The organism is Sphingopyxis sp. 113P3 (genome assembly GCF_001278035.1).
Classification (GTDB): Bacteria; Pseudomonadota; Alphaproteobacteria; order Sphingomonadales; family Sphingomonadaceae; genus Sphingopyxis.
In genome coordinates, this window is the sequence record NZ_CP009452.1 from 1,285,301 (window position 1) to 1,341,968 (window position 56,668).

Sequence of the window (56,668 nt, forward strand, 5' to 3'; positions counted from 1 at the left end):
TCCCGCGCGCGCGATCACCCACATCGTCGCCTTTTCCGGGCAGATGGCGCAATATCTGCCCGCGCGTTTCGATGGCAGATTGATCATGGATTTTGTCGACGTCGATTCGGCGAAATTCGCAACCTATGCCGAGAACGACCGGCCAGGGCCGATGCGCTGGGTCCATGCGCGCGAGGCGAAGCGGCTCGGCCGCTTCGAGGCCGAGATCGCGCGCGCTGTCGATGCAAGCCTATTCGTCAGCGAAGCAGAGGCTGCGCTGTTTCGCGAGCGCACCGGGCTTGGCGCCGACCGCGTCCGCGCGGTCGGAAACGGGATCGATACCAGGCGCTTTGACCCCGCACAGCCGCTGGCAAGAGTGGGGGAGGGCGAGGGGCCGCTTGCGGTTTTCACCGGCCAGATGGATTATCGCCCGAATATCGACGCGGTGCGCTGGTTTGCGAAGGATATCCTGCCGAGGGTCCGCGAGCGGCACCCCGAGGCGCGCTTTGCGATTGTCGGCCGTGCACCAACCGCCGAGGTGCGCGCGCTCGAGGAATGCCCCGGCGTTCGCGTCACCGGCCAGATCCCTGACGTTCGGCCGTGGCTCGCCGCCGCCGATGCGGTGGTCGCGCCGCTGCTACTCGCACGCGGCGTCCAGAACAAGCTGCTCGAGGCGATGGCGATGGCGCGCCCCGTGGTTGCAAGCAGCGCCGCCGCGACCGGGATCGATGCCGAAGCCGGCACGCATCTCATCGTGGCCGACGGCGCCGCAGCGATGGCCGCTGCGGTCTGCTCGCTTTTCGATGATCCGGAGCGGGGCGCGCGCATGGGCGCGGCCGCGCGCGAGCGGATGATCGCCCGCTATGGCTGGGAGGCGCGGCTCGAGCCGCTCGGGCGGCTGCTGGGACTCGCGGCATGATCGCGCGCGCTCTTTCGCGTCCCGGCAGCTGGTCGCTCTGGCAGCGGCATCTTGCAGCGCTTGCGGCGCTTTCGTCGGCGCTCCTCATCCTCTTTCGTGAGGATGCCGCCGACATGGCGGCCATTTGGTGGACAAGTTCGACCTTCAGCCACTGCCTGCTCCTGCTCCCGATCATTGGCTGGCTCGTCGCGCAGCGCGCGGCGCTCCTGAGGGCGCTGACCCCCGCCTATTGGTGGCCTGCGCTGGCATGGATCGGGGGTTCCAGCGCCTTGTGGCTGGTCGGCGAGGCGGCCGCGCTTGCTCTTTTCCGGCAGCTCGCCCTCGTCATGATGCTCCAGGGGGCGGTCGCGGTGACGCTCGGGCCGCGGCTGGTGCGCGCGCTCCTGTTTCCGCTCGCCTATGCGCTGCTCCTCGTGCCCTTCGGCGAGGAACTCGTGCCGCTGCTCCAGACGCTGACCGCGCATATCTCTCTTGCGCTTCTTCATCTTGTGGGACGCACGGCAGAGATGGAAGGGGTGTTCATCACGACGCGCGCGGGCTTCTTCGAGGTCGCTGAAGCCTGCTCGGGCGTCAATTTCCTGATCGCGATGCTCGCCTATTCGCTGCTTGCTGCGCATCTTTGCTTTCTGAGCTGGACGCGGCGGATCGTCTTTGTCGCGTCAGCGCTCGCCGCGACGATCCTCGCCAATGCGCTGCGCGCCTTTGGCACGATGATCGCCGCCGAGATCTGGGGCATCGAGGCCGCGGGCGGGATCGACCATGTCCTTTACGGCTGGATCTTCTTCGGCCTCGTCATCTTCGCGGTGATGTTCGCCGCGCGGCGCTGGTTCGACCGGCCCGCGAATGACGCAGCGGTCGATATCGCGGGGCTTAAGGGACGGCCGGGCCTTGTCGCTCCCGCGAAAGCCGTGCTGCCTGCTGCGCTTGCGATCCCCTTGCTTTTCGCCGCATGGGGTGCCCTTTCTGCCGCACGCGCGGCGCCGCTTCCCGCCGAGATGACGATCGAGGCGCCACCCGGCTGGAGCGTTTCCACATCACAGCGCATTGTCTGGGCTCCGCGCTTCGACGGGGCAGACCGCGAGCATTTGCGTCATTTCGCTGATGCTGATGGTCGCCGCGTCACCGCCGCGATCGGGGGCTATGAGCGGCAGGCCGAAGGGCGCGAGGTCGCGGCTTACGGCCAGGGGGCGATCGATCCTGCGGGCCCGTGGGCGTGGAGCGCATCGCTGCCACCGATTGAAGGGGCGAAGACCGAGCGGCTTTTGCACCGCGGACCGGTGCTGCGCGATGCAGCGACCTGGTATGTCGTCGGCGGCCGCGCGACGGGGAGCACGCGCCGCGCGAAACTCGCCGCGCTCAAAGCGCGCCTGTTCGGCGGCGATCCGCGCGCGCTCTCGATCATCGTCTCGAGCGAGGAAGGCGAGGGCGGCGCGCGCGCGATCGCCGATTTCGTCGCAGCGTCAGGCGGGGCGCAACTGATGGCTGACCGCGCGCTGAAAAGCCGTTAGAGCATCGCGCGCATGTGCGGGATTGCGGGCCTCTATCATCTGGAAACGGCAAAGCCGGTCGATCCTGCGCGGCTGCGCGCGATGCTCGAGCCGATGGGTCACCGCGGACCCGACGGATCGGGCGTGTGGACGGCGCCGGGCGTGGGGCTTGCGCATCTTCGCCTCTCGATCATTGACATCGCGGGCAGCCCGCAGCCGATGGCGAGCGACGATGAGAAAGTGACGCTCACCTACAACGGCGAAATCTATAATTTCCGCGAGTTGCGCGCTGAACTTGAGGATCATGGGCACCGCTTCCGCACCAGCGGCGACACCGAGGTGATCATCGCGGCGTGGCGGCAGTGGGGCGCGGACTGCCTGTCGCGCCTCAACGGCATGTTTGCCTTCGCGCTCCACGATCGCGCTCGCGGCGCCTTGTTTCTCGCGCGCGACCGGCTCGGGGTGAAACCGCTTCACTACGCCCGGCTTTCGGACGGCTCGATTGCCTTTGCATCCGAGCTCAAGGGATTGCTGCGCCACCCCCTCCTGCGGCAGGAGGCCAATCTGTCAGCGGTCGAGGATTTCCTGGCTCTCGGCTACGTCCCCGACGACAATTGCATTGTCACCGGGGTGCACAAGCTTCCCGCCGGTCATTTTCTCCTCCTTGAACGGGGCAAGTCGCTGCCCGCACCCTCCTCCTGGTGGGCGCCCGACTTTTCGCGGCGCATTCGCGCGAGCGAGGACGAAGCGGCGGAACATCTCCTCTATCTGATGCGCGCTGCGGTGCGCGATCGCATGGTCGCCGACGTGCCGCTCGGCGCCTTTCTCTCGGGCGGGGTCGATTCTAGCGCGGTTGTCGCGCTGATGGCGGAGGCGAGCGCCAAGGCGGTCAAGACCTGCACGATCGGCTTCGACGAGGCCGCGCTCGACGAAACGGACTATGCGCGCAAGATTGCCGAGCGCTTCGCGACCGACCACAGGACGCGCGAGGTTGCCGCCGCCGACTTCGCGCTCGTCGATCGCATCGCCGACATGTTTGACGAGCCCTTCGCCGATGCCAGCGCGCTGCCCACATATCGGGTCTGCGAGCTCGCGCGCGAGGAGGTGACGGTCGCACTCTCGGGGGACGGCGCCGACGAGGCTTTCGCCGGCTATCGGCGGCTCGTCTTCCAGCACCAGGAAGAACGGCTGCGCGGAATGATTCCGTCCTTCCTGCGCCAGGGCGTGCTCGGCCCGCTCGCGCGCGTCTGGCCGCAGATGGACTGGGCGCCGCGTCCGCTGCGCGCCCGCGCGACGCTCGCGAGCCTCTCAAAAAGCGGAGCCGAAGGCTATGCCGAGGCGGTCGGCGTGACGGGCCCTGCGCAGCGCGCGCGGCTCTTCAACGATGCGGCCCGCCGGGCGCTCGGCGATCATGTTGCCGAGGCGCGCTATTGGCAGGCGATGAGCAAGGCACCGGCGCGCGAGCCCCTCGACCGGGCGCAATATGCCGATCTCAAGATCTGGCTTCCCGGCGACATATTGACCAAGACCGACCGGATGAGCATGGCGGTGAGCCTCGAAGCGCGCGAGCCCTTGCTCGACTACCGCCTTGTCGAATTTGCCGCGAGCCTCCCCGCCGCAATGCGCGTCAAGGGGACAACCGGAAAGGCAGTGCTCAAGCGCGCGATGGAGCCCTATCTGCCCCGCGACATTCTCTATCGCCCCAAAATGGGGTTCGTGACGCCCGTTTCGCAATGGTTCCGCGGGGCGCTCGCGGGCGAGGCCCGCGCGCTCGCCACCTCCTCGACGCTTGCGCGCTCGGGCTGGTTCGACATGGCCGAAATCGAGCGCGTCGTCGCGGCGCACCAGTCGGGCAGGCGCGATCACGGGCGGCTGATCTGGCAATATTTCATGCTCGAAAAGTCGCTGGCCAGGCTGTTCGGGCTCTGACCGCTGCCGCCCCGCCTGCGCGCGGGGATCGCTCCCGATAGCCACCGCATCTTAACCCTTGGCCGCTAGGCTCGCCACCGATGACGGTCCATCCCGCCTTTCCTGTCGATGGCACGCTGGTGCCTGCCGGCGCTTCGCCGGTTACGGTGCGCGTTGCCGACCCGCTCGCGCTTTCGAGCGACTTGGCCGCCGCGTGGGACTCGCTCGCAGCAGAGGCGAGCGAGCCCAATCCCTTTGCCGAGCGCTGGTGCCTCCAATCGGCGCTTCATTTGCTCGACCCCGACCGGCAAGCGCGGCTGGTGATCGTCCGCGATGGACATGCAGGGCCGGTGATCGGCGTCATGCCTCTTGCCGCCGCGACCCGCTACGGGCGCCTTCCGCTGCGCCATGTCGCGGGGTGGGCGCATCCCAATCATTTTCACGGCGCCCCGCTAGTGCGAGCGGGATGCGAGACATTGTTTTGGTCGATCCTGCTCGGATGGTGCGACGCGGCCCCTTGGGCGCGCACGCTCCTCCATCTGCCGCGGCTCACCGAGGAGGGGCCGCTCCACCGCGCGCTCGTCGAGGCGGCGCGTGCGCGCGGCGGCGAGGCCGTGACGGTCCACCGCGAAGAGCGCGCGCTTCTCGAGAGCGATCTGTCGCCCGAGGCCTATTGGGATGCAGCGGTCCGCGCGAAAAAGCGCAAGGAGTTGCGGAGGCAGGCAAGCCGGCTCGCGGAATTGGGCGCGCCTGCCTTTCGCCGCTGGCAGGAGGGCGAGGCGCTCGACCCGTGGCTCGATGCCTTCCTTGAGCTCGAGGCGCGCGGCTGGAAAGGACGCGCGGGCTCCGCGCTCGCCAGCCACGCCGATACGCAAGCCTGGTTTCGCGCGATGCTGACGGGCGCGGCGGCTGCCGGCAGGCTTGATCTGCGCGCTCTTGATCTTGACGGCCGTCCGATCGCCATGCTGGTGAGCTTCCTCTCGCCGCCCGGCGGCTTTTCCTTCAAGACCGCGTTCGACGAGGATTATTCCCGCTTTTCGCCGGGCGTGCTGCTTCAGCAGGCCAATCTTGACCTCTTGAACGATCCCCGAATTGCCTGGGCCGACAGCTGCGCTGCGCCGGGTCATCCCATGATCGACAGCGTCTGGCGCGAGCGGCGCCGTCTCGTCTGGGTCAATGTGCCGCTTGGGGGGCGTGCCGACCGCATGCGCTTCGCCGCGCTGCGCCAAGTGGAAACCTTATGGCGGCGCTGGAAGCGTTCCGCCGAAATCCAGGACCAGCCATGACTGTGCATCAAGCCATCTCTCGCCCCGTTTTTCCTGCCGAAGCGCTGAACGCGATGGAGCGCCTCTATCCCCTGGAGGCGGGCCTCCTCCGTCACCGATTGCCTGACCACCCCTTGCTGTCGCTTGTGGCGCTCGCCGATCTCGGCGAGCGGCTGCCCGCGGCGCAGGTCGAATATAATCCCGGAGACCTGCCGGTCGGCATCCGACCCGAAGAGGTGCCCTCGAACGGCCTTTCGATCGGCGAGACGATCCGCACGATCGACACGAACCGGAGCTGGGCCGTGCTCAAGAACATCGAAAGCGAGCCCGCCTATCGCGATCTGCTGCTTGGTCTGCTTGCAGAGCTGAAACCTGTCGTCGAGCCGCGCACCGGGGCGATGCTGACCCCCCAGGGCTTTATCTTCATCTCGTCGCCAGGCTCGATCACCCCTTATCATTTCGACCCTGAGCATAATATCCTGCTCCAGCTCAAGGGGCGCAAGGTGATGAATGTCTGGCCTGCAGGCGACGAGCGCTTTGCGCACCGCATCGAGCATGAGCGCTATCACACGGGCGGTCACCGAAACCTGCCCTGGGAGGATAGCTTCGAAGGCGGACAGCAGCGCGTGCCGCTTGGCCCGGGTGATGCGGTGCTGATGCCGGTGATGGCGCCGCATTTCGTCGCCAATGGCGACGCGCCCTCGATCTCGCTCTCGATCACCTGGCGCAGCGAATGGAGCTACCGCGAATCCGAGGCGCATGCGGCCAACGCGGCGCTGCGGCGCATGGGATTTGACCCCGCCATGCCGCCGCGCTGGCCGGCCCATGCCCGCGCTAAAACGATCGGCTGGCGGATCGCGCGCAAGCTCCGCCTCGTTCATTGATCCTTGAGTTCTCGGGTGCGGCGGCTTCGGGTTGTACCCGGGCGCGGCTTGAGCCTTTTGGCGCAACGGATGATTGGGTCCGGTGCATAAAAGAGAGAATGAGGGCGCACTCGACAGATTGCTTTCCATTGCGCCGATTTGGCGTTATGGGCGCGCATCCTGAAATTTCGAGCCCATAGAGGATAGATGGCGAAAGAAGAACTTCTGGAAATGCGCGGCCAGGTGGTCGAATTGCTTCCCAACGCGATGTTCCGCGTCAGACTGGAAAACGACCACGAGATTCTCGGCCATACGGCCGGCAAGATGCGCAAGAACCGCATCCGCGTGCTGGTGGGCGACGAAGTGCTCGTCGAACTCACCCCCTATGACCTGACCAAGGGTCGGATCACCTATCGCTTCAAGTGAGCGGCGCGGCCTTACCTTCCGCCCCCATGCGAAATCTGGTTTTGGCCTCGACTTCCCCGCGCCGGCGCGAATTGCTGGCGCGGATCGGCGTGACGCCCACCCGCATCGTCGCCCCCGACATCGATGAAACCCCGCAGAAGGGTGAGCTTCCGCGCGCCTATGTCGCCCGCCTCGCCGAGTGCAAGGCGTTTGCAGTAAAGCGCGCTGCCGGCGAGGTCGTACTCGCGGGCGATACGACCGTCGCCGCCGGACGCCGCATTCTCGAAAAGCCCGCCGACGAGGCCGACTTACGGCGCATGCTCGGCTTGCTTTCGGGCCGCCGGCACCGTGTCTGGTCGGGTGTCTGCGTCGTCGATGCGGACGGGAAACCGCGTGTGCGCGTTGTCGATACGGTCGTTGCCTTCAAGGTGCTGAGCCCCGAGGAGATCGACTGGTATGTCGCAAGCGGCGAGGGAATGGGAAAGGCGGGTGGCTATGCCATCCAGGGACGCGCCGAGACGTTCGTACGTTTCCTCTCGGGGAGCCATTCGAACGTGGTGGGCCTGCCGCTTTTCGAGACGCGCGCGCTCTTGAGCGCCGCTGGCGTGCCGCTTGGCTGAGTGGGTCTACGAGGCCGGAATCGGCGAAGCGCGCGCCGCGCTCATCGAGGACGGCCGGATCATCGAGGCGCGGCTCGAGCGCGAGAGCGAAGGCCCCCGCGTCGGTGCCGTGCTCGGCGCGCGGCTCGTTGAAGCGGGCCGGCTCCTTCTCGATGCGCCTGGCGAACCGGCGGCGACTATCGGTGGCGTGCCTCCGGGCGCCTCGATCGGCGCGCGTCTTACCGTTGAGATTACGCGCATGGCCCTGCGCGAGCGCGGGCGCGACAAGCCCGCCCGGGCCCGCCTTGCCGAGGCGGGAACCCCTCTTTCAGATGGTCCCGACCTGCGGGCGCGCATCGAGGCGGCGGGCCTTCCTGTCACCGATGCGCAGGCAAGGGGGGGCGACCTTTTCGAGGAGGCCGGCTGGTCAGAGCTTATCGACCATGTGCGCACGGGGCATTGGCCGTTTGCAAGCGGCGCGCTGTGGGTCGACGCAACGCCCGCTATGCTGCTCATTGACATCGACGGCGAGGGCGATGGCTTCGCGCTTGCCAAGGCGGGAGCGGCGGCGGCGGCGCACCTTATCCGGTGCTGCGATATTGGCGGCTCGATCGGTATCGACTTTCCCTCGCTTCCCGGACGCGCCGAGCGGCAGGCGATCGATGCGCTGATCGACGCGCTGCTGCCTCAGCCCTTCGAGCGCACCGCGACCAATGGCTTCGGCTTCCTGCAGATCGTCCGCCGGCGCGAGCGGCCATCGCTCGTCGAGCAGGTGCGTTTCGGCGCGGCCGCGACCGACGCGGCGGCGCTGCTCCGCCAGGCCGAGCGCGCCGTTGGCCACGGACCTTTGCAACTCACCGCGCGTCCGGCCGTTGCCGATCATATCAGGACGCATCCTGGCTGGATCGCCGAACTTGAGCGGCGCACGGGGCGACCGGTCGCGATCGCGGTTGACGCCGCCATGAGAGGAGCAGGTCATGCCCAATGAGGCCTTCGCAAGGCCGCGCCGGTGCCCGCTCTGCGGCAAACCGCGCGTCGAGGAATATAAGCCATTTTGCAGTCGCGGTTGCCGCGACCGCGACCTCAACCGCTGGTTCGATGAGGGCTACCGCGTGCCGGTTGACCAGCCGCCCGATGGGACCGCTGACGATGATCGTTTCGACGAAGGCTGATACGCAAAAATAGGGCGATAAAGCCACTGGACAGGACGAAATGGCCTGCCTATAGCCGCCGCTCGCCAGCAGGCCGACCGGCCTTGCGGAGCCCGTGCCCGGGTAGCTCAGTTGGTAGAGCATGCGACTGAAAATCGCAGTGTCGGTGGTTCGATCCCGCCCCCGGGCACCACGGCCTTATTCAGGCCATCCCAGATCATCCCAAAAAATTCGGGCTCTTCCCCGTGAACGGGGGATGAGGGTGGATCAGACCCGATTGATGACGCCATTCCAACCGCAAAGAGCGAGCACGCGCAAGCGGTAGTTGTGAAAGTTGCGGAAGCCGAACGCGCGGCGCGAGATCATCTCCATCTTTGTGTGAAAGCCCTCGGTGATTCCATTGTTCCTGGAAAAGCGCCACATGCGGGCGACGGGCTCGAGCCAGCTGGTCAGGGTATCGGCGAGGGACTTGAGGGGGCTGGCGGCGAACTGATCGATCAGCCTGAGCAGGTCGGGGATAAGCTGGCTGGCCTTTTTGGCATTGAGGGATTTTTGCGTCAGCAGGAGGGCCATGTCCTGCTTGGCAGTGTAGAGGGCTTCGAGCACCGGATTGGCTTTCAGGTAGACGGCCAGCCTTTTGCGCTGTTCTTCGCTTAGCTTCCATCGATGGCGCCGCATCAAACTGAGCAGCCCGCGATTCTTTCGGCCCTCGGGATCGAAGCGCTTCCATCCTTCGAGGAAATGCTGGTTGAGCAGCCGACCTCGTAGCAGTCCCTTTCGACCTGTACCTTGAGCACTTCCCAACCTTCCAGCCAGGCTTGTTTCTTCAGCTTGGTGACAGGCTGCCACTTGTCTTGCGGCCCCGCATTGCAGCGAACATCGCCATCAGCGAGTGCCGGGCTGGAGACGCCAAATGCAATCGATATGGCAAGGCCGACGGCGAGTGGGTCAACTCACCCATGGCCCGGAAATGGCCAGCGTGGCGGTCGGGCTATAGGCATTGACGAATAGAGTTCGCCCGTCGGGCGACCAGCAGGCCCCGGCAAGCTCGGTCTGGGTGCGTAGCCGCGCGAACGGATAGGCAAGCCCATCCGGCGTAATGCCGCGCAGGTGGTTATCGACCACGTCGGTATACTGGTCCTCGCACACAATCAGGTGGCCGTTAGGCGACACGGTGAGGTTGTCGCCGTAGTTGAACTGGTCGGGAGACGTGCTTTCGAAAAAGAGCTCGAGCCGGTCGGCGCCAGGGACGAACCGGAACACCTGTCCTAGCTTAGCCGCGCCACCGGAGGTACAGCAGAAATAGAGTTCGCCAGCGCCCATATGAATGCCCTCGCCACGCGCGAACAGCATTGCCCCTTTCGCGGCGCCGCGCAGACGCAGGTCGTCGTCTGGGCTTTCGACATTATCGAGATCGACCCAGCGGACGCTTCGCATGGTGCCGGTAGCCAGCGCCGCATCGTTCCAGTTGCGGCTGTCGGCAATGCCGTCCATCGCGAGCGCCTGGAGCTTGCCGCCATTGACGAGATTGGTGGGCGTGTTTGGAATGAATCGGTAAACGAGGCCGTCGTCGCGATCCTCGGTCATGTAGACGATGCCGGTTTCGGGATCGACCGCCGCAGCTTCATGATTGAAACGCCCCATCGCCTTGACCGGAACCGGATCAATCAGACCAGGCGCCGTCGCTGGAACCTCGAACACCCATCCGTGATCGTGCCCAACGCCTTCGCCCGCGCGCGTGACATCTTCCTCGCAGGACAGCCAACTGCCCCAGGGCGTGATGCCACCGGCGCAATTGCGGATCGTGCCCGCGAGCGAGCGGTATTCGCGTTCGACTTCAAGCGTCGCGGCATCGAGCACCAGCGTGGTCGTCCCGCCAGGCAGCACCGCGCCGCCGATGCGCTTGTCAAAGCCCGAGGCGAGCGCGCCACCCGCGTCGTGCTGCACTTTCAGTTCGTGATTGCGCACCAGCGCGATCTTGCCGCCGCCGAGATCGAAACAGCCCATCCCGTCCGCGCGATCTGGCACAGTGCCACCGTCGTCCATCGCGTCGCCAAGGCGCGAGATCACGCGGTACGAAAAGCCCTTTTCCGGCAGGTCGAGCAGGCCCGCCGGGTCCAGCTTCAGCGCGCCGTAAGGGCTGGCCGAGGTCGCGCCGGTCAACGCCGACTGTCGCGCGACGCAGCCGCTGGCAAGCAGCGCGGCGAACGCGCTGCCGGTTGCAAGGAACGTTCGCCTGTCGGTGTTCATTGCCCCAATGCCTTTACTGATTACCTGTCGCTTCAAGGATCGCCTGCCAAGATACCAGCTTGAAGTTTTGCGCGTAGGGCCGGTTGTCGCCGTCTTGGGCCACGAACAGCCCGTTTGGGTAGGCAGTTCCGAAATCGCCGGGTACGAGATCTATCCCGTCGGTTTCTTGCGTCGCGCCGTATGTGCCAGCGGCAATGCGAAAGCGACCGGCTGGTTCCATGCCGGGCAGGCGAAAAAGCGCGTAGGCGTTATCGCCCTGACTCGAGGCGACAAGGAACCCGCCGTTCTCGCCTTCGGGCCAGATCGCCAGCCCCTCGACATCGGCGACCAATTGCTTGCCGTCGGTTTCAGTGACGAGTTCGCCTTCGGTTGCACCGGGCGCAAAACGCCAGATGCCACGCGTTTCCTCACCGACATAAAGCGTGCCGTCACGCGGATCGACGACGCAGCCTTCGGGCTGGGTGGCAACGCGCAGGGTACGCAGCGGGCGGAAGGAAAGCGCTGGCACAAGATCGATCGCGATCTCGCTGACAGTGCCGTTCTTCAACGGCGAATAGGTGCGCACCTCATCGCCGATCCGAGCCATGCAGAAACCGTACCCTTCGCCCGCCCCCACCTGCCCTTTGCCGAGTAGCGAGAGTTCGCCGGTTGCGGTATCGAGACGGAAGACCTGTATCGCCGCATTGGCCGGGTCGTTGCGGTCGCTCGCAGCGACGATCAATCCCGCCTCACCAAGATCGACGAGGTCGACATTGTTGACCAGTCCCGCCGCGAAGGACCCGCGCTGCTTGCCGTCCAAGCCGTAGACGTAAAGCCCCGCTTTCTTGTCGGTCGCGACGATCAGGCTTTGCGCCGGGTCAGCGGGATTGCGCCAGATTGCGGGATCGTCCGCCGCGTCGGCATTGGCGGTACCGACGGGCTCGGTCTCGCCCGAAGCGGAGACGACCACCGCCGGGAGCGAATTGACCGGTGGAGTCATCGCGCAGCCCGCGAGCGCCACTGCGCCCGAAAGAGAAACAAGCACGCGCATCAGAACGTCAGCCGCGCGCCGAACTTCATCGTCCAGTTATAGCGCTCGTACTGGTAGAGGTTCTGGCCGCCGCCCAGCGTGTTGTAGGCAAAGTATTTGGCGTCGTTGATGTTCACCCACTCGTAATAGAGCTGGATCGTGTCGTTGACACGGTATTTCGCGCTGAGATCGAGCTGGAAGTGATCGTCGACGTAGCGGTCGAAATCCGCCTCGTCGCCCATCTCGTCGAGGTACTTGTCGCGGTAAGTGCCAGCCAGCCGGATCGAGAACGGCCCCTTCTCATAGCCCAGCGTCACATTGGCGGTGTGCTTCGAGGTGGACGGCAGGCTGATCTTGCGAAGGTCGGTGGCGTCACCGTCTATCGGGACCATGCCGCTGGCGTCGGTGTAGGTATAGTTTGCCTGGACTAGCAGCCCGTCGAACGGCTCGGGTAGTTCGGTGAACGCCTTGGAGAAGCCCAGTTCGATTCCCCAAACCTCCGCGCTCGGCCCATTGATCGGGATCACCGCCTCGTTGAAGGCAATGCCGTTGAAGGTATCGTCCTCACGCACTGTATCGACGATGTAGTTCTTGATGTCCTTGTAGAAGAACGCGGCTGTCAGCGCGGCGTTGCGACCGAAGTAATATTCGGCCGAGGCATCGAAGTTCCACGCCTTGTAGGGCTTGAGCGCCGGGTTGCCGAATTCGCCCTCGCGCTCGCCCTCGTCGTTTTCCTCGACCATGAAGCGCGGCGCGAGCTTGGACAGCTTAGGGCGCACAAGGCTCTTGTACCCGGCAAGACGCAGGATCACGTCGGGCTGCGCCTCATAGCGAATGTTGAGGCTTGGCAGCCAGTCGCTGTATTTTTTCTCGAACATGACGGGCGTGACGAACACGGTGTCGTCGCCAGCGATTGAGCCATCGGGCAGTGTGCCGTCTTCCTCGATCAGCGTGACGAGGTTGCCGGATATATCGTTCGAGGTGTGCTCGTAGCGGACACCGCCAATGACGCGCAGCGCGGAAGTCTCGTAACGGCCGAGCAGGTAGCCAGCCATGATGTCCTCGCTCACCGCATAATCGTCGGCAGCTGAATCGAACTGGGTGTCAACGTCCTGCAGCTCGAACTGGCCAAGGTTGTCGTAGAAGAAGTTGGTTGCCCCCTTGAAACTCGCCACCGGCCCGATGTCGGTTATGCGGTAGGTTTGCTCTCCGACCACGTCGGCCAGCGTTAGGGTCCAAACTCAATCAGCCTCTTGAAAATCGGCGTGTACATTGATTCAGGGAGTCTCCACTGAAGCAGGAGGCTGTTGGAGATGTCGCGTTCGTTGTTCTGGCTGTCGGATGAAGCATGGCGGGCGATCGAGCCCCACCTGCCGAAGAACCAGCCCGGAGCGCGGCGGGTCGATGATCGCAGGGTGATCTCGGGCATCATCCACATGCTCAAGTGTGGTGGCCGCTGGGCGGACTGCCCGTCCGAATACGGCCCTTCGACGACGGTCTACAATCGCTGGAACCGGTGGAGCCGCCGCGGCATCTGGACGCGCATCCTGGCGGCGCTGACCGAGCAAGGCTGGATCGCGGAGACCGGCCAGATCGACAGCAGCTACATCAAGGCTCACCGCTCTGCCGGTGGCGCAAAAGGGGGGCGCGGGCCAATGCCATTGGCATCTCGCGTGGAGGCAGGACAACGAAGATCCACGCGCTTGTCGATGTTCTCGGAAGACCACTGCGCCTCGTCCTGACGCCCGGCAACACATCTGATGTGAAAGGCGCAGACCTACTGATCGGTGAAACTATCGGCATGAAGCGGGTGATCGCCGACCGTGGCTACGACGCGAACCGCATCAGGGCCGCCTTACGAGAGCAGGGCACGATCCCGGTGATCCCCGGACGGCGCAACCGCAAGCGCCCGATCCAGTATGACGAACGCCGCTACAAGGACCGCTGGCGGGTCGAGGCCATGTTCTGCCGCCTCAAGGACTTCCGCCGCATCGCTACTCGTTACGACAAGCTCGCCCGCAACTTCCTATCCGCCGTAAGCCTCGCCGCTGCCGTCGCCTTCTGGCTGTGATTGAGTCTCGACCCTAGCACTACTTTGGCAGATTATTCGGATCGGTCGCTGTAACCAGTTTATTGCAGTGAGGGCAGATCGTCGGTGGCGGTCTTGCGAAGAGGTTGATTATCGCCTGCCTGACGGCAGGCATGGTCGGTTGCGGCGGCGGTCCCGAGTTTCTTTTTTTTCCGCCCCGCTGCGCTTAGACGGCGGGACTGAAGAAAGGCATAGGCGATCATCGTCATCAGCGCGTGTCGGTGTAGTCCGGTCCATGATCGGCCCTCAAAGTGGTCGAGACCGAGTTCCTCCTTCAGCTGCTGATGCGCCTGCTCGCAGATCCACCGCGCCTTGATGGCACCGGCGAGCGCCTTGATCGGCGTGTCGGCTGGCAAGTTCGAGAGATAGTATTTTTGCTCTCCGCTTTCGCGCCGTTCCCCCACCAGCCAGACTTCCTCCTCGCTGGGCATGGCCTGGACCCGCCCGTCACTCATGCGGTGCCTGTGGCCATCGGCCACCCGGACGCGGCATGCCGCAAATTTACAGGTCAGCTTGCCTTTGGTCCCGCGTCGCCAGCTGATTTTCTTCCATTTTTCTTCTCCCAGCATCTTTTCGGCAGAAACGGCGGTGCGGTCGGGGACGTGATATTTGCGGCGCCTGCCTGTTGCTGCCTCGGGAAAGATCAGCCCGGTGTCTGCCGGATAGACATTCTGACGCCGTGACATGCCCACCGCCCACCGCAAACCACGCTCGCTCAGAGCCTGGCGGAAGGGGCCGCTCGCCCCGTAGCCGGCGTCGGCTAGAACGCAGCCGAACCGAGTGCCCGAGGCAATGACCCGATCGATCTCCTCGATAGCGATCTCCGGCTTTGTGCGAGCGACTTGTCGCTCCTGGGGGACACGGGCGCGCTCCATGCGGGGGGCGTCGTCCGTCCAGCTTTCAGGCAAAAAGAGCCGCAGGCCCACCATCACCGGAACCTCCCCGGACGCTAGCGTCACCGAAACGAGGGATTGGCAGTTCGAGGTCTTGCCAAGGGAGGAGGCGTATTGCGCAGCCACGCCGACCGAATGACGGCCCTTCTTCGGCAAGGCAGTATCGTCAATGACCAGATATCCCGCTTCGTCTCCAACCAGACGATCGGCTTCCTTCAGAAGAACAGCCTCGAGCGGCGCACTATCCCACACCCCGTCCGCGACGAAATGATGCAGTTGGTCGTAGCCAAACTCACCATCACGAGCCGCCATCGGCTGCACGCTCTTGCGGTCACCGGGGCCGATCAATCCCGCGATATAGGCCGGGCACACACGCTTCCGCGCCTTGTGCCGCAACGCCGACAAAAATGGCGTCAGCCAAACCTCAAGATCATTGCGCCAATCCTCTGACATCGCCAGCCTCCATAAAAGCTGGCTCCCCATGAATCAGGGAAATCTCCTTTTGGGAATCCCAAAAATCACATTTCTGCCAAAGTAGTGCTAGGTCGTCATGTTCGTAGAACTCGACTTCCTTGGCATAGCTCTTGTCGCGCCAACGGCCCTTGAAACCGGCCTGTACGGTGAACGTGCCAGAATCGAGGAATATCTCGCGACCAACGTCCAACTTCACCGACCATTCCTCGTCCTGCGAGTCCGAGAGCTTGGTCAGCTCGATGTCGTTGAGTTCGTACCCGGCAGGATCGGAGAATGCCCCTACGTTGCCAGCAACCGAATATATCGGCACACGTGGGTCGGAATAGTCGAAGCCGACGACCACGCCGTCACCGTCGAAATCTCGCTCGAACTGGACCGGGTCGAGTGAGCCGGATTCCTTCTCTGACGCCTTGGCATAGCTCGCGAGGTATTCGAGGTGCCAGCCGTCGTTGTGCGTTTCACCGCCAGCGACGATCGACCAGATCCGCTGGCGCTCGAAACGATCCTTGATGTCGCGCTCAACCGTGTATTCCTGGTCGGCGTCGGAGAAGGTGGCGTTCGCGCTGTTGAAGCTGCTCGGGCCGTCGTCTTCGAAATCGCCAAGGTCGAACGTCGTACGGCGGCGGAATTCCTGGTCGTCGAACTGACTGAAGGTGCCCTTGACGTAAAGCTCGGTGCTGCCACCAACCTTGAAATCGAGGCCCAGAGTGCCACTGATGCGTTCGCGCTCGACGTCGTAATCGCGGTACTCGACCGTTGCAGGGAAGACGCCGCCGCCGGCATCGACCCAGTCGTCTGCTTCTATGTTGTCGGTTTCGAACTTGCGCTTGTAATACGAAATGCCGCCTGAAATTCCGACGGCGTCGGACAGCTTCGTCGCGAAATCGAAGCTGCCCTTGGGCGTCACATCGCCCGAATAGTCATTGTAGCTGCCTTCCAGTTTCGCGGTCAGCAGGTCCTTCTTGCGCGCGAACGCGCTGGTCGTTTCGATCTCGACCGAGGCGCCGATAGTGTCGGCATCCATGTCGGGCGTGAGCGACTTCTTCACTTCGATCGATTCGATGATGTCGCTCGACACGACGTCGAGCGCAACCGAGCGCACGTCCGATTCGGGCGCAGGCAGGCGCACGCCGTTGAGCGAGGTCGAGTTGAGTTCGGGATCGAGACCACGGATCGAGACAAAGCGCCCCTCGCCCTGGTCGTTGAGGATGTTGATACCTGGCAGGCGGCGCAGCGATTCGGCAACGTTCTGGTCGGGGAACTGGCCAATGGCGTCGCGTGACAACACGTCGCTGACAGTGTCCGATGAGCGTTTGCGCGAGAGCGCGCTTGCCAGGTTCGCGCTCTGGCCAATGACCAGGATTTCCCGGGCGGTGGCGCCACCCACGGTGATCGTGACGGCAACCTCGCCCGTTTCGGGAACCATCACGCGCTGCCGCACGGTTTCGGCACCGACGTAACGCACTTCCAGCGTGTAGTCCCCTGCGGGTAGGTCGGGCAGGTAGAAGCTGCCGTCGGCAGTAGTCGTAGCGACGCGGCCAAGTTCAACGATGCGCACTTTGGCAGCCCGCAGCGCAACCGTTTGCGAAGCATCGATCACGGTGCCGACGACTTCTCCGGCAAGAGCAGGCGTTGCGGTAAGGATGGCGAGAGCAGGCAACGACACAGTCGCAAGCAGCCGGGTGGTATTCATTGATCTAGACTCCGTCCCTGTTTGGGGCGGGCGCTAGACCAGCGGAGTTTCAGTTTTCAGACAGTTCCCCTGCAGTTGTGTGACACAGCCGCGCTCAACACATGGGCTATTTGGCAATATGGCTGGGATTCAGGCCACCGCATCCAGCCCATTGCGCTGGATGATTGAAAGCAGCCGCAACGCCGGACCTCCCGGCTTCTTCGCGCCCCGCTCCCAGTCGGACACGAGGTTCTTCGACACGTTGAGATAACGGGCAAAGACCGGCTGCGAGACGTGCTCCGCCTCGCGGATGGCCTTGATCTCATCCGGGGACAGAACGGGCGCGGGCGCAAGGCAGGCTTCATCGAACTCGCGCATGGTGCGCTTGTCGATGCTGCCCGCGTCGTGAAGGCCTTCCATCATTTCGTGGACAGCGGCCATCGCCTCGCTCTTGTAGGTCTTAGCCTTGCTCATCGTCTTTCACCTCGACCAATCGGCCTGCTTCAACTTCCGTTTCTATCTGGTCCGCGCCGAGTTCCAGCATGATGCTGGCCGCCTTGCGATAGACCTTCAGTTCCGCCGCACTCAGGTTCGCCTTGACGCTCTTGGCGAAAGCGAACACGAATACGGCCCGCTCGCCCGAGCGGAAGATCAGGATCGAGCGATAGCCGCCCGATTTGCCTCCGCCCTGGCGCGCAATGCGCTGCTTGATAAGACCGCTGCCAAGATCGGCATCGATCAGGCCGGTTTCGGCCCGATGCACGGCATCAGCAAGCGTGGCATCGCTGATCTTTTCCTTTGCCGCGAACTTGGCGAACCAGCGGTTGGCGTAGATGCGGATGCGCGGGTTCTCAGTCATGCAACAACGGTCTACTATCATACTTAGTGTTACGGCTCAATGAATATGAGCCGCTCATGCTCTGGTCGATCAGGTCGCCGATACGCTGCGCTGCCTCGATGACATGCCCATCGTCAAGATGGGCATAGCGGGTCGTCAGGGCTATCGCATTTGACCGAGGATGGTTTTGGCGAAGGCGTTGGACCATCCGGAGCGTTTCCGTTTTCTCCTGATGGAGATATCGGGTCTGGCGGTTCGCAGGACATTGAGGGCGAGCTTGCGCAAGGTTGCGAGATTTTCGGGGGCATGGTCCTTTCGGCTGCGGGCGCGATCTTCATCGAATGTCATGTCGAGCACCCAGTGGAGACCATTTTCGATCGACCAGTGGGATCTGGCGGCGGCAAGATATTCTTCCGGGCTCAGCGTCCGGGATGAGAGATGATAATGGCGGGTCGTTGTGGTCTTTCCATTGCGGGTGACCGTGGCCTCGATCATGCCGAGACAGGCAAGAGCGGGCATGTCCACCGGTTCGGTGCAGGCGCGCTTGGGACCGTGCAGCCAGCCAAGGTCATGGCTGACAAAAGCCCGCCGCTCTTCGAGACGTCCATGATCGGCATCGCTTGTCTCAGTCGTGGCGAGACCGGCAAGGATATCCGGTGCAGCGAAGTAGCTGGCCACCGCCTCATGCAGGGCCGGTCTGTTCGCCTTGAGACGTAAGAGATAATCGCCGCCACGATCGAGGATCAGCTGCGCAGTCTCGGTCTGGCAGTGCAGGGCATCGGCGGTGACAAGCTGGCCTGTGAGGTCCAGGCATTCGAGGAGCGCTCTTGCGGCAAGGATTTCGCTGTCGCCTTCCCCCGGACGGAAGCTTTCCTGGCCGATGACGGTGCGTGTCGACGAGGCAAAGGCCGTCACCACCGCCAGCGGCGATCGGCCGGCTGCCGTGTCGAACGAGCGCCGCAGTGTCTTGCCGTCGATGGCGACAACACCGGCACCCGCTTCGCCAAGAGCGGTCAGAAACTGCTCGAAGCAGCGTGCAAAGGCTGCCGGATCCAGCAGCCGGAAAATCCGGGAGAAGGTGTCATGGCTGGGAACCCCATTCTCAAGGCGCAGAAACTCCCGGAACAGATCCTCGCGATCCACCGCGAAATCCGCAAAATCCGAACAACTCTCCGCCCCGCAAATCGACGCCGTCAGCGCCATCGTCAGCACTTCCAGCAGATCGTGACGGCGCGCGTTGCCCGTTCGCGGATCGCGAAGATCATCAAACGCCGCGGCAAACCAGGACATGGATATCCTCCTTACTAGCACTACTTTGGCAGATTATTCGGATCGGTCGCTGTAACCAGTTTATTGCAGTGAGGGCAGATCGTCGGTGGCGGTCTTGCGAAGAGGTTGATTATCGCCTGCCTGACGGCAGGCATGGTCGGTTGCGGCGGCGGTCCCGAGTTTCTTTTTTTTCCGCCCCGCTGCGCTTAGACGGCGGGACTGAAGAAAGGCATAGGCGATCATCGTCATCAGCGCGTGTCGGTGTAGTCCGGTCCATGATCGGCCCTCAAAGTGGTCGAGACCGAGTTCCTCCTTCAGCTGCTGATGCGCCTGCTCGCAGATCCACCGCGCCTTGATGGCACCGGCGAGCGCCTTGATCGGCGTGTCGGCTGGCAAGTTCGAGAGATAGTATTTTTGCTCTCCGCTTTCGCGCCGTTCCCCCACCAGCCAGACTTCCTCCTCGCTGGGCATGGCCTGGACCCGCCCGTCACTCATGCGGTGCCTGTGGCCATCGGCCACCCGGACGCGGCATGCCGCAAATTTACAGGTCAGCTTGCCTTTGGTCCCGCGTCGCCAGCTGATTTTCTTCCATTTTTCTTCTCCCAGCATCTTTTCGGCAGAAACGGCGGTGCGGTCGGGGACGTGATATTTGCGGCGCCTGCCTGTTGCTGCCTCGGGAAAGATCAGCCCGGTGTCTGCCGGATAGACATTCTGACGCCGTGACATGCCCACCGCCCACCGCAAACCACGCTCGCTCAGAGCCTGGCGGAAGGGGCCGCTCGCCCCGTAGCCGGCGTCGGCTAGAACGCAGCCGAACCGAGTGCCCGAGGCAATGACCCGATCGATCTCCTCGATAGCGATCTCCGGCTTTGTGCGAGCGACTTGTCGCTCCTGGGGGACACGGGCGCGCTCCATGCGGGGGGCGTCGTCCGTCCAGCTTTCAGGCAAAAAGAGCCGCAGGCCCACCATCACCGGAACCTCCCCGGACGCTAGCGTCACCGAAACGAGGGATTGGCAGTTCGAGGTCTTGCCAAGGGAGGAGGCGTATTGCGCAGCCACGCCGACCGAATGACGGCCCTTCTTCGGCAAGGCAGTATCGTCAATGACCAGATATCCCGCTTCGTCTCCAACCAGACGATCGGCTTCCTTCAGAAGAACAGCCTCGAGCGGCGCACTATCCCACACCCCGTCCGCGACGAAATGATGCAGTTGGTCGTAGCCAAACTCACCATCACGAGCCGCCATCGGCTGCACGCTCTTGCGGTCACCGGGGCCGATCAATCCCGCGATATAGGCCGGGCACACACGCTTCCGCGCCTTGTGCCGCAACGCCGACAAAAATGGCGTCAGCCAAACCTCAAGATCATTGCGCCAATCCTCTGACATCGCCAGCCTCCATAAAAGCTGGCTCCCCATGAATCAGGGAAATCTCCTTTTGGGAATCCCAAAAATCACATTTCTGCCAAAGTAGTGCTAGGGTCAGGACTCATTGATCAGAGCCAGAATATGACGGTCGCGGCGAGAGCGACGGCGGAGAAGAAGGCCTTCGGGCACCGATCGTAACGGGTTGCGACCCGCCGCCAGTCTTTCAGGCGACCGAACATGATCTCGATACGGTTGCGGCGTTTGTAGCGGCGCTTGTCGTATTTGACGGTCTTGTTTCGTATTTTCCGGCCCGGGATGCAGGGCGTGATGCCCTTTTCCTGCAAGGCGTCACGGAACCAGTCGGCATCATAGCCTCGGTCGGCCAGCATCCATTGTGCCTTGGGCAGGCTGTCGAGCAAGGCGGCCGCGCCCGTATAATCGCTGACCTGCCCGGCGGTCATGAAGAAGCTGATCGGGCGACCATTCGCATCGCTCACGGCATGCAGCTTGGTGTTCATGCCGCCCTTCGTCCGGCCGATCAGGCGCCCCGGACCCCCTTTTTTACCCCAAGGCTGGAAGCCGTGCGGTGCGCTTTGAGATAGGTCGCGTCGATCATGATCGTCTTGCGATCGGGAGCCCGAGGTGTCGCCAGACCTTCCATCATGCGGATGAAGATGCCTTTGTCGCTCCACCGCTTCCAGCGATTATAGAGCGTCTTCGCCGGGCCATATTCCCTCGGCGCATCCCGCCACCTCAGCCCATTGCGATTGACGAAGATGATCCCACTCAAAACGCGCCGGTCATCGACACGCTTGCGGCCATGGCTCTTCGGAAAATAGGGCTGAAGGCGGGCCATCTGCTCGTCCGTCAGCCAGAATAAATCGCTCAAATTCAGGCTCCTTCGCGGCCGCCTGAATCATAATCGCCACCTCAAATCAATGGGTCCTGACCCTAGCGCGCCCGTGGGTTGCGGGCCGGTTCGCCCGACGCGACGGCGCCCCCAGGGTTGCAGACCCCCAGAGGCGGTTTTCCAGCCCGGAAGGGGGAGCGGCTGATAAGATGATAGGCGAGCCGTCGCGATCATGGGCCGATGTGACCCGATCGGCGGGCGCGGGTCAAGCGCAACCGCTATGCGCCATTGACGTATACGCCATTGACGTATAAATAGCGGTGCATGACCAGCTTGCAGACCATCGTCGAGCTGCCGGAGTTCATCCGGCGCGCCAAGGCGATCATGACCGACGACGAGCGGGCGGCGCTGGTGGACTATATCGCGGCCAACCCGGAGGCGGGCGTCTCGCTGGGCGGCGGACTGCGCAAGGTTCGTATTCCCCGTGAGGGCGGCGGCAAGAGCGGTGGCTACCGGACCATCCATGTGTTCGGTGGCGCGCACATGCCGATCTTCCTCGTCACCGTGTTCGCCAAGAACGAGAAGGATAACCTGACCATGGCCGAGCAGGCCGCCGCCGTCGCGTTGGCGAAGGCATTGGTCGCAACCTATGGAGACCGCAGATGAGCGCTTATGAGAGCATCATGCAGGGATTGAACGAGGCGCTGGACCATGCCCAGGGCAAGGATGTCGGCGCGCGCGTTCACCGGATCGAGGTGCCCAGCGTCGATGTCGCCGCGATCCGCGCCAGCACGGGTCTGTCGCAGGGCGCCTTCGCGCGCAGCATCGGTGTCGCCAAGGGCACGCTGCTCAACTGGGAGCATGGCCGCAGGCATCCCAGCGGCCCCGCCCAGGTGCTGCTCGCCATGCTCGCGAAGAAGCCCTCGCTGGTGAGCGAGCTGCTGCGCTGACGGCCTTCATGGCCGACAGCGAAGCAGGGCCGCGATGCTCCGCATCGGACCCGTAATTTGGATACACACCTCACGCACGGGTGCATAACGCTTTTCTGCGGTTTTTCGAGAGTGCGATCCGCACTCTCATGGGATGCGCGTGGGTCGGATTGGTGGTTTTCCGCCGTTTCTTGAGGCTGCGCATCGCACTCTCATCCTTCTTCGTCGTCGGCCTCGGCATCGAGCGTGGCGAACAGGGTTTCGCGGGTCTCGCCGGCATCATGCTGACGGCGCGCAGCGGTGATCGGCCGTCCCGGATGGGTGGCGCTGTGGATCTGCTTGAGCATCCGGATGCTGACCTGGGTGTAGATCTGCGTCGTCGATAGCTCGGCGTGCCCCAGCATCGCCTGGATGAACCGGATGCCGGCCCCATTCTCCAGCATCAACGTGGCCATCGTATGCCGGAACAGGTGGCAGGAACCGCGCTTGCCGATGTCGGCGGCATCTACATAATTGCGGACAAGCTGGGTCATGCGATTGGTCGGCAGACCGCGCAGCATGACGCGGCCCGCCCCGACGGGGCCGAGACGGTCAACCGTACGCACCGACCCGACGTTGATCCGGGTCGATCCGAAAGGGGTTGCGGCGGTAATACCCGCAGCCACTTCGCCTGGAGTGACAACTTCGGTCGAGACACTCGCGAGGTCGATCACGATATCGCCGTCGGCTTCGACGGCGGCTCCGCTCGCGTCGCGTGTGGAGATTGAGGTCCCGGAGCCGTTGATGGCGACTGCGCCGCCCGTCCCGAACCCGGAAATGGCGATGATTCCGGCTTCGCCGACCACGGGAGCCAGAGACAGGCCATCTCCAAGATCCAGAATGATATTGCCAGCTGCGTCATATCGAATGCCCTCGGGGTAGGCAGCGCCGTCCGACGGGCAGAAGACTTGCCCATCGATCAGCGGCCCGCAGGCGTCTTGCTGCTGGGCGGCGGCCGAATGCGCCCACAGCAGCGTCGCAAGCGCTCCGAGACTGGCGGCCGCAATATTGCGGCGTGTGCGGCTGGAAATCATCTCTCATCCCTTTCTTTTCTCAGCGCGAGCTGAAGGTTTGAAAGAAAGACACCGCCGCTTGCGCGCACCCGTACATGATCGGAAAATTCTTTCGCGGCGGATCGAAGATGAACGCTTCCGCCCGGGTGCGATGCCCTGCACCGTCTATCGGCGTGCGACCAAAGCATAGGTCGCCTCGATCCTTGGCACGATGCACAAGCGGGTTTCCAAAGCGCAATATGCCCCTGTCCGGTCCTCGCGTCGGGGATCGGGATCTTGCGGCAACGTCGGCCAGTCAGAGGATATCATATGGCGATTTTGGAAGACTTCATGCTCAACCGCCGTTCCTTCGTCGCCGCGGGTAGCGCGGCCGCGATCGCGACCAGTCTCAATGGGTCGATTTCGGCCTTCGGCGCACCTCTCCCTTCCGCAAATCAAGGAGCACATCCGATGAATTTCATTACCGCCGCCGAAGGCGTGCAGATTTTCTACAAGGATTGGGGGCCGCGCGATGCGCAGCCGCTCGTCTTCCATCACGGCTGGCCGCTGACCGCCGACGAATGGGACAACCAGCTCCTCTTCTTCCTGTCGCAAGGCTACCGCGTGATCGCGCACGACCGGCGGGGCCATGGCCGCTCGACCCAGACCGATACCGGTAACGACATGGACACCTACGCCGCCGATGTGGCGGCGCTGGTGGCGGCGCTTGATCTCAAGGGCGCGGTGCATATCGGCCATTCGACCGGCGGCGGCGAAGCTGCTCATTATGCTGCACGCGCCAAACCGGGTGCGGTTTCGAAACTGATCCTCGTCGGCGCCGTGCCGCCGGTAATGGTGAAGAAGGCGAGCAACCCCGGCGGGCTGCCCATCGACGTCTTCGACGGGTTCCGCAAGGCGCTCGCCGCCGATCGCTCGCAATTCTATATCGATGTCGCTTCGGGACCCTTCTACGGCTTCAACCGCGACGGCGCGACGATCAGCAAGGGCCTGATCCAGAACTGGTGGCGTCAGGGCATGGTCGGCAGCGCGAAGGCGCATTACGACTGCATCAAGGCCTTCTCCGAGACTGATTTCACCGACGATCTGAAAAAGATCGCCGTGCCGACGCTCGTCATGCACGGCACCGACGACCAGGTCGTTCCCTATGCGGATTCGGCGCCCTTGTCGGCGAAGCTTCTCGCGAAGGGCGTGCTCAAATCATACGAGGGCTATCCGCACGGCATGGCCGCTGTTCACGCCGAGGTCATCAACAAGGATATGCTCGCCTTCATTCGCGGATGAGCGCGCGCGGCCGGGGCGGGATATTCTTCGCCTCGGCCTCCCTGCGGCCCGGAGCGGGTCGCGGCCTCATCTTCTCAACCAAACGTATCACCGCTCAAACGATTGCGGCGACCAGCCCGCTCCCGGAGGCGTCCATGGGACAATATGTCGATATCGAGCTCGATGGCGGATCAACCCGCGCTTTCGTCGAGCATCCGCCTTCCGGCAAGGGGCCGGTCGTCCTCCTCCTGCACGAGGTTTTCGGTCTGAACGACGATATGCGCGCGAGCTGTCGAGAGTTGGCCGATCAGGGTTTTCTGGCTGTCGCCCCGGAACTTTTCTGGCGACAGGAGCACGGCGTGGATCTCTCGCCGCGGACGCCGGCCGACGTCGGCAGAGCAATCGCGCTTTATGAAATCTACGATCGCGACCAAGGCGCAGAGGATATCGCGGCCGTCATGGAATTCGCCGCGACGACTCCCGGTGCCTCCGGAAAGACTGGGCTGGTCGGCTACTGTCTCGGCGGATTGATGGCCTATCTCGTCAGCGCCCGCCACGGTGCGGATGCTGCCGTTGCCTATTATCCGGGGATGGCCGAGAATTATCTCTCCGAAGCAAACAAGATCCAAAGCCCCTTGATGATTCATCTTGGCGGCGATGACGAATATATTTCGCAAGAAGCGCAAAGGTTGGTCAGCGCCGCCGTTGCTGCGAACCCCGCCGTTCTGGTCCACGCTTATCCCGGATGCGGACATGCGTTCGCGCGGCATTCGGGCGATCGCTACGACGCCAGTGCCGCGGCCCTCGCCAACGCCCGCACCTGGCGCTTCATGAAAGACCATTTGATCGCCGAGGCCTGATGTGCGGCCAGAATCCGGGTTTTCGGAAAAACGCACCAAGGGCCTTGCCGGCCGGCGCAATGATCCCGCTTCTCTCTCTCCTACCCGAATGGACCATGATATGACTGACATCGATCGCCGCATGACGCTCGCCAATGGCGCGCCTGTCGCCGACAATCTCAACATCAAGACAGCCGGGCCGCGCGGTCCCGCTCTGCTCGACGATATCTGGCTGATCGAGAAGCTTGCCCATTTCGACCGCGAGGTCATCCCCGAACGCCGCATGCACGCCAAGGGATGGGGTGCATATGGCTGCTTCACCGTCACGCACGATATCAGCCGCTACACCAAGGCGAGGATTTTTTCCGACATAGGCAAGAAGACCGATCTCTTCATGCGCTTCTCGACCGTGGCGGGCGAGCGGGGCGCGGCCGATGCCGAGCGCGACATTCGCGGTTTCGCGGTCAAATTCTATACCGAGGAGGGCAATTGGGACATGGTCGGCAACAACACGCCGGTCTTCTTCTTTCGCGACCCGCTGCGCTTTCCTGATCTCAACCATGCGATCAAGCGCGACCCGCGCACCGGTTTGCGCTCGGCCGACAGCAATTGGGACTTCTGGACCCTGCTGCCCGAGGCGCTGCACCAGGTCACGATCGTGATGTCCGATCGCGGCATCCCGAAGAGTCTGCGCCATATGCACGGCTTCGGGAGCCACACCTATTCGATGATCAACGCCGAGGGCGAGCGCGTGTGGGTGAAGTTCCACTTCCGCACCCAGCAGGGGATCGAGAACCTGAGTGATGCGGATGCCGCGGCGCTGATCGCCGGCGATCGGGAAAGCCACGGCCGCGACCTCCTCAATGCCATCGACAGCGGCAATTTTCCCAAATGGACGCTCTTCATCCAGGTGATGACCGAGAAGCAGGCGCGCACCCACAAGCACAACCCCTTCGATCTCACCAAGGTCTGGCCCAAGGGCGACTATCCATTGATTGAGGTCGGCGAGATGGAACTCAATCGCTATCCCGACAATTTCTTCGCTGAAGTCGAGCAGGCGGCCTTTTCACCCTCCAATATCGTGCCCGGCATCGGCTTCTCACCCGACAAGATGCTGCAGGCACGGCTCTTTTCCTATCCCGACGCCGCCCGCTACCGGCTCGGGGTTAATCACAGCCATATTCCCGTCAATGCACCGCGCTGCCCCTATCACAGCTATCACCGCGACGGAGCGATGCGTTTCGACGGCAACCTCGGCGCGACGCCGAGCTATTGGCCGAACAGCAAGGGGGAATGGATGGGCGATGACCCCGCGCTCGCCCAGCCGCCGCTCGCGCTCGAGGGCGCCGCGGCGCATTGGGACCACCGCGCCGACGATGATCATTATGAGCAGCCGGGCAACCTGTTCCGGCTGATGTCGCCCGTGCAGCAGCAACTGCTGTTCGACAATACCGCCCGCGCGATGGGCGATGCGCGGGTCGACGTGAAGCGGCGCCATATCGAAAACTGCACCCGCGCTGACCCGGCCTATGGGGCAGGGGTCGCGAAAGCATTGGGGCTTTAGAAGAGGGAGGCGCCGAATGGGTGTGCCCATTGGATGATCCTTCAGAAACTCGTACCCCGCGCGCCCGCGTCCATTCGCCACCTGCCTATACGTGGGCGGGAGCTGACCTGATCTTGGGTAGAATTTCGCGGCGTACCGAGGCCTTCTAAGATCCTTCCTTTTGAAAGAGCGAAAGATGAGCGGCATGCAGCGGATTTGCGTGTTTACGGGTTCGAACCATGGCGTGCGCGAGGACTATCGCTTAGCCGCGGCGGCCTTCGGACGGCTCCTCGCCGAAGAGGGTATCGGCCTGGTTTATGGGGGCGCCGCTGTCGGCCTCATGGGCACGGTCGCCGACGCGGCGATGGCCGCGGGAGGCGAAGTGATTGGCGTCATCCCGCAGGCGCTCGTCGAGCATGAGGTCGCGCATCCGGCGCTCGCCGATCTGCGGATCGTCGGCTCGATGCACGAACGCAAGGCGCTGATGGCCGAGCTTTCCGATGGTTTCGTCGCGATGCCGGGCGGCATCGGAACCTTTGAGGAAATTTTCGAAATCTGGACATGGGCGCAGCTCGGCAGTCACGCAAAGCCCTGCGGCCTTCTCAACATCGCGGGCTATTACGACAAGCTGCTCGAATTCCTCGAGCACAGCGTTGCGGAAGCCTTTTTAAAGCCCGGTCATCTAGGCGTGCTTCAGGTCGCCAACACCCCCGGTGACATGCTGGCCTCCCTTCGCGACTATGTCCCCGCTGGAGAAACCAAGTGGATCGCGCGGTCCGAGCGCTAAGGGTGCCACGAGGGACCGGAATCATGCCGCTTGCCACGAGCGATGCGTTATTGGAGATCTTCGGCCGCTAATGCTTTGCTGCCTGCGCTCGCGAATAGCGCAGCGCCGCGCCCCGCATTGCGATCGAAGCCGGCGGTCTCGACGGCGGATGAGGATTGTTCGGCAATGCTGCTCGGGGGCAGGCCTCGCTCGCGCTTGAAGGCTTGGCTGAAAGCGGCTTCGGACGCATAGCCGAGCGCGTGCGCGACCTGGGCCACGCGCGCGCCGCCTGCCAGCTTCTGCTCGGCGAGGTGCATCCGCCATTTGGTGAGATAAGCGACTGGCGGGATGCCCGTGATGGCCTTGAAGCGTTGCGAAAACGCCGTGCGCGACATTCCCGTGAGGCGGGCGAGTTCTTCGACATGCCAACCATGCTCGGGCCGGTCGTGGAGATGCTTGATCGCCGGCCCGATGCGCTGGTCGGTAACCCCCCGCAGCCAGCCAACCGCACCTTCACCCGTTTCCTCAAGATGATATCGCAGAACGTCGAGGATGATGAGCTGCGCGAGCTGCCCGATCGCGCCGCCGCCGCCGATGCGCCCCTCGCGTACCTCGGCGTCGAGTCGCCTGATCATTGCGCGCACGCCCGCGGCGGCCGACCGGTCACGGCCAAGCTTGATCGCGGCAGGCAGGATATCGATGAGAAGATGTCCGCGATTGCGATCGAGGGCGACATGCCCGCCGATCATGCGCACGCCGGTCGACGTGCCGATCTTTCCGATACCGCTTCCGGCGTCGGTGAAGACTTCGGATGCATCGAGCGGGGTGGCGGCGAGGTTCCCCGCGAGCACGAATGGCAGCGTGCCGTTGAGAAGCAGTACGTCGCCGCCTTCGAGGGGGAGGGCCGGGGTCTCGTCGGAGTAGACCCACGCCGACCCTTGCAACATGGCGACGAACTTCAATCCATCGGGCGCCGGGCAACGAACCGCCCAATCGCCGCCCGCGACGAGGGCGCTCGTCACGATCATGCGCGGGTCGATCAGCGCGATAAGATCGGAAATCGGGTCATTATGCATATTGAACGATCGCGATGAATTGCTGTCGAACCGAAGATGGTGATCGCGGCGCTGCGTGACTAGCTCCTTTCTCGAAGAAAGGACGATTAATCCATGATCCAGAAACCGCTGGGCTCCGCCTTCGGAGCCTCCTCCACCGCCGCCGATGTCATCGAAGGCCATGATCTCGCCGGTCGAAACGCGATCGTTACCGGCGGCGCCGCGGGGCTCGGCCTCGAAACCGTCCGGATGCTGGCAAGGGCAGGCGCACGCGTGATCGTGCCGGCGCGATCGCGCGCGCGGGCGGAGAAGGCGCTGAGCGGTATCGCCAACGTCGAAATCGCCGAAATGAACCTCGCCGATCCTCAATCGGTGGGCACCTTCGCCCGTGACATTGTCGCTGCAGCCCTTCCGTTGCATATCCTCGTCAACAGCGCGGGTATCATGGCGACGCCGTTCGAGCGCGATCGCCGCGGCAACGAGATGCAGTTTTCTGCCAATCACCTCGGTCATTTTCAGCTAGCCTGCGGCCTGCGGCGCAATCTTGCGGCCGCAGGTGGGGCGCGGATCGTCGCGCTCTCGTCGCGCGGCCATTTTTACGGTGGGGTCGATTTCGACGATCCGAACTTCACCGCGCGGCCCTATGATGCGACCCTCGCCTATGCCCAGGCTAAAACGGCGAACGCGCTTTTCGCATTGGGCGCCGATCGGCGCTGGGCCGAAGACGGCATACGGGCCTTCTCGGTCCATCCCGGCGGGATCGTGACCGGCCTTTCGAAGCATCTTCCGGTCGAGATCATCCGGCAATATGGCGCGATCGACGATGAAGGAAACCCTGTCATCGACCCCGAAAATGACAAGAAAAACGTGGGGCAGGGGGCTGCCACCCAGCTCTGGTGCGCGGTTGCTCCCGAGCTCGCAGGCCATGGCGGCGTCTATTGCGAGGATTGCGATATCGCGCTCCCTTCGCCGGCAGAATCGGAGGTGCTCCGCGGCGTCAAACCCTGGGCATCCGATCCCGAGCTTGCCGACCGTTTATGGACCTTGAGCGAGACATTGGCTCCGACCAGCCAGGCTTAGAGGCTCCAGAACTGAGCTGAGGACGCTGATCCGACGACTGCACGAATTTCCCGATTAGCCCCGGTGGCCGAGCCCGGTCAGGAAGATGTTGACGGCGGAAGAGACAAGCGCGGTCCGTTCGGCTTCGGTCGGTACGGGGCGCAATCCCAGCAGCACCTGGAGATGGAGGTTGCCGCGGATCATGCCGACGAAATGGTCGGCGGCGGCCGGCGCGTCGCATGGGCCGATCTCGCCGCGCTGCTCGGCTGCGGCAAGCACCTTTGCGAGTGTCGTGCTCGCGAGACCCGGGCCTAGATCGTAGAAGCGGCGCACCAGATCCGGAAAGCGCGCATATTCGGTCGTTACGATGCGGTAGATGCCGAGGAGTGCGGGGGACAGCGAGATGTCGATGAGCTGGCGGCCGAAGGCGAGGAGCATCGACTGGAGCCCGCCGGGCCCCGGATCGTCCAGCGAGAGCGCCGCGAGCGCGCGCCCGGCATGATCGGACACGATCGCGGTGAGCAGCCCCTCCTTGTTGCCGAACTGATCATAGATATTGCGTTTCGAACCGCCTGCGCGCTCGATGATGTCGTCAATGCGTGTCGCGGCATAGCCCTGCTCGAAAAAGATCGCCGCGGCCGCTTCGAGGAGCGCCTCACGCCCCACCTTGCCTCGATTTTCGGACGTGCCCCCACTCACAGTCGATACTCTCCTCTACTTCTGGATAGATTGACCGGTAATGATCGTTACCGTATAGGTCAACGGTAACGTCCATTACCGGAGGCGATCATGGCGGGACTGACCAGGCGCAAAAAAGCCGGGCTGCTGCTCATCACGGCGGCGCTTCTCCTCGCACTTCTGCTCGGCTTGTTGGCAGCCGGCGACGAGGCGGCGGAGACGGACAATGCCTATGTCCGCGGTGACGTCACCTCGCTTGCGGCCAAGGTCGGCGGCTATGTCGTCGCTGTCGAGGTCAAGGACAATCAAGCGGTGCGGGCGGGTGACGTCTTGTTCCGCATCGACGACCGGGACTATCGGGCAAAGCTCGCGCAAGCCCAGGCCAATGTGCAGGCGGCGCGCGCGCGCGTCGCGAGCAGCCGCGAAGATATCGCGCTCCAGCATATCCTGGTGCGGCAGGCTGCTGCACAGCGCCGCGCTGCGTCGTCGGACCTCGCGCTCGCGCGCAAGACCAGCGACCGGCGCTTGGCGCTGGTCGATGGCGGCGCGGTCAGCCAGGCGCAGGTCGACGAAAGCAGCTCAGGGCAGGCGCGTGCCGCAGCAGGGGTTGCCGCCTCGGAGGCCGCGCTCGATGCGCAGCGCCAGCGGGTCGATCTGCTCGGTGCGCAACATGCAGCGGCGCTCGCTGCGCTCGCGCAGGCGGAAGCTGCGCGCGATCTTGCGCAGATCGACCTCGACAATACGGTGGTGCGCGCGCCGATCGCCGGTGTTGTCGGCAATCGCCAGGTGCGTATCGGACGCCTCGTCTCACCGGGGGCGGCGCTGCTCGACATCGTACCGGTCGCCGATCTTTATGTTGTCGCCAATTTCAAGGAGACACAGCTCGAATATATCCGTCCGGGCCAGGCGGTGCGAATCCGCGTCGACGGTTATCCAGACGTCGCGATCGAGGGCTTTGTCGACAGCCTCGCGCCCGGCAGCGGATCGGCATTCGCGCTGATCCCCGCCGACAATGCGACCGGCAATTTCGTGCGCGTCGTGCAACGCGTCCCGGTCAAGATACGCCTTCGGACCAACCCGCTCCTGGGCCGGCTCGTGCCCGGGCTTTCGGCGCGGGTCGAGGTCCTGCGCGGCCGGCGGGCATGACAACGGCGGCCGCCCCGCAGGCGCTGCGCGCTGGAGCGCCGACGCCGGGCTGGCTGCTGGTCACTGGCATATTGCTCGCCTGCCTGTCCGAGGCCCTCGCAAGCACGATCCTGGCACTTGGACGCGCCGACATCATCGGGGATACGGCGGCGACTCCCGACGAGTTCGCCGGTCTCGACGTTGGCTATACCGCGTTCAAGCTGATTGGGTTCGCCTTCGCGCCCTGGCTGCTGACGCGTGTCGATCCGCGCAGCGTGCTGGTTGGAGCGACGCTCATCATGGGCGCGGCCTCTGCGCTCGCTGCCGTCGTCACCGGCCTCGATCCTCTCGTCCTTCTGCGCGCGGTGCAAGGGCTGTCGGGCGCGACCTTGCTCATCGCGGGACAGGCAATCCTCTTCTGGACATGGCCCGCGGCGCGCCAGCCCTTTTTGCAGGCGCTGTTCGCGATCGGCTCGGTCGTCGCGCCCGCGACCGCTGCGCCCTTGCTCGAGGGGTGGCTGATCGACCAGCGGGACTGGAGCTGGATTTTCGCCGCGGTCGTGCCGCTGTCGCTCGGCGCGGCGGGATTGCTGGTGCTCGCCGGCGACACATCGAACCGCCCCGCGCCGCCGCGTTGCCTTGACCTTGTGGGGCTACTCGTCCTCAGCATGGTGCTGCTCGCTGCGACCTATGTGCTGACGCAGGGTAGCCGCTGGGATTGGCTCGAGGCACCGCGTATTGCCTGGTTGAGCGCGATCGCGATTGCTGGTCTGATCTTCCTCGCAGCGCGGGAGCTTCGTGCGGGCGCCTCAGCATTGTTCGACCTGTCGGCATTCCGCACGGAAGACTTCGCCTTCGCCTTTTTCGTGAGCTTCGTCGCGGGCGCGGCGCTGTTCGGTAGCGCCTTTGTCATCCCCGCTTTCGCACTCTCGGTGCTAGGCTTCACGCCGACCGGGGCGGGGGCATTGCTGCTGCCGAGCGGTGCCTGTTTCCTCGCGACGCTGCTGTTGTCGGCGTGGCTGATGGAGGTGCGCGGCCTGTCCCCGTTCGCGACCGTCCCGCTCGGTATCCTCTCGATCATGACCGCGATGTGGATGCTCTCTGGTTCGACCGGGCAGAGCGGCGCCGCCGACATGATGCCTGCGATCCTGCTCCGCGGCTTAGGGCTCGGCTTTCTCTTCCTTTCGATCACGCTGATCGCGTTCAGCAAATTGCCTGCGCAGAGCGTCGCATATGGCCTTGGCATCTTCAACATCGGACGCCAGCTCGGCGGGCTGATCGGGGTCGCAGCGCTCCAGACCTCGATCGATCATGGTCTCGTCCACAACCAGACAATGCTGGGCGCTGCAATTATGTCCGGCTCGCCCGCGCTCGCTGAACGCATGAGCGTGACGACCAACCTGCTCGTCGCACGCGGCGTCGAGGCGGGCGCGGCGGCTAGAAGCGCGACTGCGATGGTCGGCCGCGCCGTCGGTGGGCAGTCCGCCGTGATCGCCTTCGACAGCGCCTTCAATCTCGTCGCGCTGCTCTTCATTGTCGGCGCGCCGTGCATCGTCGCAATCAAGCTTCTTCTCGCCAAGACGATGAGGAAATCCGCTCAAGCCGAGACCGCACCATGACCCCTTCAATCCGAACGCGAACCGCACCGACCGCACTGCTTGCCGCCGCGCTCGCCGGCTGCACAACCGTCGGCCCCGATTATCGCCCGCCCGAACCGCAAGTGCAGGGGGCCTGGGTGAGCCCCGTCAGCAGCGAGGCCGTCGATGGGATCTGGTGGCAACGTTTCGATGATCCCCAGCTTGCCGAACTGGTCGAGGCCGCGATTGCGGGCAACAAGGATATCGAGGAAGCTGGCGCGCGCCTGCGAGAGGCGCGCGCCAACCGCGATGCAATATATGGGCGCGAACTGCCGCAAGCCGGGGTGTCGGCGATCGCGACGCAGAACCGGCTGAGCGAGAATGGCCAGCTGCCTGTCGGCAAGGTTCCGGGACTAGGCCGCAGCCTCGCCATCTATGACATCGGATTCGATGCCTCCTGGGAGATCGATCTCTGGGGTGGCACGCGCCGTGCGATCGAGAGTGGCGAGGCCCGCGCCCAGGCGGCGGAGGAGGCCCGGCGCGGGGTGATCCTCCAGGTGATCGCTGAAGTCGTGCGCGCCTATATCGATTTGCGCAGTGCGCAAGAGCTGCGGAGCAACGCCATCGCCGATGCCGAAGCACAGGCCGGCGTCGCGCGGCTTGCCGGCGACCGACTGCGCGCCGGCGCGGCGTCGCGCCTCGATTTCCTGCGCGCCGAGACCCAGGCGCGCTCGACGGCGGCGACAATCCCCGCCTATGAAAGCGACGCGGCGGCGGCGGTCTTTCGGCTCGCGCTTCTCGTCGGGCAGCCGCCGGAGGCGCTCGATATGCGGCTGCGGCAAGCCGCGCCGATGCCCGCGGCCGACTTTAAAGTCGCGGCGGGGCTTCGCTCCGAGCTGCTCCGCCGCCGCCCCGACATCCGTCTCGCCGAGCGCGACCTCGCCGCTTCGACGGCCGACATCGGTGTCGCGACCGCGGAACTCTTCCCGCACCTCTCGCTGATCGGCGGAATCGGGCTGCAGGCCCGCCGGCCTGGCGACCTTCCATCGGATAGGAGCCTGCGCTTGCAGGTGGGACCGTCGCTACGCTGGCCCATCTTTTCGGGTGGGCGTATCCGCGCGCAAATCCGCGCCGCCGATGCGCGTGCCGATGCTGCACGCGCGCGCTACGAACGGGCGGTCCTTGTCGCGCTCGCCGACAGCGAGACGAGCATCAATCGCTTCGCAGCAGCCGGCTTTGTGGCAGCCGAAAGGGCCGGCGCGCGAACGGTCGCGGCCGAGGCGGTCGAGCTCGCGCGTCGCCGTTACACCTCGGGCGAAGAGGATCTGACCGCACTGCTCCAGGCACAGATCGCCTATAGCGCTGCCGACCGCGCCCATATTCAGGCAAAGGCAGCACGGCTTCTGCAACTTGCGGCGCTCTACAAAGCGCTCGGCGGCGGATGGGAAGCGGCTGAGAACGAGGCCTCGGGGCAATGAAGCACGCTGCAGACCTGATGGTCGATCGCCGCGAGATGCAGCGGCGGCGCATCCTCGACGTCGCGCGGCGGCACTTTCTGGCGCACGGCTATGGCGCGACGACAATGTCGGCAATTGCCGCGGATGTCGGCGGATCGAAATCGGATCTGTGGAGCCATTTCAACTCGAAGGAGTCGCTGTTTACCGCGTTTGTCGATGCCGATAGTCGTGACTTTCATGCCGACACGCTGGCCCTGCTCGACCGCGCAGGAGAAGTGTTCGAAATTCTGTCGGCATTTGTCGATGGGTTCCTCGCGGTTGTCTCATCGCCGGCGGCGCTGAGGCTCCAGAGACAAGTCGCGGCCGAAGCCGATCGGATTGCCGTCGGTGACCTTCTTTACGAGCGGCTCGTTGGCGTTGTCGAAGCGCGTCTCGTGGCTTTCTTTGACGTACATATGCAAGAAGGGGCGCTTCGCCGCGGCGATCCGCGAGGCGCTGCACGGTTGCTAATCGCGCTCTGCCTTGGTCTCGACCCCCGCCGGCTATTCTGTTCTATCGACGAGATCGGCGCGGAAGCATCGCCTCGTGCAGCATTGGTGGTGAGTGCGCTGAAGGCTCTGTTGAATCCCCGGGGCGGCGCTGCGGGCGAAAGCTAGAATGACGAGAATATTTGGCCAGCGAACCTTCGCCAATTGCTCGCGCCTCAGGCCGAAATTGACCGTTCGCCTACCGCTCGCCTCGCTGAGCGAGCGATGCACCTATGCTAAAGCATTATTGAAGCAAACGCTGACCCTTGAAATAGCAAGGTCTGTCCACGCGTCACCGCCGCCCATGCCGGCATGGAGAGCCGCCCGCGCCCTCGCGAGCTCTTCATTCGCTTAAATAGGCCCTGGAGACCATGCAATGCCCCGATTTCGGAACGCCGATCGACGCGACTTCATGAAACAGGCACTCGCCGGGTCGGCAGCCACGATGATGCTCGCCGCACCGGGGCGAGCGGCCGCGGCGCCGCCCGCGGGCTTTGGACCGCTGAAGCATGTCCGCACCAGCCTGCTTGATATCGCTTACGCCGAGGTCGGGCCTGCCGGGGGCCTGCCGGTGCTCCTCATCCACGGCTGGCCGTACGATATCCACACCTATGCTGATGCGGCGCTTGATCTTGGAGGGCAGGGCTATCGCGTTTTCGTGCCCTATCTGCGCGGCTATGGCGCGACGCGCTTCCTGTCGGACGCATCGCTCCGAAACGGCCAGCAGGCTGCCCTTGCCATGGATGCACTGGAGTTTCTCGATGCGCTCGGCATCAAGCGGGCTATCGTCGGAGGGTGCGACTGGGGCGCCCGGACAGCCTGCATTCTGGCCGTTCTTCATCCCGATCGCGTCCGGGCGCTCGTGTCGGTCAGCGGCTATTTGATTGGCAGCCAGGCCGCAGCAGCCAAGCCGCTTTCGCCCGACGCCGAGCGGCGCTGGTGGTATCAATATTATTTCGCGACCGAACGCGGATATCAGGGCTACGCTGCCAACACGCACGAATTTGCACGATTGATCTGGAAAACGGCGTCGCCAGCTTGGGTATTCGACGAAGCTGTGTTCTCGCGGTCAGCGGCAGCACTCGATAATGTTGATCATGTCGCGATCAGCATCCACAATTATCGCTGGCGGCTCGGGCTCGCCGAGGGCGAGGCCCGCTATGACGCGATCGAGGCGAAGCTCGCGACCTTTCCGGCGATCAAGGTGCCGACAATCACGCTCGAGGGCGATGAGAATGGTGCGCCGCATCCGCAGCCGGAGGATTATCGCACCAAATTTATCGGCGCATATGAGCACCGGACGATCGCGGGCGGGATCGGGCACAATTTGCCGCAGGAAGCGCCAAGGGCCTTCGCGCGCGCCATCGTCGATGCCGACGGGATGGCGGACTTCTAAGAGGCCTCGAGGCGGGACGCTCGTGGCGGGGCGTTCGGCGAACTCCAAAATCGTCTGTTGTCTGGCGCGCGGCGGCGACCGCGCGGCACGGCGCTGTGCAACGGATCGTTCGCCCATATGGTCGGTTACCAAAGAAAGCCCAGTGCCGGGCACATGTCTGCGCTGGTGCCTGGCGCAATCGAGGCGAGCGTATCGCTCCCATGTTTTCGTATAGTCGCGCTACGCCCACGGACCAATAGCCGAGAGGGTCCAAAGAGGCGCATCTTGTTATCGGATAACCGGGACAAGATCATGCGAACCTCATGGACAATCCGAGCGCGCGCCCGCCAGCTGAGCGGCCCGGCACATAGGCCGCGATCATGGAGCCATGAGATCGATTTCTCGCCGGTGGTGCTGGCTCATTGGTGCTGCGCATGGGCAGCGCCCACCATCATGCCGCGTGCCCTGGTTGTCACCATCCTCACCCATGTGCTCCTGCGGCAAGCGACATGCCTTGTGACCGAAAAAAGAGGAACCTCGAGAAGCCGATCGCTCTTGAAGGCGCTATCGCTTGCATTGGAAATTCTGGTCACATTGTTGGCGCTCTCGATGCGCCTGTCGCCGATCGAACGCGATTTGATCGCCGCCAGCCTGTTCGCACTGCTGTGGCGGGTTTGGAGGCCTTCGCCCCGCGAGGGCAGGTCCTTTCGGAACCAGACCCGCGAGGCATGGCCTGTTCCAAGGTATAGATTGGCCGCACCTTCCGTCTGGATCGACTATCTAGCCAGCACGATTGGCGAGTAGCGCCCCGTTCGCGATGGTCTGCTCACCCTCCACGCCAGGCAATGCCGTATCGCGGAGATCTATATCCATCGACGTTCACGCACGGGAGACACCGAATGGCAAAGGAAATCATCATTATCGGAGCAGGCTTTGCTGGATTGCTGGCCGCGCTCTCGGCTGCCCGTCTGCGCGATGAGAAAGGGGTTTCTCCCGCGGATCTGAAAATCACGGTCGTCGCTCCTCAGTCTGCTCTGGTCATCCGGCCACGGCTTTACGAGCGTGATCCCGCGTCGATGGCGGCCCCCCTGGGCGAGCTTTTCGCCGCGACCGACATTGATTTTTGTGCCGGGCGGGTCGAAACGATCGATGCGGACAACGGGAGGATCGGCGTAACGAACTCGGACGGTCAGACCGATACGCTGTCTTACGACAGGCTGGTCGTTGCGTCGGGAAGTCAGGGCTATCAGCCTCCGATCCCCGGGCTTTCGGACTTTGGGCACAGTGTTACGGATCGTGACGGCGCGATTGCGCTCGATCGGCATCTTGGCAATCTCGCTACAAGGCCTGACTCTCCTGCACGGAACACCGTTGTGGTCGGTGGCGGTGGCTTTACCGGTATCGAAGTAGCGACCGAGATGCCGGGGCGACTGCGCGAGATTCTCGGGCAGGATGTGCCGGTACGAGTGATCATCGTCGAACATGCGCCCTGCGTCGGCCGCGACATGGGCGATGAGCCGCGCCCCTATATCGAGGCGCGACTGAACGAACTCGGTATCGAAACGATCGTTGGAACCTGTGTCGCTGCGCTCGACGAAGGCGGCGTCATCCTCGACAATGGTGAGCGAATTGAAACGGAAACGGTGATCTGGTCGGCGGGCATGCGCGCGTCCCCATTGACCGCGCAATTGCCTGGAGAGCGCGATTATCTTGGCCGCATCCTTGTCCTCCCCGACCTTCGCGTGCCGGGAGCGCCACATGTCTTCGCTACCGGCGACACCGCCAAGGCGGCAACCGACGACAAGGGCAATTTCTCGTTGATGTCATGCCAGCATGCCCGCCGCCTCGGGTCTTTCGCCGGCCATAATGCCGCGGCCGATTTGCTCGGCGAGGCTGTGCTGCCCTATGATCAGCCATCCTACGTGGTGTGCCTCGATCTCGGTCCCGACGCCGCGATCTTCACGCGCGGCTGGTCGCCGCGCGCGGTCGAACTCACCGGCGCCGAGGCGAAGAAGGTCAAGACAGAAATCAATACGCTCTGGATCTATCCCCCTGCCGCGGAACGCGATGCGGCCTTTCAGAATGCCTTCGAGGCTCGTACCGTCGATTTTTGATATCGGGCTGGCGAGGGGTGAGGTGTCTCCGACGTACCATGGATCTGCTGAAAACTTTACGGCGGGCCGCTGAGCAGCTCGCCGTGCAGCCTGAAATGTCCATGGATCGGACCTGCGTTCCGGGACCTGCGTGACGGGATGCCCGGCGCCGTCCGGGACTCGCCCAGCGCCTTCGCGGCCGGGGTTGGCGCGGCTCGATCACATGACCCGGATATGCGCGCGCAAAATAGAGGGAATGTTCGAACCACGCGAAAGACGCCGTAGCTCAAGACGGTATCAACGAAGGCCCTCGTCAACAAATCGAGCCCCAACGAAAAACAAGGGCCGCTAGCGACAGCCTGTCTCATTGGCCTTGGCCGGGCTGCGGCGCCCTCAAGTTCAAGGGGTTATAGGAAAGTGCCGCTTGCAGGAGGCTGATCTCGTGACGGCTGCTCCTCCAAAGGCAGCGTGAAAGTGAAGCACGCGCCCGACGGCACGCGATTTTCGGCATGGAGGGACCCGCCATGGGCCTCGATGATCGAGCGACAGATCGCGAGCCCCATTCCCATCCCTTGTACCTTGGTGGAAAAGAACGCCTCGAAGGCGCGATCAGGGTCCGGCAGGCCCGGTCCCGTGTCGCTGATCTCGATGCGCAGCTCATCGTCCGCGAGCATGGCTTCCAAGCAAAGCCTTCGTCCATCCGGGGGCACCCCGGTCATCGCTTCGACTGCGTTACGCAGGATGTTCACCAAGACCTGCTGGATTTGCACCGGGTCGACCGGGATGGGTGGAAGGTCTGGTGCGAGCCGGACTTCGAGCCTGACCCGGTCACGGGCAAGTTGCTCGGCGAGGAGCTCGCGGACTTCGTCGATGAGCGGACCGAGCGGAGCCCGCGTTCGCGGGCCAGTGGTTCGGTTGAACAACGCGCGGATGTGGCTGACGATTTCGGCGGCCGACTGAGCGTTTCGGTCCACGCGCTCGATGATCATCCGCGCGCGCTCCAAGTTCGGCGGGTCCGCCTCCAGCCAGCGCCGGCAGGCCTGCGCGTTGGTCATGATGGCCGCGAGCGGTTGGTTGACCTCATGCGCAATGGATGCCGAGAGCTCGGCAAGGCTTGCCGCCTCGCTTGCTTTCGCGAGCTTGTCTTGCGCCTGGCGCAGTTCGTCCTGCGCGCGCATCTGTTCCTCGATATCGAGGCACACGCCGTTCCATTGCAAAATCGTGCCATCTTCGCCTCGCATGGCGGCGATGCGGGTTTCGACCCAGCGATAGACGCCGTCGAAACGGCGCTGGCGATGGGTGAGAGCGTAGGCATCGCCCGTTCGCAGCGAAAACGCGAAGCGCTCGTTCACCCGGTCGCGGTCGTCGGGGTGAATCACCGCGTCGAGGATGCTATGCAGTCGCGATACGCCGGGCTCGTCCTTCCCGTCGACATCGAAGCCGAAAAACTCGCGAAGGCGGCGACTGAAATAAATCGGCTCGCCCTCAGCCGTCATGCACCAGATGAGCGCGGGTGCGGTCTCGACCAGCTCGCGAAGCGAGCGCTCGCTTTCGCGCAGAGCGTCGTCGGTTTTGCGGAACAGGTCGATATCGAAGCCCGTGCCAAACCAACCTGTGATGCGGCCGTCGGCGGCCCGCGCCGGGCGTATTGCGAAGCGATGCCACACGCAGTCGCCGCTCGCGCGCAAGACGCGATATTCATAGTTGAATGGCTCGCCGGCGCGCATGCACCGCCTGAGTTCGGCCGCCGCCGCCTCATAATCGTCTGGGTGTACCCCATTCTTCCAGCCGAGGTCGCCGCCCTCGAGGAAGGGTTCATCGCTTAGCGGTGCGTTGAAATCGTCGAGTGTCATAGCGAGCGATGCCTGCGCCGTTGGGGTGGCGTAGGTGAAATGCCCTTTGGCATCGAAAGCAAAGGCGGAGCCGTAGATATCCTCGATGATCTTCGCGGCGCGCACGGCATCTGTGGTTTCGCCAAGCGACGCCGCAACTGTCCAGGCATCGCCCGGTGCGTGGACCAGGGGCGGAACGGCGACGGTAACCGGGTAAGCAGACGCGGCGCGATGTTCGTGCCAGCGCCACTCTCCGCTCTTCCGGTGGCGCCGCCGATAACTGACGACCTGCGGAACGCCGCTGCAGAAGGCGCGCGCTTCGGCCTGTGCGATCGCTATGCGGTCATCGGGGTGGAGCGGATCCGCCGCGCTGGCAGACCCGCTGCGCCTCCGCTCGACAAGGAGTCCGGTTGCGACGCCGATACCGAGACCGGAGAGAAGCCCAAGGAGCCCGATCACGTCAATGACCGCGCGCGCGGTAGTGCGACCCGGAACTGCGCGCCCCCTCCCGTTCGATTGGACGCGGACACCACGCCGCCATGCGCGGTGACGATCGACTGGCAAATGGCAAGGCCGATGCCCATCCCCTGCGGTTTCGTCGTGAAGAAGCCGTCGAAGATGCGGCCGAGGTGCTCGGGCGCGATTCCTGGACCATTGTCCTTCAGGGTGAAGGTCGCGCTGCGACCTTCAACCCCGGTCGCCACCAGAATTTCGCGCTCGGTTTCATCCCGCCCTTCGACGGCGTGGACCGCATTGATGATCAGATTGACGATGACTTGCTGAAGCTGGATGCGGTCACCGACCACGGTCGGGAGGTCCCGGGAATAGGTCGTTGTCACGCGGATGCCGCGTCGCTCGATCTCGTTATGGACGAATAGCAGGCTTTCGCGAACCACGTCGTTGAGTTCGAGTGCCACCGGGTCCGGCGATTGCTTGATAGCCATGCTGCGGATGCGCTGGACGATATTGTCCGCACGACGTGCGCTCGCGGCGATACGCGCTGTAAGCTGCCGAACTTTGCCGATATCGGGTTCGGCGCGCGCAAGCCAGCGTAGGCTCGTCTCCGCATTGGTCATGATCGCCGCGAGGGGCTGATTGACCTCGTGCGCGATCGAACTCGTCAGTTCGCCGAGCGTCGCGATGCGTGCGGCGTGGCTGAAATCGGCCTGGATTTGCCGAAGCTGCGTCTCCATCTGCAGCCGTTCGGTCATATCTTCGAGACTGAAAATCGTGGTGTCGAGTTCAACGAGCGGTTCAGGGTAGGTAACCGAGAAGCGCACATCGAGAACGCGACCGTCGAGCGTTCGAAGCTTCATGAGCTCGCTGTAATTTCTGTCGCCGCTGAACCGGCCTATCATCACGCGGCGCAGGGATTCCGCGCTTTCGGTGAACAGATAGCCGACGGGACCGATGAGGTCCTGCGCGTCCTTTCCCCCCATGAGTTCGATTGCACTGCGATTGACGTCGGTGACCGGAACGCTGGATGCGGCGATGTCGACCAGTTCGGGGTGATCGTCCAGATATTTCCCAAAGTCTGTAACGCCGCGCGAGCGCAGGTCGGCGTATATCTTTCCCATATGGCTGGCGTCGACCTGCCAAAGCGCGACCGGCATATAGTGGACGAGCTTGCGGTAGCGTGCCTCGCTCGCGCGAAGAAACAGGTAGGATCGATCGTCGTCGGCCGCCCCATTCACCGTGATGAACAAATGTCCTGGCCGGTCGGTCCCCGCCCGCCATATGGTAACGAGCGGTTCGCGCAGGATGCCGTCCGAGGCCAGCCGGCGATGGAAGCGTTTGCCCTCGCTGTCTCGGATTGCCTCCAGGATGAGCTCTGCAAGAATTGCACGGCTGGCAACGGGCCAGAATGACGCAACCGACTGGTCTATCATCAGCTCGCGACCGCGATTTCCGCCAACGAGGCGTGCGGTTCGCTCATTGACGTCGACGATCCGCGCCGCCTCGAGAAGCCGGCGGCCAAGATCGCCGCGATCGTCTCCCCCGCTGGTCTGCGATCGCGAGCGGATCCGGTCAAGGATGTCGGTCGCGGGTGTAAGGTCGATTTCCCAACTGGCGGCCATCGCCGCGTCGGCCGCGGATCTCTCTGGGAGATCCTCGACATTCGCGTCTTGTGCCAAGCGCGCATATTCGACCACGTCGCGCGGGATCCCCGCTTCGTCGTGTCGCAGGCGCCGGCGCGCCTCAACGATGCGTACCTCGCCATCGCGCGTAAGGCGGCGGATCTGCCCCTCCCACACCCCTTCCTGCAGCAATTGTGACCAGGCACGAGCCTCGTCCTCGGGCGCCGGGGAGAGATCAGCGACAGGGGCGCCCCCGACGGCTAGTCCGGGCCAACCGAAGAGGCGTTCAGCCACAGGGTTCCAATAGCGTATCGATCCTGCCAGATCGATCACGACGATGCTTTCAGAAGCAAAGTCGGCGATTCCAGCGTCCTGCCTGAGCGAATCGCATAGTGTGGAGCTCATCGCGCCGCGCCTGGATCCGAATTTTCCATCGCTGTCGCGATCGCATCGAGCAGATGTTCGTCGGTCACGGGCTTCCCAAGCCAGGCGCTGGCACCGAGTGCCAGCGCTTTCGCCCGCGTGGCGTCGTCGAGAACCGAAGAGAGGACCACCACGGGGAGTTCGGCGAGTTCCTCATGAAGTTTCTCGATGAGCTCGATCCCTGTCATCTCAGGCATCCGGATATCGGTCACGAGACAATCGAAGCGGTGGGACCGGAGTGCCGTCAGGAAGGCAGGCGCGCTTTCAAAGCATTGGCAGGCGAGTCCGGAGACCATCAGCAGATCGCCGAGGGCTTCTCGGACAGCCTCATCATCGTCCACGATCGCGATGGTCGTCATATGGGGCAAGCTGCGACATCCTCTATTGCGTGGCCTTCGAGGCCGATAGAGGCAATGTCGCGCAGCTTGCTGGCCATTATAACCATACCAAAGTCTAGGCGGGAGCAGGTTCCCGCACCTCGACGGGCAATTTTTCCCAGGCACGGATCAACTGGCCGACCGAGGCGGCCTGCATCTTGCGCATGACATTGCTGCGATGCAGCTTTACGGTAATTTCTGTAATCCCAAGATCGTAGGCGATCTGTTTGTTCAGTCGGCCGAGCGCAACCTCGCGCATGACTTGCGCCTCGCGCGGCGTCAGCGTCGCGTAACGCTCAACCTGCTCCTGAACGATCCGCGCGCTCGCCCGGTTCGCAATGTCGCGTTCGATCCCCGCTGTGACGGCGTCCAGCAATGTCTGATCTCGAACGGGTTTGGTCAGAAAATCGACGGCGCCCGCCTTCATGGCCTGGACCGACATGGGGATATCGCCGTGCCCGGTCAGAAAGACGATGGGCTTCGAAATGCCGGCCGCCGCAAGATACTGCTGAAGATCGAGCCCACTCGATCCCGGCATGCGGACGTCGAGGACGAGACAGCCGGCGCGATCAAGCAGTGGCGACTCGACGAGGTCGCGCGTCGAAGCGCAGCATTGGGCTTCGATTCCGACCGATAACATGAGCTCGCTGATCGCGGTGCGGACGTCCTCGTCGTCATCGACGACGAATACGAGTGGAGCTTCTTTCGTCTCGTGGAGCTGATCAGTCATCATGGAATATCCCTCGCTTGGACCTGCGATGGTCCGGCTCGACGCGCGGCGATCCGCCGTTCAAACCAGTCGCGGGTGTCGGCGCCGAATTCGCTCGGCGCCTTGCGTGCCAGCCGTCCGCCAATATTGGCCAAGGTCTCGCTGGCCAGCGCATCGCGCATCGCCTTTTCCGCTTTGAGCATGACCGCGTGGATCGAGCAGACGCCGCGGGTTGCCCACTCGGGAGCAGCGCCATGGAAAAGCGGGCACCGGGTCCGTATTTCCTGGCATTCGAAAAGCGGCTTGCGTCCCTCGATCGCATCAATGATTTCGAGTACGCTGATCGTCTCGGGAGACCGCGCGAGACGATAGCCCCCTCGCACGCCTTCCGCCGCGGCCACGATCCCCGCCTTTTCGAGCTTTGCGAAAATCTTCGCCGCGAAGGTCGGCGACACCCCTTGAAACGTCGCGAGGTCGCGTGCGCTACGTGGTGCCTCGCCAGCATCGATCAGGCCGAGCAGGCAATGAAGGCCATATTCCACGCTGGCGGTGAGATGTGCCATAACGAGGAGTATATTTGTCCGCGTTTGACAGGGCAAGAAGATCCTTTCCTGCCCTGTCAATGGCTTGCGCCTTTTCATGCGGGATGCCGGCCGGGCCTCGCGTCAAAAATGCCAGGCGATGCCTGCCAGGACCTGATGCCGATCCCATTTGGTGCCGCCCCCGCCAAGGTCGCTGTATCGATATTCGACGCGCGCGGAGATCCGGTCGGTTACGGCACGTTCGACGCCTCCGCCGACCGACCAGCCATCAAGATTATCCTTACCGCGGCGCGGCCCCTCAAGATCGAGAATGCGCACTGCTGTCCTGATATTTTCATAACCGCCGCGCGCGTAGACAAGCGTCTTGTCGGTGACGAGATAGCCCGCGCGAAGCCCAAGATCGAAACCATATTCGGGATTGATTGCGGCGGATGCATCCTTTTGCGAGGCGGCAAGGCCGTCGTCGAAACCGAAATTGACCGCCCCTTCGGCCGACAGCACGACGCCGGCGGTTGGCTGGATATTATAGCCGACGAAGATTCCTGCAGTTGCGGAATCGCGCTTGTCGTGGATGCGGGCGGTGCCGAGATCGGTATCGACCGGTCCGAGCTTATTCTGACTCCAGCCGGCCTGCGCGCCGACATAAGGTCCCTCGAACGTCTGTGCGGCAGCCGGCACCGCGATTCCGGCGCCCAGAGCAGCGCCGAGGGAGAGGTAGAGAGCGAGATATTTCACGGGTCTGTTTCCTTTTGCTCTTTGAGAGAAATGGGCGCGCGCGGACGGGGGGAGGGGGGGGGAACCGCGCGCGCCCTGGGTCAGGCCGCTTTCCGACGTGGAGGCAGAAAGTTGCCCTCGATGCCGCCCGGCCAGGGCGTCACCGTTTCACCGGCCACCATCCAGGTGCCGGAATCCTTGCGCAGACGAAGCTCGTACATCGCCGGCGGAGCCTCGGGGCTCATCCGGCGGTAGAGAATGGCCGTCGCGTGGTCGCCCTGTTGCTCGACGTGAAGCACGCGATGCTCGGTCGAGAGTGGCTCTTCGCCGGCGTCGCGGCGCGCGCGGAATTCGGCGATGGAATCGTCCCGTCGCACCCGGGTAACATGACCGTCACTCCCTAGAACGAGGAAGATCTGGTCGGGCGTATAAAGCTTCTCCATGCCTTCGATGTCATATGCGCTGCCCACATGGACGACGTCATGGATCAGCGCGGCGATGGCGGGGTCGATATCGGTATTGGTCATTTCAAAGTCCTTCCAATGGGGTCAAAGCAGCGCCATGCCGCCATCGACGCGAAGGTTGATGCCGGTGACGAAGCTGCTGGCGTCGGAAGCAAGGAACAGCGCAGCGCGAGCAAGTTCGATCGGCTGGCCAAGGCGCCCGAGCGGAATGGCGCCTGCCATCATTTCGGCAAAGGCCTCGCGGTCTTCGGGTGCGACGCCGAGCTTGCCGAGGATTTCGGTCTCGGTCGGTCCGGGGCTCAGCATGTTGACGCGGATACGCCGCGCCTTGAATTCGAGCGCCCAGCTCCGCGCAAAGGCACCGATCGCAGCCTTGCTGCCGGCATAGACGGCGTGGCCGTCGAGCACCTTTTCGCTCGCCAGCGAGCCGACGAGGATGATCGATCCGCCGTCCTGAATTACGGGAGCAATCGCCTGGACGCCGAAAAAGGTACCGCGCGCGTTGATGGCGAACTGTTCATCATACTCGGATTCAGAAACCTCGGCCGAGGGCGTGATCGTGTTGACCCCCGCATTTGCCATGTAGATGTCAGCGCCCCCGAAACGTTCTCGGACGATGTCGGCGACCTCGACGTGATGAGCCGGATCGGCGACATCGCCGCTGATCGCGGTTGCGGCAGGGCCGATGGAACGGACCGCCTCATCAAGCGCGTCCTGGCGCCGCCCGGTGATCAGCACCTGGGCACCGTGTTCGGCAAGGAGCCTGGCGCTCGCAAGTCCGATGCCGCTGTTGCCGCCGGTGATCACGGCGACCTTTCCCTTCATATTTGTCATAGTCCACCTTGCTTGTTGAAGACGGAGATGGATTTGGTTTTTCTTTTTTGGAAAATTAGTGTGGACATCGGCACAAATTTCTTTCCAAAAACTATCAAATGGCGATAGGAGTCGAATCCACCACTGGGCTCTATGCCTTTGTCCGCGCAGTAGAGGCGGGATCCTTCAGCGCAGCGGCGCGGCTCGCCGGGACAACGCCGTCGGCGGTATCGAAGAGCGTCGAGCGGCTCGAACAGCGCCTCGGTGTGAAGCTTTTCCTGCGATCCACTCGTTCGCTTACGCTCACGGTCGATGGCACGGCCTATTATGAACGCGTCGCACCATTGCTGCGTGCGCTCGACGATGCAGGCGATGCGTTGAGCGGTGTCGCGCGCGCTCGCGGTCTGCTCCGCGTCAGCCTCCCGGGGGTACTGGGACCCACGCTCGTTGAACTGATTACGCGCGAATTCATGCCGCGACATCCCGAGATAAGGATCGAGATCGATATTACGGACCGCCACGTCGATCTTGTCCGCGAGGGTTATGACGTCGCCGTGCGCGTCGGGACGGTCGAAGATGTCGACTGGATGGTCCGCCGCATAGCGACCTTGTCGCTCATTCTCGTTGCATCGCCCGAATGGCTCGATCGGGTAGGCCATCCCGCCACGCGCGAGGAGGTTGGAGGTTTGCCGCACATCCGTTACCGCTTTGGCGGGCGCGCTTACCCGATCCGATTTGCCGACGGCAGCGAACTGCTTCCCGAGGGTGTCCTCGACACCGATTCGGGTCAGGCGATGCGGATAGCGGCGCTCGCGGGCGTCGGAATCGCGCAACTTCTCCGACTTACGGTCGCCGACGACCTCGCGGCGGGCCGCCTGGTCGAGGTCTTTCCGCAAGACAGGCTTGCCTCGGTTCCGGTCCAGGCGCTCCACGCCTTCGGTCGCCTCGCTCCGTTGCGGGTGCATCTCTTCACGGATTTTCTCGCCGGGATGCTTGGCCCCCATTCGGTGTGATTGCTCCTTGAAGGAGCGCCGCGTCCGTTCAGCCGTGTTGTACATGTCCTGCCTTTCCGCATGCGGCCCTGCGTCGTCTGGTCGGCCGTTTGGGGCGCGTATTGCTGCAATGCTGCGAACACGCGCCCCTGGGGGAGAGTCCTCGAAGGGTCAGAAATCCCAGAAGGCGGCTACCCAGCGGAAAGCGTCGCCATCGACGGCAACGCGGCCGACAGACGGGAAGGGAAGGTGCGTGGCGACAAGATATTCGCCGCTTGCCGCAGCCTCCTCCAAGAGACGAACCCGTACACGGACCGATTCCTCGGGGTCGTGCTCAAAGCCGTTGTGCCAGTCAGGGTGGTCGAACCCGACAGGGAACAGGGCATCTCCGGCAAAAGTCAGGCGCTCGCCTTCCGACGCGACGTGGACGACGCAGTGCCCCGGCGTGTGTCCGCCCGTCAGCTTTGCCACGACGCCCGGCGCCACTTCACATTCATCGTCGAAGGCCAGGATATTGTCGGCGTAGGCATCGATGAACTGCGTCGCGGTCCTGCGGAGGACCTCGGGGACAGGGTTCGGCATCGCGGTCTGTTCGAAATCCGGAGTCTGCCAGAAGGCGATTTCGGTGGCCGTGACATGGATGCGCACGTTCGGATTCAGACGGCGTTTCACGTCCTCGACGAGGAGACCGCCGACATGGTCCATGTGCATATGGGTGATGATGATGTCGGTGACCGACGCGAGGTCGATACCCGCCGCCTTCAGCCGCTTGGGGAACTGGCCTGCGCGCGGGAAGCCGGGGAACTGGCCTCCCAGACCCGCATCGACCAGAATGACCTTGTCGCCGCTACGCAGCACGAGGACGTTCAATGCCCAGTCGAACATGTCAGGGCCAACGAACATGTCCTTGAACCATTGAGCGCGAACGTCCGGGTCCACATTGGTGGCCATCGTTTCGGTCGGCAATGGCAGCACGCCGTCGCTGACAACAAGCACGTCAATCTCGCCGACCCGCAGCGCATAACGCGACGGGACAAGTTCCTCGAAGCCCTCTTTCTCAGGCTTTGCAATAGTGTCCGGTTTCATATCTGGATCCTCCAAAGAGCCGTTTCAGTCACGACACCCCGGAAGCTATGGAACTGGCCGCTTTCGGTCGATTGGATGGAGGGACCAGGCCGAATATACTATAGGATAGGTCTCATTGCCGAGATCGCGAGGGTGCCTTCGCGAGGGGAATATGCCGGCCCCCTCGCGCATGGGCTCATCCGGTACAAGCTCCGCCTATCGTCCTGCCAAGCGCAACGCGGCTGGGCAGGGAAAGGCTGACGGCAGTCTTGACCACGAACGCGACATCGAACCGCATTTCCCGGTGTCGGCAGACCTCCCGATCCGATGGGACCCTCGAGCGCTCAGCCTTCGTGTTTGACCACGAGCGTGACCAATATAGCTGTCCAGGTGGCCTCAGACGCATTCTCCGGCTCGACCGGTTGCAATTACGTGGCCCCGACGGCGCCCGCGGCGAGTTCCACTTCTCAGCAGCAGCCCAAAACCTCCGCAAAATGGCTAAGATCATCCCATGCCGCTGTCAGCGCCTAAAGAAGTGTGCCGACGCTCGCCGGCGCCGCCCGCTTCTATCAAATGCGTACTTTTTCAGCAGCATCGGTCGAGAGCTGTCGGTTGAGTCGGGGGCGGTTCGAACGTCAGCTCTTCTCGGGTCTTCTCCTGAGGCGTCCGTCGGCGCCCGGCCATGATCGCTCTTGCATTACACATATTCTGACGCCATATAGCGTCAGAAGTTGAGGCGAAAGGAAAGTCAGATGGGCTTGGCACAATATGCGGATGGCGGGCTCTTCGCTCCCAGCAAGATCGCCAAAGCATTGCGCACGACCAGCGAAGAAGTCGCCCGTTCAGCTGGCCTTGGCCGCGACGCTGTTCAACGCAAAGATCGAGTGCGCTCGGACAAAACCCAGCGCCGACTGCGTGAACTCGTCGAGATACTCAACAAAGTCCGCGGCCGTTTTGGCTCGGAGCTGATGGCTTACGCCTGGTATCGATCTGAGCCCCTGCCGGGATTCTCAGGCCAGACACCCATGCAACTCGTCCGAGAAGGGCGGGCGGACGAAGTGCTTGAGTACATCGACGCTGTCGATGCCGGCGTTTACGCCTGATCCTGATCTCCTCCGTGCACTATCAAGGCAAGCTTTTTCGGGCCTTAAACCCGGTCTATGCGCGCGATCCTCTATCGGGCCGGGGCGCAGAACGCTATGGCGGCCGCTTCAACGCCAAAGGCCTTCCAGCCCTTTACACTGCAACTTCGGCGATAACTGCCCTACGCGAAGCGAACCAGATCGGCGACTTGCAACCAACCACGCTCGTTTCCTATTTGGCTGACGTCGAAAATGTCTTCGACGGACGAGATGAAGTCGCGCTCGGCGCCTACGCAATGACGCCTGCGGGTCTTGCGGATCCAAGCTGGCGCGACCAAGAAAAGAAACTCGGCAAGGCACCTACCCAGGCTTTCGCAGAAACTCTCATTGCCGAAGGTCACCACGGTTTGCTCGTGCCCAGCTTCGTGCGCGGAGCGAGAGCCGATGACCTGAATCTCGTACTCTGGAAATGGGGTCCGGACCTTCCAGCCCAGCTTATTCTCATCGACGACGACGATCGACTAAGTCGAATTTAGCTTCAGGCTGCCTTCGACTCTTCGAAACCCCGATCGGCTATCTCACGCGCTGGCGGATGATGCTGGCGGGCGAGCAGTTGATCCATGGTTCCGAGCATGCGTTAAATACCGCCTTCTGGCGAACCATGGGATGTTCGCCGCGGCGCTATGCCCGCGAGGCGGTAGCGGTGACAGGAGCCTCTTGATCCGCGCCGCCCAGCGCCGGTTTCTTCCTGCGCTGCAAACTTGCCGCTTGTTGTGCCTGCTCCCCGTCAGCACCAATGGCACAGATTTGAGGTTGTGATTTAAGGAGGATTTGGGCTTCGTCGTAGTGACGAAGGAACGAAGATGAAGCCCAAATCCTCCAATGCAAAATCGCCGACCAAGGCCCCTGCGGAGCGGGTGGTGAAGGACATCCGGCGTGCAACCCGCCGGCACTTCTCGGCCGAAGACAAGATCCGCATCGTGCTGGATGGCCTGCGCGGCGAGGACAGCATCGCCGAGCTGTGCCGCAAGGAAGGCATTGCCCAGAGCCTGTATTACACCTGGTCGAAGGAGTTCATGGAAGCCGGCAAGCGCCGCCTGGCCGGCGACACCGCCCGTGCCGCGACCACTGGCGAGGTGCAGGATCTGCGCCGCGAAGCCCGCGCCCTGAAGGAATGCGTTGCCGACCTGACCCTGGAGAACCGCCTGCTCAAAAAAAGCATGATCGCGGATGGGGGCGACGACGAATGAGGTATCCCGCCTCGGAGAAGCTCGAGATCATCCGGATCGTCGAGCAGTCGCACCTGCCCGCCAAACGCACGCTGGACCAGCTCGGCATCGCCCGTCGGACCTTCTACCGCTGGTATGACCGGTTCCTCGAAGGCGGCCCGGAGGCCTTGGAGGATCGGCCGTCGGCGCCGACCCGGGTGTGGAACCGCATCGGCGATGATATCCAGGACCAGATCGTCGAGATGGCCCTGGACTACAGCGAACTGTCACCGCGCGAGCTGGCGGTGCGGTTCACCGACGAGAAGCGCTACTTCGTGTCGGAAGCCACGGTTTACCGCCTGTTGAAGGCCCATGATCTGATCACCAGCCCGGCCTATGTCGTGATCAAGGCCGCCGATCAGTTCCACACCAAGACCACCCGGCCGAACGAGATGTGGCAAACCGACTTCACCTACTTCAAGATCATCGGGTGGGGCTGGATGTACCTGTCGACCGTGCTCGACGACTTCTCGCGCTACATCATCGCCTGGAAACTGTGCACCAACATGCGGGCCGAGGACGTCACCGACACGCTGGACATGGCGCTGGCTGCCTCGGGCTGCGACAGCGCCACCGTGCTGCACAAACCCAGGCTGCTCAGCGATAACGGTCCCAGCTACATCGCTGGCGAACTGGCTGAATACATCGAAGCTCAGCAGATGAGTCATGTGCGCGGTGCACCGTGCCACCCTCAGACCCAGGGCAAGATCGAGCGCTGGCACCAGACTCTGAAGAACCGCATCCTGCTGGAGAACTACTTCCTGCCCGGCGACCTCGAGGCCCAGATCGAAGCCTTCGTCGAGCACTACAACAATCAACGTTACCACGAGAGCCTGAACAACGTGACGCCCGCCGACGCCTACTTCGGCAGGGCACCAGCCATCATCAAACAGCGTGAAAGGATCAAACGACAGACCATCGAATATCGGCGCTTGCAACACCGCAAGCTCGCCGCTTAAAATCCAGCCCCTGACGAGGCCCGCACTCCGCTAATTTACGCCGCGAGTTGTGCCAAATGTTCTGACGACGGACAGACAACGCTGACCATCACGCTGACAGACAGCGGCCTTGCTGCCACCAATGAGGACGCGGCTGTCAACGAAGCGGCGCTGCCGTTCGGGAGCAATCCTGGCAGCACCGCCGAAACCGTGTCGGGCTCGGTTGCGGATAATGTGACCGGCGGTGTCGGCGCGCTCACCTTCTCGCTGCTGGACAGCCCTAACGGAAATTATGGCACGCTCACCTTCAATCCAAACGGGAGCTGGAGCTACACGCTGACCTCACCGGTCATCGGGCCGAGTGCCAACAATGGCACGAACACGGTCAACAATGCCGAGACGTTCAGCTATCGGGTGACCGACGCCAACGGCAACACGTCGGTCAACAGCATCACCATCGATATCATCGACGATGTGCCGACGGCGACGACGCCGATCGCAGTCAATGTGATCAACCAGAATGGAGGGACGAACGCGGCCTTCCTCGATGCGGACAACAGCGTTGCGAACAATTACGGCGCCGACGGCCCGGGCAAGCTGTTCTTCACATCAGACGCCATCACCGCGCTGGAAGGTCAGTCGCTCACCTCCGGCGGGCAGCCGCTCAATTATGCGATTTCGCCCGACGGATTGACCCTTACCGCCACCAAGCCCGATGCAAGCGTGGTCTTCACGATCCAGATCCAGCCCCCGGGCTTCAACGATCAGTACAAGGTCAATATCTCGCAGCCGCTCGACGCGGTTACCCAGATCGACTTCAACGCTGACGGCTATGATTTTTCGGGAGGCAATGTTGCGTGGAACTACTTCCGCGATGACGCTACCCCCAATAGCCCGGACATCCTGCTGACGCCGATCGGCGCGAGCGGCCAGACCGTCAACACGAACGCCAATTCGGGCGGCGTGGGCGGCGGCGGCGGCGGCGGCGCCATCGAAGCGGGTGAAGGCCTGCGCATCGATTTCGTGACCGATCTCCTCGGCACGCCTTCGAGCGGCGGCTCGGGCTATCAGAACGCTGGCAATCGCAATCACACCTTCTCCGATCACTACACCGTCAACGGTGCATCGGCGGTGTTCGCCTCGACAGCGGGATCGACCGTGCGCTTTGAAGTCAAGGATGACCCCGACGGCGTTGTCGGCAATGATGCGGTGGGCGATGGAACCACCGATGCGATCACGGCCGTTGCCATCCGCTTTGGTGCCTCGACGGTCACGGTGAACGCTTCTGGTTCGCCGCAGAATGTTTCGGTCGGGGGGCAGAATTATACCGTCACCTTCACAGGCGGTATCGTGACGATCTCGGGGATCGTGAGCGACACGCAGGTCGCGATCTTCACCGACGATGGATATAACAGCCTCGAAGTCTCCTATGTGTCAGGCTCGAGCTTCCGCATCGGCGATTTCGGCGCGTCCGCGATCACCACGACCGAGCCCGTGCCGTTTACCGTGCCGGTATCGATCGTCGATGCCGATGGCGATGTCGCGAATGGCGCGGTGCTCTCGATTACCGCTGTCCCCGCGGCGCCGCCTGTGGCGCTCGACCTCGATGGCGACGGCGTCGAATTCCTGTCGCAGGCCGCCGGCGTCGCGTTCGATTACGACGGCGACGGCGTGGCTGAGCCCACCGCGTGGGTCGGGCCCGACGATGGGCTGCTCGTCCATGATGCCAATGGCGACCGGGTGGCGAACGACGGCAGCGAGATTGTATTCGCTGTCGGCGCCTCGACCGACCTTGAGGGTGTGCGCCTCCGCTTCGACACCGATGGTGACGGAAAACTGACCGCCGCAGATGCCGAGTTTTCGCGTTTCGGGGTCTGGCAGGATGCGAACAGCAACGGCGTCACCGATCCGGGCGAATTCAGCACGCTGTCCGAGCTCGGCATCGCCAGCCTCGACCTGACGTCGGACGGCAAGAGCTATGTTTCCGAAGGAGGCCAGGTGCTCGTCCATGGGACGGCGAGCTTCACCCGCACCAACGGGACGAGCGGCGCCCTTGCCGACACCTCTTTTGCAACGGCTCCTGCCGATCGGCGCTCGGCCGACCTGGCGCTCGTCGCCTCGCTTGCAGGCGCGCTTGCCGTCCCCGAAGTTCTGGCGGCGCATGATAGCAATCCCGCGGTTCCCGAAACCGCGGCCAATGCGCTGCCGAGCGCCGAAGTGGGCAGTCTCCACTTTGCAATCGGTACAGGATCAGAGCACGGCAATCTCCTCAACCTCGCCGACCTTCTCCGACATGAGGGCGTGGCCAGCAAGGCCGATGCGTCATCCTCGCATTTGCCGAGCGATGCGCCCTCGTCGCCGAGCAACCTTGCGGCCGATGGGGTGGCAGAGGTCGCTACCGCCGTGCCGTGGCAATCCGAGGCGGGTGTCGATTTCGGCGGCTTGGTGACCGGTCAAATGGGGGGCGTTTCGCCAGAGGCTGTGATGGACGCGCTGCTCCTCCAGACCTCTGGCGAAGCGGTTGCCGTCAGCCAGGATGTGGCCTCGGTCCGCGAAGCGCTCGCAGAAGTGAGCGATGAGGTCGCCGTCAACGCGATCGTCGATCATTTCGCAGGCGACGCGCCCGCCGATGCGCCCGCCCCGGACGCGGGCGCAGGACACCAGCTTCTGGCGCAAACGCTCGACGCGCAGGTTTTCCTCATGACGCGGGGAATGCTTGCCGATCATTCGATTGATGACGCGGCGCAGCTGGTTGCCGCGGCCTAGGGGGCGGATTCATCATGCAGGGGAGTCTCATGAACAAACGGATCGGGATGGCGGCAACGGCGATCTGCCTCGCCGCGGGGGTATCGAATATTGCCATGGCACAAGGAAGCGAGCGCGGAGAGATCCAGCAGCGCTACGATGCTGCGCTTGCAGCGACGCTGGATCCGGCAACCATCGGGGCAAATGACGCGCGCTACACCTGGGCCTCTGAGGCAAAGGTGCAGTGCGCGATCGCGCTCGGCTATTTCAAGTCGGGAACGCGCGATGAAACCAGCATTGCGAGGTGCAAGGACGCCTCTGAGCGGATGGCTGGACAGCCCGCCTCGGAGCCGCTGCCGCCGCCGCCTCCGCCGCCGACCGAGACCTGTTCGCGCGAACTTCCCGGTATCGTCTACTTCGACTGGAACTCGTCCGAGCTCCCGGCTGAAGCATCGGAAACCGCACAATTTGTCGCGGCCAACGCTGCGCCCTGCGGTTGGACTTCGATCACGGTGACGGGGCACGCCGACCGTTCGGGCAGCAACGCATACAACATGGGCTTGTCCGCGCGCCGCGCCGAAGCGGTTGCCAACCTCATCGCGTCGTACGGGGTGCCGCGCGAGACGATCACGACCGCGCAGCGCGGCGAAGAGGAACCACGCGTGCTGACCGCCGACGGGGTGCGTGAACCGCAAAACCGTCGGGTTGAAATTGGCGTTCGGTAAGGAATTGGGGGATCAGATGCGCAAGTTCACTTTCTTGGCTTCAGCGGCGCTTGTCTTTGCAGCGACCACGCCAGCCTTCGCCCAAGTCTCGATGCAGGAAGCGATCTCGCTGGCCGTCAAGACCAATCCCGAGATCCTGCAGGCCCAGTTCAACAAGGAAGCGATCGAGTTCGAGCGCAAGCAGGCCCAGGGCCTGTTCCACCCGCGGATCGATGTCGAAGGCTCGGCGGGGGTGCGGCGGCTTGAAAACAGCACGCGGCGCGCGCTCGGGATTGCGAACGATGAACTTTACCCCCTCGAGCTCAGCCTCGGCGGCGAATGGACATTGGTCGACTTCGGGCGCCGGCGCGGCGAACTGCTGCGCCAGGCCGCCCGCGTTGACGGGGCGTCGCTCCGCGTCCTGGAACGCTCCGAATTTGTCGCGCTTGAGGTTGCGCGCCAATATCTCGACCTCCTCTTGCAGCAGCGCGTTCTCGCCGCCTCGCAGGACAATGCCGCCTTCCACCGGGCGCTCGTTGAGGACCTCGGCCAGGGCGTGAACCAGGGCTCGATCAGCGTTGCGGATCTCCAGCAGGCGGAGGAGCGGCTGCAAGCGGCGACCGCGCGGCAGGAAGAGGCGCAGCAGGCGTTCAACGAGGCGAACATTACGCTGCGCCGCCTGACGGGGCTCGACATCACCCAGCCTTCGCTGCCGCCCGTTCTCGCGAGCGCGCTGCCGACCACGCTCGACCAGGCGGTGGGCCTCGCACGCACGCGCAACCCCCTGGTGCGCGAAGCAACGGCCGACGTCGATTCGGCTAATGCCGCGGCAGCCTCGGCGAAGGGCGATCTCTATCCGACGATCGGCGTCGAAGTGCGGGGCCGGATCGGCGATGACATCGACGGCTTCCGCGGCGAGACGAACGATCTCCAGGCGCGCGCGGTGCTGCGCTGGAACTTGTGGGATGGCGGGATCAACCGGGCCAAGCTGCAGGAAATGGTGCGCCGGGCCAGCCAGTCGCGCTACCGCCTGCACGAGCTGCAACGCGAGGCCGAACAGGATGTGCGTACGGCCTGGTCGGTGATGCAGACGCAGGGGAACCTCGTCGGGGTGCTCGAACGGCAAAGCCAGGTCAGCGACGATCTGCTGCTTTCCTACCGTAGCCAGTTCAATGTCGGGCGGCGTTCGCTCCTCGATGTGCTCGATGCACAGAACACGCGCTACAACACGCAGGTTCGGCTCGAAACGGCGCGTTTCTCGCAGATATTCGCCCAGTATCAGGCGCTTGCGGCCACGAACAG

Annotated in this window: 53 protein-coding genes, 1 tRNA gene and 2 pseudogenes (2 of these 56 cut by a window edge); 32 read left to right on the top strand and 24 right to left on the bottom strand. The window is 63.6% G+C overall.

Annotated elements, in window-relative coordinates:
• From LH20_RS06155 to LH20_RS06200, 10 genes are all read left to right on the top strand, one after another.
• Window positions 1–898, top strand: partial view of a TIGR03087 family PEP-CTERM/XrtA system glycosyltransferase gene (locus LH20_RS06155; protein ID WP_053553461.1) — the 3' portion only. Its footprint begins 308 nt before the window's first position; the window shows 898 of its 1,206 coding nt (coding positions 309–1,206); the start codon falls outside the window, past its left edge; its stop codon occupies window positions 896–898.
• A complete protein-coding gene (gene xrtA / locus LH20_RS06160) occupies window positions 895–2,406 on the top strand; it encodes an exosortase A (RefSeq protein ID WP_053553462.1) in 1,512 nt (503 codons plus the stop codon). The genes LH20_RS06155 and xrtA overlap by 4 nt, the downstream gene beginning before the upstream one ends.
• A 12-nt stretch (window positions 2,407–2,418) precedes the next feature.
• Window positions 2,419–4,314 (top strand): XrtA/PEP-CTERM system amidotransferase, encoded by a 1,896-nt coding sequence (locus tag LH20_RS06165; protein WP_053553463.1) that lies wholly within the window; start codon window positions 2,419–2,421, stop codon window positions 4,312–4,314.
• 80 nt (window positions 4,315–4,394) lie between these two features.
• Window positions 4,395–5,579 (top strand): GNAT family N-acetyltransferase, encoded by a 1,185-nt coding sequence (locus LH20_RS06170; RefSeq protein ID WP_053553464.1) that lies wholly within the window; start codon window positions 4,395–4,397, stop codon window positions 5,577–5,579.
• Window positions 5,576–6,442, top strand: a complete 867-nt coding sequence (locus LH20_RS06175) for a transcriptional regulator (RefSeq protein WP_053553465.1) — start codon at window positions 5,576–5,578, stop codon at window positions 6,440–6,442. The genes LH20_RS06170 and LH20_RS06175 overlap by 4 nt, the downstream gene beginning before the upstream one ends.
• 186 nt (window positions 6,443–6,628) lie before the next feature.
• Window positions 6,629–6,847 carry a translation initiation factor IF-1 gene (gene infA / locus LH20_RS06180; RefSeq protein WP_003049127.1) on the top strand — a complete coding sequence of 73 codons (219 nt, stop codon included), beginning with the start codon at window positions 6,629–6,631 and terminating at the stop codon, window positions 6,845–6,847.
• Window positions 6,848–6,873: 26 nt separating this feature from the next.
• On the top strand, window positions 6,874–7,446 hold the full coding sequence (locus LH20_RS06185) for a Maf family protein (protein WP_053553466.1): 573 nt from the start codon (window positions 6,874–6,876) through the stop codon (window positions 7,444–7,446).
• Window positions 7,439–8,413, top strand: coding sequence for a ribonuclease (locus LH20_RS06190; protein WP_053553467.1), 975 nt, complete (start codon window positions 7,439–7,441; stop codon window positions 8,411–8,413). Before LH20_RS06185 ends, LH20_RS06190 begins: the two co-directional genes overlap by 8 nt.
• Window positions 8,403–8,597, top strand: coding sequence for a DNA gyrase inhibitor YacG (locus LH20_RS06195; RefSeq protein ID WP_053553468.1), 195 nt, complete (start codon window positions 8,403–8,405; stop codon window positions 8,595–8,597). Before LH20_RS06190 ends, LH20_RS06195 begins: the two co-directional genes overlap by 11 nt.
• Window positions 8,598–8,693: 96 nt before the next feature.
• Window positions 8,694–8,769, top strand: a tRNA-Phe gene (locus tag LH20_RS06200).
• Window positions 8,770–8,843: 74 nt separating this feature from the next.
• On the opposite strand, the gene LH20_RS06205 is transcribed toward LH20_RS06200, so the two are convergent.
• The 5 genes and pseudogenes from LH20_RS06205 to LH20_RS06220 all read right to left on the bottom strand — a co-directional run bounded on the left by LH20_RS06205 (window position 8,844) and on the right by LH20_RS06220 (window position 13,052).
• Complete coding sequence (locus LH20_RS06205) at window positions 8,844–9,380, bottom strand: transposase (protein WP_144423536.1); 537 nt, start codon at window positions 9,378–9,380, stop codon at window positions 8,844–8,846.
• A 14-nt stretch (window positions 9,381–9,394) separates the two neighbouring features.
• Window positions 9,395–9,502, bottom strand: a pseudogene (locus tag LH20_RS24390) (hypothetical protein); the annotation flags it as partial.
• Between the two features lie 22 nt (window positions 9,503–9,524).
• Window positions 9,525–10,826, bottom strand: a complete 1,302-nt coding sequence (locus tag LH20_RS06210; RefSeq protein WP_053553469.1) for an alkaline phosphatase PhoX — start codon at window positions 10,824–10,826, stop codon at window positions 9,525–9,527.
• A 13-nt stretch (window positions 10,827–10,839) separates the two neighbouring features.
• Window positions 10,840–11,856, bottom strand: coding sequence for a phytase (locus LH20_RS06215; RefSeq protein WP_053553470.1), 1,017 nt, complete (start codon window positions 11,854–11,856; stop codon window positions 10,840–10,842).
• Window positions 11,856–13,052, bottom strand: a complete 1,197-nt coding sequence (locus LH20_RS06220; RefSeq protein ID WP_053553471.1) for a TonB-dependent receptor domain-containing protein — start codon at window positions 13,050–13,052, stop codon at window positions 11,856–11,858. Before LH20_RS06220 ends, LH20_RS06215 begins: the two co-directional genes overlap by 1 nt.
• A 96-nt stretch (window positions 13,053–13,148) precedes the next feature.
• Between LH20_RS06220 and LH20_RS22810 the strand changes: the two genes are divergently transcribed.
• Window positions 13,149–13,906 (top strand): IS5 family transposase gene (locus tag LH20_RS22810; RefSeq protein WP_144423485.1). Its coding sequence is split into 2 segments (ribosomal slippage): window positions 13,149–13,482 and window positions 13,482–13,906, totalling 759 coding nucleotides; the frame shifts between segments, so codons are not numbered across the junction.
• A 59-nt stretch (window positions 13,907–13,965) separates the two neighbouring features.
• Here LH20_RS22810 and LH20_RS06235 read toward each other — a convergent pair.
• From LH20_RS06235 to LH20_RS22815, 7 genes are all read right to left on the bottom strand, one after another.
• Window positions 13,966–15,270 carry an IS701 family transposase gene (locus LH20_RS06235; protein ID WP_053552719.1) on the bottom strand — a complete coding sequence of 435 codons (1,305 nt, stop codon included), beginning with the start codon at window positions 15,268–15,270 and terminating at the stop codon, window positions 13,966–13,968.
• On the bottom strand, window positions 15,248–16,984 hold the full coding sequence (locus tag LH20_RS06240; protein WP_053553472.1) for a TonB-dependent receptor plug domain-containing protein: 1,737 nt from the start codon (window positions 16,982–16,984) through the stop codon (window positions 15,248–15,250). The genes LH20_RS06235 and LH20_RS06240 overlap by 23 nt, the downstream gene beginning before the upstream one ends.
• 129 nt (window positions 16,985–17,113) lie before the next feature.
• Window positions 17,114–17,437: a helix-turn-helix domain-containing protein gene (locus LH20_RS06245; protein WP_053553473.1), complete on the bottom strand. Its 324-nt coding sequence runs from the start codon at window positions 17,435–17,437 to the stop codon at window positions 17,114–17,116.
• Window positions 17,424–17,822, bottom strand: a complete 399-nt coding sequence (locus tag LH20_RS06250) for a type II toxin-antitoxin system RelE/ParE family toxin (RefSeq protein WP_235527138.1) — start codon at window positions 17,820–17,822, stop codon at window positions 17,424–17,426. The genes LH20_RS06245 and LH20_RS06250 overlap by 14 nt, the downstream gene beginning before the upstream one ends.
• A 141-nt stretch (window positions 17,823–17,963) precedes the next feature.
• Window positions 17,964–19,091, bottom strand: a complete 1,128-nt coding sequence (locus LH20_RS06255) for an ISAs1 family transposase (RefSeq protein WP_053553474.1) — start codon at window positions 19,089–19,091, stop codon at window positions 17,964–17,966.
• Between the two features lie 60 nt (window positions 19,092–19,151).
• Window positions 19,152–20,456: an IS701 family transposase gene (locus LH20_RS06260; protein WP_053552719.1), complete on the bottom strand. Its 1,305-nt coding sequence runs from the start codon at window positions 20,454–20,456 to the stop codon at window positions 19,152–19,154.
• Between the two features lie 107 nt (window positions 20,457–20,563).
• Window positions 20,564–21,324 (bottom strand): IS5 family transposase gene (locus tag LH20_RS22815; RefSeq protein WP_144423494.1). Its coding sequence is split into 2 segments (ribosomal slippage): window positions 20,564–21,000 and window positions 21,000–21,324, totalling 762 coding nucleotides; the frame shifts between segments, so codons are not numbered across the junction.
• A gap of 285 nt (window positions 21,325–21,609) precedes the next feature.
• On the opposite strand from LH20_RS22815, the gene LH20_RS06275 reads away from it, so the two are divergent.
• Both LH20_RS06275 and LH20_RS06280 read left to right on the top strand, forming a co-directional pair.
• Entirely contained in the window at window positions 21,610–21,951 is a 342-nt protein-coding gene (locus LH20_RS06275; protein WP_053553475.1) for a type II toxin-antitoxin system RelE/ParE family toxin, read from the top strand.
• Window positions 21,948–22,235: a helix-turn-helix domain-containing protein gene (locus LH20_RS06280; protein WP_053553476.1), complete on the top strand. Its 288-nt coding sequence runs from the start codon at window positions 21,948–21,950 to the stop codon at window positions 22,233–22,235. Before LH20_RS06275 ends, LH20_RS06280 begins: the two co-directional genes overlap by 4 nt.
• 191 nt (window positions 22,236–22,426) lie before the next feature.
• Here the strand turns inward: LH20_RS06280 and LH20_RS23725 are convergent, their stop codons facing one another.
• Window positions 22,427–23,287: a tyrosine-type recombinase/integrase gene (locus tag LH20_RS23725; RefSeq protein ID WP_053553477.1), complete on the bottom strand. Its 861-nt coding sequence runs from the start codon at window positions 23,285–23,287 to the stop codon at window positions 22,427–22,429.
• A gap of 429 nt (window positions 23,288–23,716) precedes the next feature.
• Between LH20_RS23725 and LH20_RS06290 the strand changes: the two genes are divergently transcribed.
• The 4 genes from LH20_RS06290 (at window position 23,717) to LH20_RS06305 (ending at window position 27,695) form a co-directional block, all read left to right on the top strand.
• A complete protein-coding gene (locus LH20_RS06290) occupies window positions 23,717–24,547 on the top strand; it encodes an alpha/beta fold hydrolase (RefSeq protein WP_053556129.1) in 831 nt (276 codons plus the stop codon).
• Window positions 24,548–24,681: 134 nt separating this feature from the next.
• Window positions 24,682–25,386 carry a dienelactone hydrolase family protein gene (locus tag LH20_RS06295; RefSeq protein WP_053556130.1) on the top strand — a complete coding sequence of 235 codons (705 nt, stop codon included), beginning with the start codon at window positions 24,682–24,684 and terminating at the stop codon, window positions 25,384–25,386.
• A 100-nt stretch (window positions 25,387–25,486) separates the two neighbouring features.
• Window positions 25,487–26,929, top strand: coding sequence for a catalase (locus LH20_RS06300; protein ID WP_053553478.1), 1,443 nt, complete (start codon window positions 25,487–25,489; stop codon window positions 26,927–26,929).
• Window positions 26,930–27,104: 175 nt separating this feature from the next.
• The gene (locus LH20_RS06305; RefSeq protein ID WP_200905439.1) at window positions 27,105–27,695 is read left to right on the top strand and encodes a TIGR00730 family Rossman fold protein; all 591 of its coding nucleotides are present in this window, start codon (window positions 27,105–27,107) and stop codon (window positions 27,693–27,695) included.
• A 47-nt stretch (window positions 27,696–27,742) separates the two neighbouring features.
• Here LH20_RS06305 and LH20_RS06310 read toward each other — a convergent pair whose 3' ends face one another.
• The gene (locus LH20_RS06310; RefSeq protein WP_158501110.1) at window positions 27,743–28,750 is read right to left on the bottom strand and encodes an AraC family transcriptional regulator; all 1,008 of its coding nucleotides are present in this window, start codon (window positions 28,748–28,750) and stop codon (window positions 27,743–27,745) included.
• Between the two features lie 93 nt (window positions 28,751–28,843).
• Here LH20_RS06310 and LH20_RS06315 point away from each other — a divergent pair, with 93 nt between their 5' ends.
• Complete coding sequence (locus LH20_RS06315) at window positions 28,844–29,809, top strand: SDR family NAD(P)-dependent oxidoreductase (protein ID WP_053553480.1); 966 nt, start codon at window positions 28,844–28,846, stop codon at window positions 29,807–29,809.
• Window positions 29,810–29,863: 54 nt separating this feature from the next.
• On the opposite strand, the gene LH20_RS06320 is transcribed toward LH20_RS06315, so the two are convergent.
• On the bottom strand, window positions 29,864–30,487 hold the full coding sequence (locus tag LH20_RS06320) for a TetR/AcrR family transcriptional regulator (RefSeq protein WP_053553481.1): 624 nt from the start codon (window positions 30,485–30,487) through the stop codon (window positions 29,864–29,866).
• A gap of 90 nt (window positions 30,488–30,577) precedes the next feature.
• On the opposite strand from LH20_RS06320, the gene LH20_RS06325 reads away from it, so the two are divergent.
• The 6 genes from LH20_RS06325 (at window position 30,578) to LH20_RS06355 (ending at window position 38,641) form a co-directional block, all read left to right on the top strand.
• Window positions 30,578–31,612 carry an HlyD family secretion protein gene (locus LH20_RS06325; RefSeq protein WP_053553482.1) on the top strand — a complete coding sequence of 345 codons (1,035 nt, stop codon included), beginning with the start codon at window positions 30,578–30,580 and terminating at the stop codon, window positions 31,610–31,612.
• Window positions 31,609–33,210: an MFS transporter gene (locus LH20_RS06330; protein WP_053553483.1), complete on the top strand. Its 1,602-nt coding sequence runs from the start codon at window positions 31,609–31,611 to the stop codon at window positions 33,208–33,210. Before LH20_RS06325 ends, LH20_RS06330 begins: the two co-directional genes overlap by 4 nt.
• Entirely contained in the window at window positions 33,207–34,646 is a 1,440-nt protein-coding gene (locus LH20_RS06335; RefSeq protein ID WP_053553484.1) for an efflux transporter outer membrane subunit, read from the top strand. Before LH20_RS06330 ends, LH20_RS06335 begins: the two co-directional genes overlap by 4 nt.
• Window positions 34,643–35,281 (top strand): TetR/AcrR family transcriptional regulator, encoded by a 639-nt coding sequence (locus tag LH20_RS06340; protein WP_053553485.1) that lies wholly within the window; start codon window positions 34,643–34,645, stop codon window positions 35,279–35,281. The genes LH20_RS06335 and LH20_RS06340 overlap by 4 nt, the downstream gene beginning before the upstream one ends.
• Window positions 35,282–35,564: 283 nt before the next feature.
• Complete coding sequence (locus LH20_RS06345; RefSeq protein WP_235527139.1) at window positions 35,565–36,548, top strand: alpha/beta fold hydrolase; 984 nt, start codon at window positions 35,565–35,567, stop codon at window positions 36,546–36,548.
• Window positions 36,549–37,426: 878 nt separating this feature from the next.
• Complete coding sequence (locus LH20_RS06355; protein ID WP_053553488.1) at window positions 37,427–38,641, top strand: NAD(P)/FAD-dependent oxidoreductase; 1,215 nt, start codon at window positions 37,427–37,429, stop codon at window positions 38,639–38,641.
• 386 nt (window positions 38,642–39,027) lie between these two features.
• Here the strand turns inward: LH20_RS06355 and LH20_RS06360 are convergent, their stop codons facing one another.
• From LH20_RS06360 to LH20_RS06395, 8 genes are all read right to left on the bottom strand, one after another.
• Window positions 39,028–40,911, bottom strand: a complete 1,884-nt coding sequence (locus tag LH20_RS06360) for a PAS domain-containing sensor histidine kinase (protein WP_053553489.1) — start codon at window positions 40,909–40,911, stop codon at window positions 39,028–39,030.
• Window positions 40,908–42,935 (bottom strand): ATP-binding protein, encoded by a 2,028-nt coding sequence (locus tag LH20_RS06365; RefSeq protein ID WP_053553490.1) that lies wholly within the window; start codon window positions 42,933–42,935, stop codon window positions 40,908–40,910. The genes LH20_RS06360 and LH20_RS06365 overlap by 4 nt, the downstream gene beginning before the upstream one ends.
• Entirely contained in the window at window positions 42,932–43,312 is a 381-nt protein-coding gene (locus tag LH20_RS06370) for a response regulator transcription factor (RefSeq protein ID WP_053553491.1), read from the bottom strand. The genes LH20_RS06365 and LH20_RS06370 overlap by 4 nt, the downstream gene beginning before the upstream one ends.
• Window positions 43,313–43,406: 94 nt before the next feature.
• Window positions 43,407–44,060, bottom strand: coding sequence for a response regulator transcription factor (locus LH20_RS06375; protein WP_053556132.1), 654 nt, complete (start codon window positions 44,058–44,060; stop codon window positions 43,407–43,409).
• A complete protein-coding gene (locus LH20_RS06380) occupies window positions 44,060–44,602 on the bottom strand; it encodes an RrF2 family transcriptional regulator (RefSeq protein ID WP_053553492.1) in 543 nt (180 codons plus the stop codon). Before LH20_RS06380 ends, LH20_RS06375 begins: the two co-directional genes overlap by 1 nt.
• 102 nt (window positions 44,603–44,704) lie before the next feature.
• Complete coding sequence (locus tag LH20_RS06385; RefSeq protein WP_053553493.1) at window positions 44,705–45,316, bottom strand: outer membrane protein; 612 nt, start codon at window positions 45,314–45,316, stop codon at window positions 44,705–44,707.
• Between the two features lie 80 nt (window positions 45,317–45,396).
• Entirely contained in the window at window positions 45,397–45,822 is a 426-nt protein-coding gene (locus LH20_RS06390) for a hypothetical protein (RefSeq protein WP_053553494.1), read from the bottom strand.
• A gap of 21 nt (window positions 45,823–45,843) precedes the next feature.
• Window positions 45,844–46,593 carry an SDR family NAD(P)-dependent oxidoreductase gene (locus LH20_RS06395; RefSeq protein WP_053553495.1) on the bottom strand — a complete coding sequence of 250 codons (750 nt, stop codon included), beginning with the start codon at window positions 46,591–46,593 and terminating at the stop codon, window positions 45,844–45,846.
• A gap of 98 nt (window positions 46,594–46,691) precedes the next feature.
• Here LH20_RS06395 and LH20_RS06400 point away from each other — a divergent pair, with 98 nt between their 5' ends.
• Window positions 46,692–47,585 carry a LysR family transcriptional regulator gene (locus LH20_RS06400; protein WP_200905440.1) on the top strand — a complete coding sequence of 298 codons (894 nt, stop codon included), beginning with the start codon at window positions 46,692–46,694 and terminating at the stop codon, window positions 47,583–47,585.
• A 150-nt stretch (window positions 47,586–47,735) separates the two neighbouring features.
• Here LH20_RS06400 and LH20_RS06405 read toward each other — a convergent pair whose 3' ends face one another.
• A complete protein-coding gene (locus LH20_RS06405; protein WP_053553496.1) occupies window positions 47,736–48,650 on the bottom strand; it encodes an MBL fold metallo-hydrolase in 915 nt (304 codons plus the stop codon).
• A 247-nt stretch (window positions 48,651–48,897) separates the two neighbouring features.
• Here LH20_RS06405 and LH20_RS23935 point away from each other — a divergent pair.
• The 7 genes and pseudogenes from LH20_RS23935 to LH20_RS06440 all read left to right on the top strand — a co-directional run.
• Window positions 48,898–49,141 (top strand): annotated as a pseudogene (locus LH20_RS23935) (hypothetical protein); the annotation flags it as partial.
• Between the two features lie 240 nt (window positions 49,142–49,381).
• Complete coding sequence (locus LH20_RS06410) at window positions 49,382–49,732, top strand: MbcA/ParS/Xre antitoxin family protein (RefSeq protein WP_053553497.1); 351 nt, start codon at window positions 49,382–49,384, stop codon at window positions 49,730–49,732.
• 14 nt (window positions 49,733–49,746) lie between these two features.
• Window positions 49,747–50,247 (top strand): RES family NAD+ phosphorylase, encoded by a 501-nt coding sequence (locus LH20_RS06415; RefSeq protein ID WP_053553498.1) that lies wholly within the window; start codon window positions 49,747–49,749, stop codon window positions 50,245–50,247.
• A 327-nt stretch (window positions 50,248–50,574) separates the two neighbouring features.
• Window positions 50,575–51,938, top strand: a protein-coding gene (locus tag LH20_RS06425; RefSeq protein WP_085995949.1) for an IS3 family transposase whose coding sequence is annotated in 2 segments (ribosomal slippage) — window positions 50,575–50,922 and window positions 50,925–51,938 — 1,362 coding nt in all. Because the reading frame shifts where the segments join, the coding sequence is not laid out codon by codon here.
• Window positions 51,939–52,127: 189 nt separating this feature from the next.
• Window positions 52,128–54,683 (top strand): Ig-like domain-containing protein, encoded by a 2,556-nt coding sequence (locus LH20_RS06430; protein ID WP_053553499.1) that lies wholly within the window; start codon window positions 52,128–52,130, stop codon window positions 54,681–54,683.
• Between the two features lie 29 nt (window positions 54,684–54,712).
• On the top strand, window positions 54,713–55,387 hold the full coding sequence (locus LH20_RS06435; protein ID WP_053553500.1) for an OmpA family protein: 675 nt from the start codon (window positions 54,713–54,715) through the stop codon (window positions 55,385–55,387).
• A 16-nt stretch (window positions 55,388–55,403) separates the two neighbouring features.
• A protein-coding gene (locus LH20_RS06440) for a TolC family protein (RefSeq protein WP_053553501.1) crosses the window boundary here: on the top strand, window positions 55,404–56,668 show its 5' portion. Its footprint extends 115 nt past the window's final position; 1,265 of the gene's 1,380 nt are visible here — the first part of the coding sequence; its start codon is at window positions 55,404–55,406; its stop codon lies beyond the right edge, outside the window.

Bases quoted from the DNA above. Each gene is read 5' to 3' on its own strand.
- LH20_RS06340 (WP_053553485.1), top strand. From the start codon at position 34,643: ATGAAGCACGCTGCAGACCTGATGGTCGATCGCCGCGAGATGCAGCGG.
- LH20_RS06345 (WP_235527139.1), top strand. From the start codon at position 35,565: ATGAAACAGGCACTCGCCGGGTCGGCAGCCACGATGATGCTCGCCGCA.
- xrtA (WP_053553462.1), top strand. From the start codon at position 895: ATGATCGCGCGCGCTCTTTCGCGTCCCGGCAGCTGGTCGCTCTGGCAG.
- LH20_RS06305 (WP_200905439.1), top strand. From the start codon at position 27,105: ATGAGCGGCATGCAGCGGATTTGCGTGTTTACGGGTTCGAACCATGGC.
- LH20_RS23725 (WP_053553477.1), bottom strand. From the start codon at position 23,287: ATGATTTCCAGCCGCACACGCCGCAATATTGCGGCCGCCAGTCTCGGA.
- LH20_RS06170 (WP_053553464.1), top strand. From the start codon at position 4,395: ATGACGGTCCATCCCGCCTTTCCTGTCGATGGCACGCTGGTGCCTGCC.
- LH20_RS06210 (WP_053553469.1), bottom strand. From the start codon at position 10,826: ATGAACACCGACAGGCGAACGTTCCTTGCAACCGGCAGCGCGTTCGCC.
- LH20_RS06245 (WP_053553473.1), bottom strand. From the start codon at position 17,437: ATGAGCAAGGCTAAGACCTACAAGAGCGAGGCGATGGCCGCTGTCCAC.
- LH20_RS06290 (WP_053556129.1), top strand. From the start codon at position 23,717: ATGAATTTCATTACCGCCGCCGAAGGCGTGCAGATTTTCTACAAGGAT.
- LH20_RS06335 (WP_053553484.1), top strand. From the start codon at position 33,207: ATGACCCCTTCAATCCGAACGCGAACCGCACCGACCGCACTGCTTGCC.
- LH20_RS06380 (WP_053553492.1), bottom strand. From the start codon at position 44,602: ATGGCACATCTCACCGCCAGCGTGGAATATGGCCTTCATTGCCTGCTC.
- LH20_RS06315 (WP_053553480.1), top strand. From the start codon at position 28,844: ATGATCCAGAAACCGCTGGGCTCCGCCTTCGGAGCCTCCTCCACCGCC.
- LH20_RS06250 (WP_235527138.1), bottom strand. From the start codon at position 17,822: ATGACTGAGAACCCGCGCATCCGCATCTACGCCAACCGCTGGTTCGCC.
- LH20_RS06410 (WP_053553497.1), top strand. From the start codon at position 49,382: ATGGGCTTGGCACAATATGCGGATGGCGGGCTCTTCGCTCCCAGCAAG.
- LH20_RS06185 (WP_053553466.1), top strand. From the start codon at position 6,874: ATGCGAAATCTGGTTTTGGCCTCGACTTCCCCGCGCCGGCGCGAATTG.
- LH20_RS06395 (WP_053553495.1), bottom strand. From the start codon at position 46,593: ATGACAAATATGAAGGGAAAGGTCGCCGTGATCACCGGCGGCAACAGC.
- LH20_RS06355 (WP_053553488.1), top strand. From the start codon at position 37,427: ATGGCAAAGGAAATCATCATTATCGGAGCAGGCTTTGCTGGATTGCTG.
- LH20_RS06260 (WP_053552719.1), bottom strand. From the start codon at position 20,456: ATGTCAGAGGATTGGCGCAATGATCTTGAGGTTTGGCTGACGCCATTT.
- LH20_RS06240 (WP_053553472.1), bottom strand. From the start codon at position 16,984: ATGAATACCACCCGGCTGCTTGCGACTGTGTCGTTGCCTGCTCTCGCC.
- LH20_RS06370 (WP_053553491.1), bottom strand. From the start codon at position 43,312: ATGACGACCATCGCGATCGTGGACGATGATGAGGCTGTCCGAGAAGCC.
- LH20_RS06255 (WP_053553474.1), bottom strand. From the start codon at position 19,091: ATGTCCTGGTTTGCCGCGGCGTTTGATGATCTTCGCGATCCGCGAACG.
- LH20_RS06195 (WP_053553468.1), top strand. From the start codon at position 8,403: ATGCCCAATGAGGCCTTCGCAAGGCCGCGCCGGTGCCCGCTCTGCGGC.
- LH20_RS06330 (WP_053553483.1), top strand. From the start codon at position 31,609: ATGACAACGGCGGCCGCCCCGCAGGCGCTGCGCGCTGGAGCGCCGACG.
- LH20_RS06165 (WP_053553463.1), top strand. From the start codon at position 2,419: ATGTGCGGGATTGCGGGCCTCTATCATCTGGAAACGGCAAAGCCGGTC.
- LH20_RS06300 (WP_053553478.1), top strand. From the start codon at position 25,487: ATGACTGACATCGATCGCCGCATGACGCTCGCCAATGGCGCGCCTGTC.
- LH20_RS06365 (WP_053553490.1), bottom strand. From the start codon at position 42,935: ATGAGCTCCACACTATGCGATTCGCTCAGGCAGGACGCTGGAATCGCC.
- LH20_RS06275 (WP_053553475.1), top strand. From the start codon at position 21,610: ATGACCAGCTTGCAGACCATCGTCGAGCTGCCGGAGTTCATCCGGCGC.
- infA (WP_003049127.1), top strand. From the start codon at position 6,629: ATGGCGAAAGAAGAACTTCTGGAAATGCGCGGCCAGGTGGTCGAATTG.
- LH20_RS06235 (WP_053552719.1), bottom strand. From the start codon at position 15,270: ATGTCAGAGGATTGGCGCAATGATCTTGAGGTTTGGCTGACGCCATTT.
- LH20_RS06280 (WP_053553476.1), top strand. From the start codon at position 21,948: ATGAGCGCTTATGAGAGCATCATGCAGGGATTGAACGAGGCGCTGGAC.
- LH20_RS06295 (WP_053556130.1), top strand. From the start codon at position 24,682: ATGGGACAATATGTCGATATCGAGCTCGATGGCGGATCAACCCGCGCT.
- LH20_RS06375 (WP_053556132.1), bottom strand. From the start codon at position 44,060: ATGACTGATCAGCTCCACGAGACGAAAGAAGCTCCACTCGTATTCGTC.
- LH20_RS06325 (WP_053553482.1), top strand. From the start codon at position 30,578: ATGGCGGGACTGACCAGGCGCAAAAAAGCCGGGCTGCTGCTCATCACG.
- LH20_RS06390 (WP_053553494.1), bottom strand. From the start codon at position 45,822: ATGACCAATACCGATATCGACCCCGCCATCGCCGCGCTGATCCATGAC.
- LH20_RS06310 (WP_158501110.1), bottom strand. From the start codon at position 28,750: ATGCATAATGACCCGATTTCCGATCTTATCGCGCTGATCGACCCGCGC.
- LH20_RS06405 (WP_053553496.1), bottom strand. From the start codon at position 48,650: ATGAAACCGGACACTATTGCAAAGCCTGAGAAAGAGGGCTTCGAGGAA.
- LH20_RS06215 (WP_053553470.1), bottom strand. From the start codon at position 11,856: ATGCGCGTGCTTGTTTCTCTTTCGGGCGCAGTGGCGCTCGCGGGCTGC.
- LH20_RS06435 (WP_053553500.1), top strand. From the start codon at position 54,713: ATGAACAAACGGATCGGGATGGCGGCAACGGCGATCTGCCTCGCCGCG.
- LH20_RS06175 (WP_053553465.1), top strand. From the start codon at position 5,576: ATGACTGTGCATCAAGCCATCTCTCGCCCCGTTTTTCCTGCCGAAGCG.
- LH20_RS06400 (WP_200905440.1), top strand. From the start codon at position 46,692: ATGGCGATAGGAGTCGAATCCACCACTGGGCTCTATGCCTTTGTCCGC.